This is a genomic window from Microbacterium flavum, assembly GCF_018717645.1.
GTDB lineage: Bacteria > Actinomycetota > Actinomycetes > Actinomycetales > Microbacteriaceae > Microbacterium > Microbacterium flavum.
In genome coordinates this window covers 1-56,305 of sequence record NZ_JAFLHG010000009.1, presented here as the reverse complement: position 1 = coordinate 56,305, position 56,305 = coordinate 1, and the positions used below count along the sequence as shown (strand labels likewise).

54 protein-coding genes and 1 tRNA gene (1 of these 55 cut by a window edge) are annotated in these 56,305 nt (G+C 70.5%); 18 read left to right on the top strand and 37 right to left on the bottom strand.

Annotated elements, in window-relative coordinates:
• Window positions 1-415: the 3' portion of an alpha/beta fold hydrolase gene (locus tag J0P97_RS10630; RefSeq protein WP_215487770.1), read on the top strand. The gene continues 278 nt to the left of window position 1, outside the view; 415 of the gene's 693 nt are visible here — the last part of the coding sequence; its start codon lies beyond the left edge, outside the window; it ends in the stop codon at window positions 413-415.
• Between the two features lie 14 nt (window positions 416-429).
• Here the strand turns inward: J0P97_RS10630 and fabG are convergent, their stop codons facing one another.
• The gene (gene fabG, locus J0P97_RS10625) at window positions 430-1,140 is read right to left on the bottom strand and encodes a 3-oxoacyl-ACP reductase FabG (RefSeq protein WP_215487769.1); all 711 of its coding nucleotides are present in this window, start codon (window positions 1,138-1,140) and stop codon (window positions 430-432) included.
• A 101-nt stretch (window positions 1,141-1,241) separates the two neighbouring features.
• Here fabG and J0P97_RS15945 point away from each other — a divergent pair, with 101 nt between their 5' ends.
• Genes J0P97_RS15945 through J0P97_RS10605 form a run of 4 tightly spaced genes read left to right on the top strand, consistent with a single transcriptional unit; the run spans window position 1,242 to window position 3,468 of the window.
• Window positions 1,242-1,844 carry a DUF4190 domain-containing protein gene (locus J0P97_RS15945; protein ID WP_215487768.1) on the top strand — a complete coding sequence of 201 codons (603 nt, stop codon included), beginning with the start codon at window positions 1,242-1,244 and terminating at the stop codon, window positions 1,842-1,844.
• A gap of 54 nt (window positions 1,845-1,898) precedes the next feature.
• Window positions 1,899-2,315, top strand: coding sequence for a DUF3099 domain-containing protein (locus J0P97_RS10615; RefSeq protein WP_215487767.1), 417 nt, complete (start codon window positions 1,899-1,901; stop codon window positions 2,313-2,315).
• Window positions 2,312-2,563 carry a hypothetical protein gene (locus J0P97_RS10610; RefSeq protein WP_215487766.1) on the top strand — a complete coding sequence of 84 codons (252 nt, stop codon included), beginning with the start codon at window positions 2,312-2,314 and terminating at the stop codon, window positions 2,561-2,563. The genes J0P97_RS10615 and J0P97_RS10610 overlap by 4 nt, the downstream gene beginning before the upstream one ends.
• A complete protein-coding gene (locus J0P97_RS10605; protein ID WP_215487765.1) occupies window positions 2,560-3,468 on the top strand; it encodes an SURF1 family cytochrome oxidase biogenesis protein in 909 nt (302 codons plus the stop codon). Before J0P97_RS10610 ends, J0P97_RS10605 begins: the two co-directional genes overlap by 4 nt.
• Window positions 3,469-3,561: 93 nt before the next feature.
• On the opposite strand, the gene abc-f is transcribed toward J0P97_RS10605, so the two are convergent.
• The gene (gene abc-f / locus J0P97_RS10600) at window positions 3,562-5,160 is read right to left on the bottom strand and encodes a ribosomal protection-like ABC-F family protein (protein WP_215487764.1); all 1,599 of its coding nucleotides are present in this window, start codon (window positions 5,158-5,160) and stop codon (window positions 3,562-3,564) included.
• Between the two features lie 299 nt (window positions 5,161-5,459).
• Here abc-f and J0P97_RS10595 point away from each other — a divergent pair, with 299 nt between their 5' ends.
• Window positions 5,460-6,092: a biotin transporter BioY gene (locus J0P97_RS10595; RefSeq protein ID WP_215487763.1), complete on the top strand. Its 633-nt coding sequence runs from the start codon at window positions 5,460-5,462 to the stop codon at window positions 6,090-6,092.
• Window positions 6,093-6,178: 86 nt separating this feature from the next.
• Here J0P97_RS10595 and J0P97_RS10590 read toward each other — a convergent pair whose 3' ends face one another.
• From J0P97_RS10590 to sufB, 12 genes are read right to left on the bottom strand one after another with little or no spacing between them, the layout of a single operon-like run.
• Window positions 6,179-7,201: an iron-siderophore ABC transporter substrate-binding protein gene (locus J0P97_RS10590; protein ID WP_215487762.1), complete on the bottom strand. Its 1,023-nt coding sequence runs from the start codon at window positions 7,199-7,201 to the stop codon at window positions 6,179-6,181.
• Complete coding sequence (locus J0P97_RS10585; RefSeq protein ID WP_215487761.1) at window positions 7,198-8,058, bottom strand: ABC transporter ATP-binding protein; 861 nt, start codon at window positions 8,056-8,058, stop codon at window positions 7,198-7,200. Before J0P97_RS10585 ends, J0P97_RS10590 begins: the two co-directional genes overlap by 4 nt.
• The gene (locus J0P97_RS10580; RefSeq protein ID WP_215487760.1) at window positions 8,055-9,086 is read right to left on the bottom strand and encodes a FecCD family ABC transporter permease; all 1,032 of its coding nucleotides are present in this window, start codon (window positions 9,084-9,086) and stop codon (window positions 8,055-8,057) included. Before J0P97_RS10580 ends, J0P97_RS10585 begins: the two co-directional genes overlap by 4 nt.
• A complete protein-coding gene (locus tag J0P97_RS10575) occupies window positions 9,083-10,093 on the bottom strand; it encodes a FecCD family ABC transporter permease (RefSeq protein ID WP_215487759.1) in 1,011 nt (336 codons plus the stop codon). Before J0P97_RS10575 ends, J0P97_RS10580 begins: the two co-directional genes overlap by 4 nt.
• Entirely contained in the window at window positions 10,090-11,028 is a 939-nt protein-coding gene (locus J0P97_RS10570) for a siderophore-interacting protein (RefSeq protein WP_215487758.1), read from the bottom strand. The genes J0P97_RS10575 and J0P97_RS10570 overlap by 4 nt, the downstream gene beginning before the upstream one ends.
• A 16-nt stretch (window positions 11,029-11,044) precedes the next feature.
• Complete coding sequence (locus J0P97_RS10565; protein WP_282836600.1) at window positions 11,045-12,439, bottom strand: MFS transporter; 1,395 nt, start codon at window positions 12,437-12,439, stop codon at window positions 11,045-11,047.
• A complete protein-coding gene (locus J0P97_RS10560) occupies window positions 12,436-13,596 on the bottom strand; it encodes a MalY/PatB family protein (protein ID WP_215487757.1) in 1,161 nt (386 codons plus the stop codon). The genes J0P97_RS10565 and J0P97_RS10560 overlap by 4 nt, the downstream gene beginning before the upstream one ends.
• 13 nt (window positions 13,597-13,609) lie before the next feature.
• Window positions 13,610-13,939, bottom strand: a complete 330-nt coding sequence (locus J0P97_RS10555) for a metal-sulfur cluster assembly factor (RefSeq protein WP_215487756.1) — start codon at window positions 13,937-13,939, stop codon at window positions 13,610-13,612.
• 9 nt (window positions 13,940-13,948) lie between these two features.
• Complete coding sequence (gene sufC / locus J0P97_RS10550; protein WP_215487755.1) at window positions 13,949-14,734, bottom strand: Fe-S cluster assembly ATPase SufC; 786 nt, start codon at window positions 14,732-14,734, stop codon at window positions 13,949-13,951.
• A gap of 14 nt (window positions 14,735-14,748) precedes the next feature.
• Window positions 14,749-15,078, bottom strand: coding sequence for a non-heme iron oxygenase ferredoxin subunit (locus J0P97_RS10545; RefSeq protein WP_215487754.1), 330 nt, complete (start codon window positions 15,076-15,078; stop codon window positions 14,749-14,751).
• Window positions 15,075-16,310, bottom strand: coding sequence for a Fe-S cluster assembly protein SufD (gene sufD / locus J0P97_RS10540; protein ID WP_215487753.1), 1,236 nt, complete (start codon window positions 16,308-16,310; stop codon window positions 15,075-15,077). The genes J0P97_RS10545 and sufD overlap by 4 nt, the downstream gene beginning before the upstream one ends.
• A complete protein-coding gene (gene sufB / locus J0P97_RS10535) occupies window positions 16,310-17,728 on the bottom strand; it encodes a Fe-S cluster assembly protein SufB (RefSeq protein ID WP_215487752.1) in 1,419 nt (472 codons plus the stop codon). The genes sufD and sufB overlap by 1 nt, the downstream gene beginning before the upstream one ends.
• A 291-nt stretch (window positions 17,729-18,019) precedes the next feature.
• On the opposite strand from sufB, the gene J0P97_RS10530 reads away from it, so the two are divergent.
• A complete protein-coding gene (locus J0P97_RS10530; protein ID WP_215487751.1) occupies window positions 18,020-18,997 on the top strand; it encodes a COX15/CtaA family protein in 978 nt (325 codons plus the stop codon).
• 84 nt (window positions 18,998-19,081) lie between these two features.
• Window positions 19,082-19,588 carry a dinucleotide-utilizing enzyme gene (locus J0P97_RS10525; protein WP_215487750.1) on the top strand — a complete coding sequence of 169 codons (507 nt, stop codon included), beginning with the start codon at window positions 19,082-19,084 and terminating at the stop codon, window positions 19,586-19,588.
• 107 nt (window positions 19,589-19,695) lie between these two features.
• Here the strand turns inward: J0P97_RS10525 and holA are convergent, their stop codons facing one another.
• The 5 genes from holA to J0P97_RS10500 form a co-directional block, all read right to left on the bottom strand.
• Window positions 19,696-20,730: a DNA polymerase III subunit delta gene (holA, locus tag J0P97_RS10520; RefSeq protein ID WP_215487749.1), complete on the bottom strand. Its 1,035-nt coding sequence runs from the start codon at window positions 20,728-20,730 to the stop codon at window positions 19,696-19,698.
• 9 nt (window positions 20,731-20,739) lie between these two features.
• Entirely contained in the window at window positions 20,740-23,055 is a 2,316-nt protein-coding gene (locus J0P97_RS10515; protein WP_246540234.1) for a ComEC/Rec2 family competence protein, read from the bottom strand.
• Window positions 23,056-23,168: 113 nt separating this feature from the next.
• Window positions 23,169-23,768: a ComEA family DNA-binding protein gene (locus tag J0P97_RS10510; RefSeq protein WP_215487747.1), complete on the bottom strand. Its 600-nt coding sequence runs from the start codon at window positions 23,766-23,768 to the stop codon at window positions 23,169-23,171.
• Window positions 23,769-23,867: 99 nt separating this feature from the next.
• Window positions 23,868-26,447, bottom strand: coding sequence for a leucine--tRNA ligase (leuS, locus tag J0P97_RS10505; protein WP_215487746.1), 2,580 nt, complete (start codon window positions 26,445-26,447; stop codon window positions 23,868-23,870).
• Window positions 26,444-27,853, bottom strand: a complete 1,410-nt coding sequence (locus tag J0P97_RS10500; protein WP_215487745.1) for an anthranilate synthase component I family protein — start codon at window positions 27,851-27,853, stop codon at window positions 26,444-26,446. Before J0P97_RS10500 ends, leuS begins: the two co-directional genes overlap by 4 nt.
• Before the next feature lie 49 nt (window positions 27,854-27,902).
• Here J0P97_RS10500 and J0P97_RS10495 point away from each other — a divergent pair, with 49 nt between their 5' ends.
• From J0P97_RS10495 to J0P97_RS10485, 3 genes are read left to right on the top strand one after another with little or no spacing between them, the layout of a single operon-like run.
• Window positions 27,903-28,583, top strand: coding sequence for a DedA family protein (locus J0P97_RS10495; RefSeq protein WP_215487744.1), 681 nt, complete (start codon window positions 27,903-27,905; stop codon window positions 28,581-28,583).
• A gap of 4 nt (window positions 28,584-28,587) precedes the next feature.
• On the top strand, window positions 28,588-29,622 hold the full coding sequence (locus J0P97_RS10490; protein WP_215487743.1) for an App1 family protein phosphatidate phosphatase: 1,035 nt from the start codon (window positions 28,588-28,590) through the stop codon (window positions 29,620-29,622).
• A gap of 51 nt (window positions 29,623-29,673) precedes the next feature.
• Window positions 29,674-30,384, top strand: a complete 711-nt coding sequence (locus J0P97_RS10485) for an SOS response-associated peptidase (RefSeq protein WP_215487742.1) — start codon at window positions 29,674-29,676, stop codon at window positions 30,382-30,384.
• 9 nt (window positions 30,385-30,393) lie between these two features.
• Here the strand turns inward: J0P97_RS10485 and nagE are convergent, their stop codons facing one another.
• The 11 genes from nagE to rplU form a co-directional block, all read right to left on the bottom strand.
• Complete coding sequence (gene nagE / locus J0P97_RS10480) at window positions 30,394-32,409, bottom strand: N-acetylglucosamine-specific PTS transporter subunit IIBC (RefSeq protein ID WP_215487741.1); 2,016 nt, start codon at window positions 32,407-32,409, stop codon at window positions 30,394-30,396.
• 184 nt (window positions 32,410-32,593) lie between these two features.
• A tRNA-Ala gene (locus J0P97_RS10475) sits at window positions 32,594-32,666 on the bottom strand.
• Between the two features lie 76 nt (window positions 32,667-32,742).
• A complete protein-coding gene (gene rsfS, locus J0P97_RS10470) occupies window positions 32,743-33,117 on the bottom strand; it encodes a ribosome silencing factor (protein WP_215487740.1) in 375 nt (124 codons plus the stop codon).
• Window positions 33,114-34,262, bottom strand: a complete 1,149-nt coding sequence (locus J0P97_RS10465) for a hypothetical protein (protein WP_215487739.1) — start codon at window positions 34,260-34,262, stop codon at window positions 33,114-33,116. The genes rsfS and J0P97_RS10465 overlap by 4 nt, the downstream gene beginning before the upstream one ends.
• A complete protein-coding gene (gene nadD / locus J0P97_RS10460) occupies window positions 34,259-34,855 on the bottom strand; it encodes a nicotinate-nucleotide adenylyltransferase (protein ID WP_215487738.1) in 597 nt (198 codons plus the stop codon). Before nadD ends, J0P97_RS10465 begins: the two co-directional genes overlap by 4 nt.
• Window positions 34,856-34,864: 9 nt before the next feature.
• On the bottom strand, window positions 34,865-35,092 hold the full coding sequence (locus tag J0P97_RS10455) for a hypothetical protein (RefSeq protein ID WP_215487737.1): 228 nt from the start codon (window positions 35,090-35,092) through the stop codon (window positions 34,865-34,867).
• 40 nt (window positions 35,093-35,132) lie between these two features.
• Window positions 35,133-36,392 carry a glutamate-5-semialdehyde dehydrogenase gene (locus tag J0P97_RS10450; RefSeq protein WP_215487736.1) on the bottom strand — a complete coding sequence of 420 codons (1,260 nt, stop codon included), beginning with the start codon at window positions 36,390-36,392 and terminating at the stop codon, window positions 35,133-35,135.
• 58 nt (window positions 36,393-36,450) lie between these two features.
• Window positions 36,451-37,287 (bottom strand): glutamate 5-kinase, encoded by an 837-nt coding sequence (gene proB / locus J0P97_RS10445; RefSeq protein WP_215487735.1) that lies wholly within the window; start codon window positions 37,285-37,287, stop codon window positions 36,451-36,453.
• Window positions 37,284-38,801: a GTPase ObgE gene (obgE, locus tag J0P97_RS10440; protein ID WP_215487734.1), complete on the bottom strand. Its 1,518-nt coding sequence runs from the start codon at window positions 38,799-38,801 to the stop codon at window positions 37,284-37,286. Before obgE ends, proB begins: the two co-directional genes overlap by 4 nt.
• 74 nt (window positions 38,802-38,875) lie before the next feature.
• Complete coding sequence (gene rpmA / locus J0P97_RS10435) at window positions 38,876-39,133, bottom strand: 50S ribosomal protein L27 (RefSeq protein WP_215487733.1); 258 nt, start codon at window positions 39,131-39,133, stop codon at window positions 38,876-38,878.
• Between the two features lie 18 nt (window positions 39,134-39,151).
• The gene (rplU, locus tag J0P97_RS10430; protein ID WP_215487732.1) at window positions 39,152-39,460 is read right to left on the bottom strand and encodes a 50S ribosomal protein L21; all 309 of its coding nucleotides are present in this window, start codon (window positions 39,458-39,460) and stop codon (window positions 39,152-39,154) included.
• Between the two features lie 190 nt (window positions 39,461-39,650).
• Between rplU and J0P97_RS10425 the strand changes: the two genes are divergently transcribed.
• Window positions 39,651-39,926: a DUF4031 domain-containing protein gene (locus J0P97_RS10425; RefSeq protein ID WP_215487731.1), complete on the top strand. Its 276-nt coding sequence runs from the start codon at window positions 39,651-39,653 to the stop codon at window positions 39,924-39,926.
• Between the two features lie 14 nt (window positions 39,927-39,940).
• Here the strand turns inward: J0P97_RS10425 and J0P97_RS10420 are convergent, their stop codons facing one another.
• On the bottom strand, window positions 39,941-42,400 hold the full coding sequence (locus J0P97_RS10420) for an Rne/Rng family ribonuclease (RefSeq protein ID WP_215487730.1): 2,460 nt from the start codon (window positions 42,398-42,400) through the stop codon (window positions 39,941-39,943).
• 301 nt (window positions 42,401-42,701) lie between these two features.
• On the opposite strand from J0P97_RS10420, the gene J0P97_RS10415 reads away from it, so the two are divergent.
• On the top strand, window positions 42,702-43,319 hold the full coding sequence (locus tag J0P97_RS10415; protein WP_215487729.1) for a vitamin K epoxide reductase family protein: 618 nt from the start codon (window positions 42,702-42,704) through the stop codon (window positions 43,317-43,319).
• Between the two features lie 51 nt (window positions 43,320-43,370).
• Here J0P97_RS10415 and ndk read toward each other — a convergent pair whose 3' ends face one another.
• Genes ndk through ileS form a run of 4 tightly spaced genes read right to left on the bottom strand, consistent with a single transcriptional unit; the run spans window position 43,371 to window position 48,967 of the window.
• The gene (gene ndk, locus J0P97_RS10410; protein WP_215487728.1) at window positions 43,371-43,784 is read right to left on the bottom strand and encodes a nucleoside-diphosphate kinase; all 414 of its coding nucleotides are present in this window, start codon (window positions 43,782-43,784) and stop codon (window positions 43,371-43,373) included.
• Window position 43,785: 1 nt separating this feature from the next.
• The gene (locus J0P97_RS10405; RefSeq protein WP_215487727.1) at window positions 43,786-44,202 is read right to left on the bottom strand and encodes a DUF4233 domain-containing protein; all 417 of its coding nucleotides are present in this window, start codon (window positions 44,200-44,202) and stop codon (window positions 43,786-43,788) included.
• Entirely contained in the window at window positions 44,199-45,551 is a 1,353-nt protein-coding gene (locus J0P97_RS10400) for a bifunctional folylpolyglutamate synthase/dihydrofolate synthase (protein ID WP_215487726.1), read from the bottom strand. The genes J0P97_RS10405 and J0P97_RS10400 overlap by 4 nt, the downstream gene beginning before the upstream one ends.
• A complete protein-coding gene (gene ileS, locus J0P97_RS10395; RefSeq protein ID WP_215487725.1) occupies window positions 45,548-48,967 on the bottom strand; it encodes an isoleucine--tRNA ligase in 3,420 nt (1,139 codons plus the stop codon). The genes J0P97_RS10400 and ileS overlap by 4 nt, the downstream gene beginning before the upstream one ends.
• A 232-nt stretch (window positions 48,968-49,199) precedes the next feature.
• Here ileS and J0P97_RS10390 point away from each other — a divergent pair, with 232 nt between their 5' ends.
• The 4 genes from J0P97_RS10390 to J0P97_RS10375 all read left to right on the top strand — a co-directional run bounded on the left by J0P97_RS10390 (window position 49,200) and on the right by J0P97_RS10375 (window position 53,330).
• On the top strand, window positions 49,200-49,859 hold the full coding sequence (locus tag J0P97_RS10390; protein WP_215487724.1) for a hypothetical protein: 660 nt from the start codon (window positions 49,200-49,202) through the stop codon (window positions 49,857-49,859).
• Between the two features lie 11 nt (window positions 49,860-49,870).
• Complete coding sequence (locus J0P97_RS10385; protein ID WP_282836597.1) at window positions 49,871-50,407, top strand: GNAT family N-acetyltransferase; 537 nt, start codon at window positions 49,871-49,873, stop codon at window positions 50,405-50,407.
• A 66-nt stretch (window positions 50,408-50,473) separates the two neighbouring features.
• Window positions 50,474-53,080, top strand: a complete 2,607-nt coding sequence (valS, locus tag J0P97_RS10380) for a valine--tRNA ligase (RefSeq protein WP_215487722.1) — start codon at window positions 50,474-50,476, stop codon at window positions 53,078-53,080.
• A 1-nt stretch (window position 53,081) separates the two neighbouring features.
• Entirely contained in the window at window positions 53,082-53,330 is a 249-nt protein-coding gene (locus J0P97_RS10375) for a hypothetical protein (RefSeq protein ID WP_215487721.1), read from the top strand.
• 11 nt (window positions 53,331-53,341) lie between these two features.
• Here J0P97_RS10375 and J0P97_RS10370 read toward each other — a convergent pair whose 3' ends face one another.
• Both J0P97_RS10370 and J0P97_RS10365 read right to left on the bottom strand, forming a co-directional pair.
• Complete coding sequence (locus J0P97_RS10370) at window positions 53,342-53,560, bottom strand: hypothetical protein (RefSeq protein ID WP_215487720.1); 219 nt, start codon at window positions 53,558-53,560, stop codon at window positions 53,342-53,344.
• On the bottom strand, window positions 53,560-54,177 hold the full coding sequence (locus J0P97_RS10365; RefSeq protein WP_215487719.1) for an ArsR/SmtB family transcription factor: 618 nt from the start codon (window positions 54,175-54,177) through the stop codon (window positions 53,560-53,562). The genes J0P97_RS10370 and J0P97_RS10365 overlap by 1 nt, the downstream gene beginning before the upstream one ends.
• An 86-nt stretch (window positions 54,178-54,263) precedes the next feature.
• Here J0P97_RS10365 and J0P97_RS10360 point away from each other — a divergent pair.
• Window positions 54,264-56,305: M3 family metallopeptidase (locus tag J0P97_RS10360; RefSeq protein WP_215487718.1), on the top strand; the 2,042-nt coding region annotated here is incomplete at its 3' end.

Genomic DNA, 56,305 nt, shown 5'->3' with positions numbered 1-56,305 from the left:
GGTGGTGTTCGTCGACACGGCCCCGCCGCCGCCGGGGGTGCACGTCTCCGAGTTCCCGCTGGAGGACGGCGTCGTCCCCTTCCCGGGGTGGGACTTCTTCGACGCGCCCGACACCGCGGATCTCGATGCGGAGGTGCGCGCGGCGACGGCGGCAGACGCGTTCAGCATCCCGGCGCGGGTCCCCTCCTCGCCCGTGACGCTCGAGGACGAGCGTCGCTTCGACATTCCCATCGTCCTGCTGATGGGCTCGCTGGACGAGGCCGGATTCCGCGAGGAGATCGCGCAGTGGGGGACGTTCGCCACCGAGTTCGAGGCGATCCGCTCGGCACGGGTGGAACGGCTGGGCACCGGCCACTGGCCGCAGTTCAGCGACCCCGAGGGGCTCTCCCGGGCACTGGTGCGTGCCGTGTCGTGACGGTTCGCGTGGGCTCAGTGCCCCATGCCGAGGCCGCCGTCGACGGGGATGACCGCGCCCGAGACGTAGGCCGCGTCGTCCGAGGCGAGCCAGACGACCGCGCCGGCGACGTCATCCGCCGCCCCGAATCGTCCCGCGGGAATGGTCCGCTTGTACTCGGCCTGGGTCTCCTCGGGGAGCTCGGCCGTCATGTCGGTCTCGATGAAGCCGGGGGCGACGACGTTCGCCGTGATGCCGCGGCCGCCGAGCTCTCGCGTCAATGAGCGCGCGAAGCCGACGAGGGCGGCCTTGGACGACGAGTAGTTGATCTGCCCGGCCGAGCCGTAGAGACCGACGACGCTGGAGATGAGGATGACTCTCCCCCACTTCGCCCGCAGCATGCCCTTCGAGGCGCGCTTGACGACCCGGAAGGTGCCGCCGAGGTTCGTGGCGACCACCGAGTCGAAATCGTCTTCCGTCATCCGCAGGAGCAGGGTGTCCTTCGTGATGCCGGCGTTCGCGACGACGATCTCCACCGCTCCGAGCTCGCGTTCGACCTCGCTGAACGCGGCATCCAGGGACGCGGCGTCGGTGACGTCGGCGCGGACCGTCAGCGTCCCCTCGGGGCCCTCACCGGACCGTGCGGTCACGGCCGTGCGGTAGCCGGCGGCGACGAACCGCTCGGCGATGGCGCGGCCGATGCCGCGGTTCCCGCCGGTGACGAGGACGACTCTCTCGGTGGACATGGGGCTCCGATCGCTCGAGGACCGCCCCAGCCTAATCCGTCCGGCGCGCCGACGAGGAAGGAGGGGCCCCGCTAGGCTGGAGTCCGGCGAGAGGAGCCCCCGTGACCGATCCGAAGACCTCCGGCCCGGATGACACCGAGGCGGCGGGCGCGGTGCCCCCGCCGCCCGCACCGCCGTCCTACGACTCGGCACCCTACGTGCCGCCGACCGCGCCCACGTATGACACCGGGTCGTACGGCGAGCCCTCGGAGCCTGCGGCCCCGGCATACGCGCCGCCGAGCTACGCCCCGCCCGCCTACCCCACGTCTCCCTATGGGGCCCCGCCCGCCCCGGGATACGGCGCGACGGGCGCGTACCCCACCGGATACCCCGTGCAGCAGAGCCCGGGCGCTCCGCCCGTCGCGCCCTACGGCTACGGCGGCTACGCCCCCGCGCGGCGCACCAACGGCCTCGCGGTCGCGTCGATGATCGTCTCCATCCTGGGCATCATCTGGGTGCTGCCGCTGATCGGCTCCGTCGGCGGCGCGATCATGGGCCACATCGCGCTCGGCCAGGTGAAGCGGACGGGAGAAGCCGGGCGCGGCATGGCCCTGGCCGGCGTCATCGTCGGGTGGGCGGGCACTGCGCTCCTCGTGCTCGGCGTGCTCTTCTTCTTCTTCGTCGTGGCGCTGGGAGCCTCCTCCGGCGCCCGCTACGGCGCCTGAGCGACCGCGCGACGGGACCCGTGTGCGGGTGCGGCGGCGTAGGCTTGTCGCACCGTGAAGAACACCGCCACGCAGACTGCGACTTCGCTTCCCCGCGCCCCGCGCGACGATGCGCACAGCCGCATGACCAAGTACTTCACGATGATGGCGATCCGTGTCGTCTGCTTCGTCCTCATGGTCGCGATCCAGCCCTACAGCTGGTACACCTGGGTCTTCGCAGTGGGGGCGATCTTCCTGCCCTACGTCGCCGTGGTGATCGCGAATGTGACGACGGCACCCGCCAAGCGTGCCGTCCCGCCCGAACGCGCTCTCGAGGCGCCGCGGACCGCGACGGTCGCCCCGGCTCCGACCCCCAGCGGCGTCATCAGGATTCAGGAGAGTCCCGCTCCCGGCCGGTCGGCCGGCGGCGAAACGGGACCCCGCTCCGACACGCACGGTCGCACGGCGCCCGAGTCGGAGGACCGCTCGTGAGCCAGGACTCCGACGCGCCGGTCTGCTCGCGCGCGGGCTGCCGCGCGGACGCCCGCTGGAAGGTGATCTGGCGGAACCCCCGCATCCACCAGGCCGACCGTCGAAAGGTCTGGGCGGCGTGCGATGACCACGTCTCCTACCTGCGCGACTACCTCGCGGCGCGGGACTTCCCCGTCGTCGTGGAAGCGCTCGTCACCGCGGAGGGATCGGACGCCGCGGACGACGCCGCAGCGGAGGCGCGCCGATGAAGCGCACCGCCCTCCGGTGGAGCGGGTACGTCGCGGTCGCGATCGTGTTCGCGATCGCCTGCGCCTTCCTCTCCCAGTGGCAGTTCTCACGCAACGAGGAGCGTGAGCGCCAGCTCGCTCTGATCGCGGCGAATTACGACGCTCCCCCGGCGCCGCTGGCCGACCTCGTCGGCGCGGACGGCTCCTTCGACGGGGGCGACCAGTGGCATCCCGTCGCGCTGCGCGGCCGGTACCTGCCGGAGGACACCCTGCTCGCGCGCAACCGCGCGCACGGGGGGACGGCGGCCTTCGAAGTGCTGGTCCCGTTCCGCACGACCTCGGGCGAGGTGCTCATCATCGACCGCGGATGGCTCGCCCCCGGAAACCACCAGCCTGTGCCGGACGAGGTGCCTGCACCGCCGTCGGGCGAGGTGACCGTGGTCGCGCGGCTCATGCCGGGCGAGCCGCTCCGGAACGCCACGCAGTCCGCACCCGAGGGACAGGTCCCCACGATCAACCTCCCGCTCATCGCGGACCAGCTGCGGCTCGACGGCGTGATCACGGGTGCGTACGGACTGATGGCCTCGGAGGACCCGGCCCCCGCCTCGGCTCCCACGCAGCTCGAGTCTCCTTCGGAGGACCCCGGACCGCATCTCTCGTACGCGATCCAGTGGATCCTGTTCGCCGTCATGGGCTTCGTCTTCATCTGGTACATGATCCGCACCGAGATCCGGCATCGACGAGAGGATGCCGCAGACGCCGCCGCGGACGTCGCGGCCGCGAGCGTCGCAGGCAGTGCGCCGACCGACGTCGCCGAACGCATCCCGGCATCCGAGCGCCGACGTCGACGGCGAGCAGGGGCGCGGCCCCAGGACCGCGACATGCAGGAGGAGGACGCACTCCTCGACGAGGTCACGCCCCGCTGAAGACCCTGATCGCGAGCCGCGTCACGCCGACTCGCCGGGACCGCGTCACGCCAACTCGCCGGGACCGCGTCACGCCAACTCGCCGGGACCGCGTCACGCCAACTCGATGAGGTCGACGTAGTCGCGACCCCAGATGTCCTCGACGCCGTCCGGGAGGATGAGCACGCGCTCGGGGTTCAGAGCCTGCACAGCGCCAGAGTCGTGCGAGACGAGGACGACGGCGCCCTCGTAGTGCGCGAGCGCGCCGAGGATCTCCTCGCGGGACGCCGGGTCGAGGTTGTTCGTCGGCTCGTCGAGAAGGAGCATGTTCGCGCTCGAGACGACGAGGGTCGCGAGCGAGAGACGGGTCTTCTCACCGCCGGAGAGGACACCGGCGGGTTTGAGGACGTCATCACCGGTGAAGAGGAACGAGCCGAGCACCTTGCGCGCCTCGGTCGCGTTGATGTCGGGAGCCGCCGACATCATGTTCTCGAGCACCGAGCGGTTCACGTCGAGGTTCTCGTGCTCCTGCGCGTAGTAGCCGACCTTCAGGCCGTGACCGGGCTCGAGCTGTCCGGTGTCGGGCTTGTCCACCCCCGCCAGGATCCGCAGCAGCGTCGTCTTGCCGGCCCCGTTGAGGCCCAGGACGACGACCTTCGAGCCGCGGTCGATCGCGAGGTCGACGTCGGTGAAGATCTCCAGCGACCCGTACGACTTCGAGAGGTTCCTCGCCATGAGAGGCGTCTTGCCGCATGGAGCGGGTTTCGGGAACCGCAGCTTCGCCACGCGATCCTCCTGGCGCACCTCCTCCAGCCCGGAGAGCATCTTCTCCGCGCGCGCGACCATCTGGTGGGCCGCGGCGGCCTTGGACGCCTTGGCGCCGAAGCGCGCGGCCTGCATCTGCAGAACGGAAGCCTTCTTCTCGATGTTGGAGCGCTCCTTCTTGCGACGCTCTTCGTCGGCCACCCGCTGACGCAGGTAGTTCTTCCAGTTCATGTTGTAGACGTCGATGACCTGGCGCATCGCGTCGAGGTAGAACACGCGGTTGACCGTCTCGCCGACCAGCTCGACGTCGTGGCTGATGACGATCAGCCCGCCCTTGTAGTTCTTCAGGAACTCGCGCAGCCACACGACGCTGTCGGCGTCGAGGTGGTTGGTCGGCTCGTCGAGGATCATGGTCTGCGCGTCGGAGAACAGGATGCGGGCCAGCTCAATGCGGCGGCGCTGACCGCCCGAGAGCGTCTTGAGCGGCTGATCCAGGATCCGGTCAGGGAGCGAGAGGTTGTGGGCGATGGATGCCGCCTCCGCCTCCGCCGAGTAGCCGCCCAGGGCTTCGAAACGCTCGGTGAGGTTGCCGTAGCGGCGCATCGCCTTGGCGGCGACCTTCTCATCGGCATCCCCCATCTGGAGGGATGCCTCGTGCATCTGCAGCGCGAGTGTGCCGAGCCCGCGGGCATCGAGGATGCGGGTGCGGGCGAGCATCTCGGGGTCGCCCGTGCGCGGGTCCTGCGGGAGGTACCCGAGCTCGCCGGAGCGTTCGACCTTGCCGTCGGCCGGGATGAGGTCGCCGGCGAGCACCTTCGTGAGGGTGGTCTTGCCGGCTCCGTTGCGGCCGACCAGTCCGATCTTGTCGCCATCGGACACGCGGAACGAGACGTCCGCCATCAGGGTGCGCGCACCCACGCGGATCTCGAGATCGTGCACGGCGAGCACAGCGGACGTCCGTTCTTCGAAGGGAGGGTAGGTCGGCGGGATGCCGCGGAGCGGGCGGCCGAACCCCCAGTCTACCGGGCGACGGGAGGCACGACGCCGGGCATCGGGAATGTCGGAGGCGCCGCGGACCGGGAGGTGCTGGCCTCGCTCGTCCTCGCCCCCCGACGAGATCGACAAACACAGACGGGAACCATGGTGGACTGCGTCCAACAACTCGCCGTACCGACGCCCTAGGCTGAGTCGCAACGACCGGCGCGCGCCGGTATGACAGAGACTTCCCCGACTCCGAAGGAGCCCGTATGTCCCTTGCCGTCTCCGGCCGCCGGCCCGTCCTCGCCGACCTCATCGCCCGGCCGTCCGACCGCGCGCGTGCGCTCGCGCTCGACGCGGGGCTCGTCGTCGCCGGCGCCGCGATCGTCGCCGTGCTCGCGCAGGTCGAGGTTCCGCTTCAGCCCGTGCCGATCACCGGTCAGACTCTCGGCGTCGTCGTCGTCGGTGCGGCCCTCGGCGCCCGACGCGGTGCCGCAGCGCTGCTGACCTACATGCTCGCGGGTCTGGCCGGGCTCCCGGTCTTCGCCGGATTCACGGGGAGCTTCCTCGCGGTCGCCAAGCCGAGCTTCGGCTTCGTGATCGGCTTCATCGCGGCCGCCTTCGTGGCCGGCTGGTTCGCCGAGCGGGCGTGGGACCGGCGTCCTCTCCTGGCTTTCGCGGGCTTCGTGCTCGCGAGCGCGATCCCGTTCGTCTTCGGCATCCCGTACATGGCCTTCATCCTCAACGTCGTCGGCGGGGGCGCCTACGGCATCGGCGAGATCCTGCAGTTCGGTCTCTGGCCATTCATCGTGGGCGGGCTGATCAAGGCGGCCGTCGCGGCTATCGCCATTCCGGCGACGTGGGCGCTCGTCAAGCGGATCGAGGGCTCGACGCGGCGCTGATCCCACGCCGCGATCCTCGTCGAGGAGCGCGAGAACGCCCCCGCCCGGTGATCCGGAGCGGGGACGTTCTCATGCGAGCGGATCCGTCAGCTCTTCGCGACCGCCGCCGCGAGCTTCTCGGTCAGTGTCGGCAGCACCCACGGCAGGGTGAGCGCGGTGGGTGACATGGCCGAGGCGTTCTCGGCGCCCACCATCGCGGCGACGGCGCCCTTCTTCACTGCCGGGATGAGCGCCCCGCGGTCGGAGGCGAGGAACTCGTCGAGCGTCTTCTGATCCTCGGCCTGCGTGAAGAGCACCTGCGCGTCGATCTTGTCGAGGTTCTCGTAGCTGACCGTCGTGTAGAAGGTGCCCTCGCCCGTGTCGAGAGCGGTCACGCTCGGCGGGCTTGAGAAGCCGAGATCCTCCAGGATCGCCACCCGCGGGTCGGACGGCAGGTAGAGGTAGAACGTGTCGACGTCGTCGTCCACGTACGCGATCGTCTTGCCGGCGAACTCGGGGTGGGCTGCTGCGGCATCCTTCACCTGGCCGTCGAGGTCGGCGACCAGCGCGTCCGCCTCGCCGGAGAGCCCGAGCGCCGTGCCGGTGATGTCGATCACATCGCGCCACGGCGTCGTCCACGGCCCGTCTGGGTACGCGACGACCGGGACGCCGGCTGCGGTCACGGCGTCGTACTCCTTCTGCGTGAGCCCGGAGTAGGGCGCCAGCAGCACGTCGGGGTTCGTCTTCAGCAGTGCCTCGATCGGGATCTCCGCGGCGCTCGAATCGAGGATCACGGGCTTCTCGCCGCCGAGGGAGTCGACCGCGTCCGAGATCCACGGGGGCATCTTGTCGTCTCCGCCGGAGTAGTCGTCCGCCGGAATGGCGACGGGCTGGATGCCGAGTGCCAGGACCGCGTCCGTCGCGCCCCAGCCCCAGGTCGCAATGCGTTCGGGCTTCTTCTCGATCGTCGTCGTGCCGAGGGCGGAATCGATCGTGATGGGGAACGCCCCCTCGCCGCCCGTCGCGGCATCGGAGGTGGCGGGGGCGCCGGTCCCGGCGCAGCCGGACAGCAGAAGTGCGGCGGCGCCGGTGATCGCGGCAAGACTGAGGACCTCGCGGAGTCGTCTCATGGTGTGTCGTTCCTTTCTGGGGTGCGGTGCAGGTGCAGGTGATCGTTCAGGTGCGGGTGATCGTGCGGGACTGGGACGACGAGCGGCGTTCCGGTCAGGGGGTCGGGGATCACGAGCGCGTCGAGGCCGAAGGCATCTCGCACGACGTCCTCGGTGAGCACCTGACCGGGTGCCCCGTGGGCCACGACCGCGCCCTGGGCCATCACGACGAGTTCATCGGCATAGCGCGCGGCGAGGTTCAGATCGTGCAGGACGACCACGACGGTCGTGCCACGACTGCGGTTGAGCGCGCGCAGGAGGTCGAGCACCTCGAGCTGATGGGTGAGGTCGAGGAAGGTCGTCGGCTCGTCGAGGAGGAGGATGCGGGGGTCCTGCGCGAGGGCCATCGCGATCCACGCCCGCTGACGCTGACCCCCGGAGAGATCTCCCACCGGCCGGTCCGCGAGGTCGGTGACGCCCGTCCAGGCCATGGCCTCGTCGACCTTCGCGGCATCGGCTTCGCTCCATCGCTGGAACACGCCCCGGTGGGGGTGACGACCCCGCCCGACGAGCTCCGCGACGCTCACACCGTCGGGCGCGGTCGGGTGCTGCGGGAGAAGCCCCACCACCTGCGCGAAACGTCGGCGCGGGATCGTGTCGACGTCCACGCCGTCGAGTTCGACGGCGCCCTCCAGCGGGGGACGCAGCCGGGCGAGTGTTCCGAGCAGCGTCGACTTGCCCGAGGCGTTCGCGCCGATGATCATGGTCAGCCGGCCGGGGGTGATCTCGAGGTCGAGGCCCTCGATCACCCGGCGGCCGGGATAGCCGGCGGAAAGGGCACGTGCGGAGAGGCGGGGCGCGTCGGATGCCGCGGTCACAGCTGCCGTCCTTTCGAGGTGGCGAGGAGCCAGAGGAGGAACACCGCTCCGATCGCGCCGGTCACCACGCCGACGGGCACGGACAGGCCGGGGATCGCGAACTGGGCGACGAGATCGGCCGCGAGCAGCAGCACGGCACCCAGGACGCCACTGGTCGCGAGGCCGATCGCACCGTGGCCGAGCAGCGGGCGGGCGATCGCGGGCGCACAGAGCGCGATGAATCCGATCGGGCCGACGAATGCGCACGTCGCAGCGGTGAGCAGGACGGCGGCTCCGACCACGACCCAGCGGACGGTGCCGGGGTGCACGCCCAGCCCGCTCGCCGTGTCCGGGCCGAGCTGGCTGATCGGGAGCCACCGGGACGCGGCCACGAGGGCCGGAACGAGCACGACGAGCACCGCGAGGACGGTCAGCACCTGCCACCAGGGCGTTGAGGAGAGGCTTCCCGTCAGCCAGAGCAGGGCGGTCTGGACCTCCTCGACCTTCGCCCGCACCAGGAGGAAGTCGATGACCGACGCCGTCAGGAACGAGATCCCGATGCCCGCGAGGATGAGGCGGAACCCGCCGTCGCGGAGCGACCGCCCCGCGACCATCAGCACCGCTGCGACCACCGCGCCGCCGGAGAACGCGAAGATCGCGAGCAGAGGCCCGGTCGTCTGCAGCACGAGGATGGCGAACACCGCCGCCAGCCCGCTCCCCCCGGAGATGCCCAGGAGGTCCGGACTCGCCAGCGGGTTCCCGAGGAACGACTGCAGGAGCGCCCCCGCGATGCCGAGCGCAGCGCCGGTCACGAGCGCCATCGCCGCGCGGGGCGCACGCACCTGGAAGACCACGTACTCCTCGATCCGCGATCCCGATCCCGTGAGGGTGAGCCACAGACGGTCGGGGGTCAGGGCGTAGTCACCGACGGAGAGCGCGACGACGGCGGCCAGCGCGGCCAGCAGGAGCGCGGCGACCAGGATGCGGGCGCGCCGCCTCCCGGCGTGACGACGGACCGTGAGGGACGGACTCTGGGCGACCGCGCTCACAGGGCCACCTTCCGCGGCTGGAGGACGAGGGCGACGAGCAGCGGTGCGCCGAGGAAGGCCACGACGATGCCCGCCTGGATCTCGCCCGGGAGGGCGATGACGCGGCCGATCACGTCCGCCAGGAGGAGGAGCGCGGCGCCGAGCGGGATGCCGAGGGCGAGGAGGCGCGCGTAGCTTCCACCGACGAGCCCGCGGAGGGCGTGCGGCACAACGAGACCGAGGAAGACGAGCGGACCCGCGATCGCCGTCGCCCCGCCGCAGAGCAGGACGGCGGCGATGATCCCGAGGATGCGGCTGCGCGCGACATCCTGCCCGAGCCCCGCCGCGGTCGCCGTGCCGAGCGCGATGAGGTCGAGACCTCGGGCGGAGGCCAGGGCGAGGATCGCGCCGATGAGGAGCGCCGGCAGGACGAGGGCGACGGCATCCAGGCCGCGGGCGGTCAGGCCGCCCACCGACCAGTAGCGGTAGACGTCGAGGGCGTGGATGTTCGTCGTGAGGATGAGGAATGTCACCGCCATGAGCCCCGCGGTGACGGCAGCGCCGGTGAGGGCGAGCTTCGCGGGGTCGCCGCCGTTCGGACCCCGGCCGCCCACGATGGCCACGAGGACAGCCGCGAGGGCCGCCCCGACGAAGGCGAACCAGACGAAGCCCGTGGGGGTGACCAGTCCGAACAGGGTGATCGCCGCCAGCACCGCGACCGAGGCGCCGGCGTTCACTCCGAGAAGACCCGGATCGGCGAAGGGGTTGCGGGTCAGGCCCTGCATGACGGTGCCGGCGAGAGCGAGCGCCGCGCCGGCGCACAGCCCGATCACTGTGCGCGGCACGCGCTGGGTGAGGACGACGAGGTGGTCGGGGTTCGCGGCATCCGGTGCGATGAGGGCTCGCCACACCTCCGCGGCGGGAATGGCCCGCGCTCCCACGAGGAGGGAGAGCAGCACCGCGACGCCCAGGAGCGCGACGGCGACGGCCGCGACCACGAGGGTGCGGCGACGATGCTGAGGGCTCATTCGGAGCGTTCTGCCTGCCCGAGGCGCCAGTAGCCCATGAAGGCGACGCGCCCGCGGTCGACGCCGCATCCGGTGACGAGGTGTCGCCGCAGTGTCTTCACCGTCCCGGACTCCCCCGCCATCCAGGCGTAGAACTCGCCTTCGGTGATGACCTCGGGGCTGTCCCAGAGGAGTTCGGAGTCGACGTCGATCTCCTCGAGGACCTGCGGGCGCGGCGCTGCGGCACGCGCAAGCAGGGTCGGGTGCCGACGCGTCCATGCGGCGACCGCCGCGACGAGCCGCTCGCCGTGCGGGGCATCGGCGCGGGGCACCCACGTGAGCCGGACGCCGGGCGGGACCCGCGGGGAGAGGATGTCCGCTGCGGCGGGCACCTCGATGAAGGCGTCGACGTCACAGCGCGGGTCGAGCGATTCGAGGATCCCGCAGATCGCGGGCGCGGCGGTCTCATCGCCGGCCAGGAGCAGGCGGCGCGCGGTGCCCGGGTGCCAGTCGAGTCCGACGCGGGAGGCCGGGCTGCGCTCGTCCGGTCCCACGAGCACGAGCTCGTCGCCCGGCGTCGCGTCATCGGCCCAGCTTCCGGCGGGGCCGGCGTCGTGGTGCACCACGAAGTCGACGTCCACTTCGCGCGCGTCGGCGTCGACGCGGCGGACGGTGTAGGTGCGGAAGGGGTTCCGCTCCGCCGCCGGCAGCGCGCGCCACCGGTCGTACCAGTCCCCCGCCGCGGCATCCTGACCGAAATCGGCGTACCCGCCGGGGATGCCCGGAAGCGGGAAGACGAGCTTGATCCGCTGGTCGAGACCGGCCGTCCCGAAATGCTCCAGCTCGTCGCCGGTGAAGGTCACCCGCACGAAGTGAGGGGCGAGGCGGTCCACCGCGGCCACCCGGACCGTGTACGGCCGGTAGGCGGGCCGGACGGGGGCATCGAGGCGGGTCATGGACCTTAGGTTAGCCTTACCTGCCCACCTCCGCCAAACGCGACATCCGCAGTCCGGGGACGATCGCGAGGACGGCGAGGGCTCCGGCGATCAGGAAGACGACGGGGAAAGCGGCATCCGACGCTTCCAGCGCGACGAAGGTGAGCCCCATGACGGCGATGGATGCCGACGCACCGACCGAGTCGGAGATCGAGAGGGCGGACGAGTTGAACCCCTGGTTCCGGGGCGTGGAATACGCGAGCGTCAGGACGGTGAGGCGCGGATACATCAATCCCATGCCCGCGCCCGCGAGCGACCAGCCCGCGATGATCACGCCGGGCACGAGGTGGAATGCCGCGGTCGCGGCGGCGGCGAGGGTCGCCCCGAGCAGGAGGCTCGCACCGATGAGGGTGATGCGGACGTCACCGAGGCGATCCCCGAGACGGCCCTGCACCTCCGCCCCCGCCGCCCAGAGGAGCGCAGCGCTCGTCAGCCCGAGGCCGGCAGCCGTCGCCGAGAACCCGTAGTCGTCGATCAGCAGGTACGGGACGTAGATCTCCGCCCCGTAGAGGGCGCCCGCGATGAGCGCCCGCATGAGGATGACACTCGGAAGGCCGCGCGCGGCTCGCAGGGTGCCGGGGGGAAGCAGGGGCCGGATCGCGGCGCCGATCGCAAGGAGGGCTGCCACGATCACGACGGGGGCGAACGGTCCCGCCTCACCCGCCAGGCTCAGAGCGAGGGCGCCTGCGGCGACCGCGCAGGCGAGCGCCAGCCGCCGCGCGATCGGCTCCCGGGAGGGTTCCGCAGTCCCGAGCGGAAGGCCGTGCAGCCGCAGGTAGACGATCGCGAAGGCGATCAGGGTGAGGGCCGCGACGCCGAGGAACACCCAGCGCCAGTGCGCCTGCTCCGCCACGAAGCCGGCGAGGAAAGGGCCGATGATCGAGGGGACCACCCATGCGGCGGAGAAGGCGCCGAACACCCGCCCGTGGACTGCCGCGGGGTACACGCGCGCCACGACGACGTAGAGCGCGACCGTCTGCCCGCCGGTGCCGAGCCCTTGCAGCAGTCGCCCCAGCACCAGGACCGGCATCGAAGGCGCGAGCCCGGCGATGAGGAGTCCGGCGACGAACAGCCCGACGGCGCTCGCGAGCGGGAGGACGGGATCCGTGCGGTCGCACCACGCGCCGACGGCCACCATGCCGATGACGCTCGTCGCGAGGGTGCCCGCGAAGGCCACCGCATAGAGGGACGCTCCGCCGAGGTCGGCGCTGACGAGTGGCATCACCGTCGTCACCGCGAGGGACTGCATCGCGGCGAGGAAGATCATCGCCGCGGCTCCCACGGTCACCCAGACCAATGGCGGATGCCAGATCGATTCGGCCGGGCGAGGACCCGAGCCGGTCTCCGCCGCTCCCAGGGGCTCGGAGGTCACGACCGCGCGACGGCGCCGATGCGCGCGATCGCCTCGGTGAGCACCTCCGGCGAGCACCCGAAGTTCAGTCGCGCGTAGCCCGCCCCCTCCGCGCCGAACTGCGGGCCGTGGTGGAGCGCGACCTTCGCTGCATCGAGGAGGAACGCGGCCGGGTCATCGCCCCAGTTGTACGCGGAGAGATCGATCCAGGCGAGGTAGCCTGCGTCGGGCGTCCGGTAGACCGCGCGCGGGAGGTGCTCGGCGAGAAGCGCGCCGAGCAGCGCGCGATTCTCGGCCAGCGCAGCGCGGAGCGCGTCGAGCCACTCATCGGAGGCCTCGTCGAACGCGGCGACAGCCGCGAGGGCGCCGAACAGGCCGGTGCGCCACTCCACCTCGGGGTTGAGGCCGGCCAGCACCCGCATCGTCGCGTCATCCGCGGCGACCATCAGGGCGCACTTCAGTCCGGCGAGGTTGTACGCCTTCGACGCACTCGTCACCGCGAACCCGACCCGGGCCGCCGACGCGCCGGCCGTGAGGAACGGGGTGTAGACGACCCCGTCCGCGACGAGCGGCGCGTGGATCTCATCGCTGATGACGACGGCGCCGTGGCGCTCCGCAAGGCCCGCCAGGGCGGCCAGCGTCGCGGCACTGTGCACCGTTCCGGTCGGGTTGTGCGGGTTGCACAGGAGGATCGCACGGGCCCCGGCGGCCAGGGCCGCGTCGACGCCGTCGAGGTCGATCTCCCAGCCTGCGCCCGTGTCCGTCAGCGGAACGGACACGGGAATCCCCCCGGCTTCGTCCGTGCAGAGCGCGAAGGGCGGGTAGACGGGAGGCATGATGACGACGCCGTCCCCCGGTCGGATCGTCGCGCGGAGGATCTCCACGACGCCCATCATGACGTCCGCCGTCGAGCGCACGCCCGCCGGGTCGACGTCCCAGCCGAACCGGCGCCGCGCGAAGCCCGCGAAGGCGTCCCGGATGCCGGGGTCGGCCGGTGTGTACCCGGTGTCGCCGCTCGCGACCGCTTCTGCGAGGACGGCGGTCACCGCGGGGGCGAGGGGATAGTCGGTCTCCGCCACGAACAGCGGGAGGACATCCTCCGGGTAGGTCCGCCACTTGGTGCTCGACCGGCGGCGGAGCGTCTCCAGGGGCAGGGCGCGCAAGGGTGTGGTGCTCACCGTGCGAACCTCCTCAGATGGCGAAGCCGAGGGCGCGCATCATGTCGCGACCGTCGTCGGTGATCCGTTCAGGGCCCCACGGCGGCATCCACACCCAGTTGATGCGGAACCGGTCCACCACGTCGTCCAGTGCCTGCGCCGTCTGCTCTTCGAGGACATCCGTCAGCGGGCAGCCGGCCGAGGTCAGCGTCATGTGGATGACGAGTGCGTCGTTCGCCTCGTCCCAGGACAGGTCGTAGATCAGGCCGAGATCGACGACGTTGATGCCGAGCTCGGGGTCCATGACGTCCTTGAGCGCCTCGGTGACGTCGTCGTACTTCTCCGGGGTGAGCGTCGCGGTCATAGGTCGATCCTAGGCTTCGACGGTGTCGGAGGGCCCCGCCGGCACGGATTCCGTGTAGCGGTCGTAGCCCTCGTTCTCCAGGCGCTCCGCCAGCTCCGGGCCGCCCTCTTCGGCGACGCGGCCGTTCACGAGCACGTGCACGAAGTCGGGCGTGATGTAGCGGAGGATGCGCGTGTAGTGGGTGATGAGGAGCACGCCGAGGTCGGTCGCCTCCTTGGCGCGGTTGACGCCCTCCGACACGATCTTCAGCGCGTCCACGTCGAGGCCGGAGTCGGTCTCGTCGAGAACCGCGATCGCGGGCTTGAGGAGCTCCAGCTGCAGGATCTCGTGGCGCTTCTTCTCGCCGCCGGAGAAGCCCTCGTTGACGTTGCGTGCCGCGAACTTGGGGTCCATGCGGAGGTTCTTCATCGCCGCCTTGACGTCCTTCGTCCAGGAGCGGATCGCGGGAGCCTCGCCGTCGATCGCGGTCTTCGCCGTCCGGAGGAAGTTCGTGACCGTCACGCCGGGGATCTCGACCGGGTACTGCATCGCCAGGAAGAGGCCGGCGCGGGCCCGCTCATCCACGGACATCGCCAGGACGTCCTCGCCGTCCAGGGTGATGGTCCCCTGCGTGACGGTGTACTTCGGGTGACCCGCGATCGTGTAGGCGAGCGTCGACTTGCCGGAGCCGTTGGGCCCCATGATCGCGTGGGTCTCGCCGGTGCGGACGGTCAGGTCCACGCCGTTGAGGATGGGGGTGGTCCCCTCGTCGGTCTCGACCGTCACATGCAGGTCGCGGATCTCGAGAACAGCCATTGTCGTTTCCTTCTTCAGTTCACGTCTTTGGTGACGGCGGGGTCGATGAGGATGTCGTCCCCGTCGATCGTCACTTCGTACACGGGCACCGGCTCGTAGGCCGGAAGATTCAGGGGGCGTCCGGTGCGCAGCGAGAACGCCGAGCCGTGCGCCCAGCACTCCAGCGCGTCGCCCTCGACGAACCCGTCGGCGAGCGAGATGTCGCCGTGCGTGCAGGTGTCGCCGATCGCGTGGACCTCGCCCTCCGCATCGAGCACGACGGCCATCGGCACGCCGTCCACCTCGACGCGCACGGCGGTGTCCTGCTCCAGATCGCTGAGGCTCAGCACCTTCTGCGCGGTCATGCGGACGCCTCCGCGTCGGTCGGGAGGGCGAGCTCGGCTTCGATCGCGGCGATGAGCTCCTCCTGCAGGTCATCGATGCCGATCTTCTGCACGATCTCGGCGAGGAAGCCGAGGACGACGAGGCGACGTGCCTCCTCTTCGTCGATGCCGCGGGCCTGGAGGTAGAACAGCTGCTCGTCGTCGAAGCGCCCGGTCGCACTGGCGTGCCCGGCGCCGACGATGTCGCCGGTCTCGATCTCGAGGTTCGGGATGGAGTCGGCTCGGGCGCCCTCGGTGAGGACCAGGTTGCGATTCGCCTCGTAGGAGTCGGTGCCGGTGGCATCCGGCCCGATCAGCACGTCGCCGATCCAGACGGTCCGCGCCGCGGCGCCCTGCAGAGCGCTCTTGTAGAGCACGTCTCCGGTCGTATGGGCGCCCTTGTGGTGCAGATAGACCTGGCTCTCCAAGTGCTGACCGGCGTCGGCGAACGAGAGGCCGTAGAGCTTGCCGTCCGCGCCGGCACCGGCGAGCTCGACCGAGGGGTTGACGCGGACGATGCCGCCGCCGAGGCTCACCACGACGTGCGTGAGCGACGCGTCACGGTCGACGCGGGCCTGGTGGGCGGCGAGGTGGATGGCGTCGTCGTCCCAGCGCTGAAGGGAGACGACGGTGAGAGCCGCGCCGTCGCGAACGATGATCTCGACGTTCTGCGCCTGCTGCGCCGTACCCTCGTGGCGGAGGATCACGGTGCCGCGGGCGTGGGGCTGCGCCTCGATGACGACGTGTGCGTGCGCCACTCCCCCGCGCCCGGTGAGGCGGACGACGACGGGCTCGTCGAGCTCGACACCGGCGGGGATGCGGATCAGCGGAGCCTCGGCCTCCTGCTTCCAGGCGATCGCGCTCGGCACGTCCTCGGGTCGGAACACCTCTCCGCGCGGGGCCTCCCCCATCGAGAGACGCCGCTGCTCGACCTCGGCCGGGGCGCTGACCTCCACGCCGATCACGTCATGCGCGGCGGGCTCGTCGCGCAGCAGATCCTTCAGCCGGGCGAGCGGCGTGTGCTTCCAGTTGACCTCGGTACCCACGGGGGCGCCGAAATCGGCCGGCTCGAACGAGGTCGGGCGCTCGGAACGCGTCTGGACGGGCACGAAGCTGTCGCTGTCCGGAATGCCGACAAGGCGCGCGGCAGGGTCGATGTGACCCTCCGCGCTGCCCGGTCCGGACGTTGCGGGGGTCTGGGTCGCTGTCGTCATCAGCCGACGGATCCTTCCATGCCCATCTCGATGAGCTTGTTGAGTTCGAGCGCGTACTCCATGGGAAGTTCACGGGCGATCGGCTCGATGAAGCCGCGCACGATCATCGCCATGGCCTCGTCCTCGGGCATGCCGCGGCTCATGAGGTAGAACAGCTGCTCCTCGCTGACCTTGGAGACAGTCGCCTCGTGCCCGAGCTGCACGTCGTCGACGCGGATGTCGATCGCGGGGTAGGTGTCCGACCGCGACTTCGTGTCGACCAGAAGCGCGTCGCAGCGCACCGTGTTCGCCGAGTGATGCGCCTTCTCGTCCACACGGACCTCGCCGCGATAGCCGGCGCGACCGCCGCCGCGTGCGATCGACTTCGAGACGATCGAGGACTGCGTGTACGGCGCCATGTGGATCATCTTCGCGCCGGCATCCTGGTGCTGGCCCGGACCCGCGAAGGCCACCGAGAGCGTCTCGCCCTTGGCGTGCTCGCCCATGAGGTAGATCGAGGGGTACTTCATCGTCACCTTGGAGCCGATGTTGCCGTCGATCCACTCCATGGTCGCGCCCTCGTGGGCGACGGCGCGCTTGGTGACGAGGTTGTAGACGTTGTTCGACCAGTTCTGGATCGTCGTGTAGCGGACGCGCGCGTTCTTCTTCACGATGATCTCGACGACGGCCGAGTGCAGCGAGTCCGACTTGTAGATCGGCGCGGTGCAGCCCTCGATGTAGTGCACGTAGCTGCCCTCGTCGGCGATGATGAGCGTCCGCTCGAACTGGCCCATGTTCTCCGTGTTGATGCGGAAGTAGGCCTGCAGCGGGATCTCGACGTGGACGCCGGGCGGCACGTAGACGAACGACCCGCCCGACCAGACGGCCGTGTTGAGGGCGGCGAACTTGTTGTCGCCGGCGGGGATGACGGTGCCGAAGTACTCCTCGAAGAACTCGGGGTGCTCGCGGAGCGCCGTGTCGGTGTCCATGAAGATGACACCCTGCTTCTCGAGCTCCTCGTTGATCTGGTGGTAGACCACCTCGGACTCGTACTGCGCGGCGACGCCGGCGACCAGGCGCGCGCGCTCGGCCTCGGGGATGCCGAGCTTCTCGTACGTGTTCCGGATGTCCTCCGGGAGGTCCTCCCAGGACTGCGCCTGCTTCTCAGTCGAACGCACGAAGTACTTGATGTTCTCGAAGTCGATCTCCGACAGGTCCGCGCCCCACGTGGGCATCGGCTTGCGGCCGAAGAGCTGATAGCCCTTCAGACGCGTCTTCAGCATCCACTCCGGTTCGTCCTTCAGCGCGGAGATGCCGCGCACGACGCCCTCGTTGATGCCGCGCTGCGCGACGGCGCCCGCGGCGTCGGTGTCGTGCCAGCCGAACTCGTAGACGCCGAGTCCTTCGAGCTCCGGTCGGTCGATGAGCACATCCGACATGGCCTTGCCTCCTTCGTGCCCGTGCGGTGTCATCCGCTCCGACATTCCCACTTCCCCGCCGTGGTCACGATCGGAGGGTCGTGGACGAGGGGTGGGATGCCGCTTTCAGGGCCGTTGCGTCTTGACGGTGTCTACGTACGGTGTCTTCGTGAGGGCGCACATCTCGCGCGCCTAGACTGTGGGTGGGCCCGGCGATCACGCCGCTGTTCCCACACCTTGAGTCTATAGCAGGCGCCCCCGTCGGGGCGCGGCCGCGCCCCGACGGAGGCGCATCCCCTGGAGGCGACACCCATGTCCCACGCGCCCGCCGCACCGGCCCAGGCCTCGGAGCGCACCGCGCTGCGCGACGCGCTGATGCCCCCCGTCGTGACCCGCTACACCCGCGTGATGGCGTGGCTCGTCCTCGTGACGAACATCGGCATCGTCGGAACGGGCGGGCTCGTCCGCCTCACCGGATCCGGCATGGGCTGCGAGACGTGGCCCACCTGCACGGCGGAATCGCTCGTCCCGACGCCGGAGCTCGGCATCCACGGCCTGATCGAGTTCGGCAACCGGACGCTGACCGGTGTCCTCGTGATCGTGGCGCTCCTCGCGTTCCTCTCCGTCGTGCGGCTGTGGAACGCCCGGCCCGAACTGCCGCGGCTCACGCTCGCGGTCGGGATCGGGATCATCCTGCAGGCTGTCATCGGCGGAGTCACGGTCTGGCTCCACCTCCACCCGGCGATCGTCGGGCTGCACTTCCTGATCTCCGCCGCCCTCGTCGCGGTATCCGCCGCCTACGTCGTCCGCGTGTACGCGGAGCCCGGTCCGCGCCGTCGGGCGGTGCCGCAGCGCTTCGCCCTTCTCGTCCACGTGACGAGCGTCTTCGTCGTGGTGACGGTGGTGATCGGGATCCTGCTCACCGGGTCCGGCCCGCACGCCGGTGATGACGAGGCTGCCCGCAACGGCCTCGACCCGATCCTCTGGCAGCACGTGCACAGCTGGCCGGCGTACATCCTCTTCGCGCTCACGCTTCTCGTCTTCGCCGGATCGTTCCGGATGCCGACGGTGCTGCGTCTGCCGCTGTGGAGCGGGCTCCTCCTGGGTGTGGAGGCGCTGCAGATCGTCGTCGGGCTCTGGCAGGCGCGCACCGGCCTGCCGATCGCCCTCGTGAACATCCACATGGTCCTCGCGGTGTCGCTCGTCGCCGCCATGACCGCCGTCGTGATGCACCTGAAGGCGCCGCGCGCCACCCTGACTTTCGCGGACGGCTCCACAGCGGGATCATAGGTGGAGCATCGCCCGCTCTCGGGCGGTTCGCAGATAGTCGAGATGCCGCATCGAACGAGGCGGCACGACATGAAGGAGTTCCGCATGCCCACCACCCGCCTCAGCCGCAGCATCCCGTTCTGGGTGCTCGTGGCGGGATCCCTCGCCGCGATCGCCGGCGGCGCCACCCTGCTCATCATGAAGCTCTCGGTCATGGCCGCCACCCTCACCGACGGCAGCGCCACCGGTGTCGAGGTGTACGCCGGTCAGACCTGGGCCGTGGTCGGAGCCATCCTCGTCGGCGTCGGGCTCGTGGGTCTGGCGCTCGCGCTGACCCTCGGCGCCCTCAGCGCGGCCGTCGGTGCGCGCGCCGTTCCGGCCGTCGAGGCGGTCGAGGTCGCTGACGTCACCGCTGCTCCGGTGTGGGAGAGCGAGCCCGTCGTGGACGCGCCTGCCTCGCGCGCCGAGGCGCGTGCCGCTGCGGCCCCTGCCACGGCCCCCGCCACGGTCGCGGACGAGCCGGAGATCGAGTTCGGTACCGCCGACGAGACGGCCCCGGATGCCGAGGTCGCCCCCGACACGGCCACCGATTCGGACGCGCCGCGCGCCTGAGATCACTCGTGATACGCAGGGCGACCCCGTCCTGACGAAGGGCCCCGGCCCCGCTTCGGCGGGCCGGGGCCCTTCGCGGTGGACCGGGGCGCGAGCGCCGGAGCGCCTCAGGCGCCGAACGGGGCGCGTGTCGCGATCACGGTGACGAGTCGTTCGACCGCGAACACGGGGTCCCGCGAGGCGCCCTTGACCTCGGCATCCGCCCGCGCCGCCGCCTGGATGGCCGTTCCGAGCGACGTCTCGTTCCAGCCGGTGAGGTCGCGACGGGCGCGGTCGACCTGCCAGTCCTTCATCCCGAGCCGTGCGGCCAGCGCGCCCGCCGGCTCCCGGCTGCCGGCGACGCGTGCCATGGTCCGCAGCTTCGATGCGATCGCCGCGACGAGCGGCACGGGATCGGCCCCGCTGGCGAGCGCGTGACGAAGGGCCACGAGGGCGTCGCCGTAGCGCCCGGCGATGGCGGTGTCCGCGACCGTGAACGCCGACGTCTCCACCCGGCCGCCGTAGTAGCGCTCGACCACCTCCTCGCTGATGTCCCCCGGCACGTCGGAGATGAGCTGCTGGCACGCCGCCGCGAGCTCGGTGAGGTCGTCGTTGAATGCTCCCACAAGGGCTCGGAGCGCCAAGGGGGCGATCTTCTTGCGGGCGGCCTGGAACTCTCCCGCGGCGAAATCGAACCGGTCGGAGTCGCGCTTCACCGCGGGGCAGGCGATCTCGACCCCCGCGCCCTGACCCGCGCGGATCGCATCGAGGAGCTTCTTGCCGCGGACGCTCGCAGACGTATGCCGCAGGACGACGGTCGCGCCCTCCTGGGGGGCGGTGATGTAGGCGAGGGCCTCGGCGAGGAAGGTGTCGGAGCACTTCTCGACGCCGGAGACGCGCACGAGGCGCGGTTCGCCGAACAGCGACGGCGAGGTGAGACCCAGGAGGCTGCCGGCTGCGTAGTCGTCGGCGCGGAGGTCGGAGACCTCGAGACTCTCATCCTCCGCGCGCAGGTAGTCTCGCAGCCCGGCGATCGCGCGTTCCGCGCACACCTCCTCGGGCCCCGATACGAGCACCACGGGCGCCGGCTGCGGGGCGCGCCAGGAGATCTGAGGGATCGCGGATGCCGGGCGGGAGGCTGCTCGGCGCGGCGCGGGGCTCATGCTCTCAGCCTACCCAGCACTCCCGACAGCGGGTGCGGGCGCCGCGGACGGGGCGCGGTCCTGCCAGCGGCGGAGTCCCTCACCGTCGCGCCACACGACGCTGAGGCCGCCCTGGTCGGTGCGGAGCGTCTGCGCGCCGACCAGGGCGAGCATGGCCAGGGTCTCCTGCCGGGGGTGCCCGTACGTGTTCCGCTCCCCCACCGAGACGAGGGCGACCGCTGGCCGGAGGCGCGCGTAGAAGGAGGGATCCTGATCGGCGCTGCCGTGATGGGCGACCTTCACGACGTCGTAGCGGTCCAAGAGGACCGCGCCCGTGGACATCGCCCGCTGCCCCTCCTGGGAGAGATCGCCGAGGTAGACAGATGCCGGGACGCCGCCGCCCTCGATCTCGACGACGACGCTCGCATCGTTGCCGCCCGGGATCGCGGGCTTCGGCCAGAGGATGCGCCAGCGGGCCGGGCCCAGCGTCCCCGTCATCCCCCGCAGCGCCTGGACCGGCCGCGCGCCCTCCGCCGCGAGGTCGGCGATCATGCGGTCGTCCTCGGGGCCGGATGAGGGCCCGTGGAGGACGGTCCCCGCCCGTCCGCGGACGGCCGCGACCCCGCCGACGTGGTCGAGGTCGAAGTGCGTCAGCACGAGGAGGTCGATGTGGGAGACGTCGAGGCGGGCGAGACAGCGCTCCAGGAGCGCAGGGTCCGGACCCGTGTCGATGAGCGCGATCGACCTGCCGGCGCGGACGACGACGGCATCGCCCTGCCCGATGTCGCACGCCGCGATCGCCCACGCGGTCGGCAATCGCGTCCGCTCCACCGTGTCCGCGACCGGACCCAGCGCAACGCCGATGCCCACCGCCGCGGCGATCGTCCAGGCGGCGGCGATGCGGACGCGCGGCCGGGTGGGCACCACCAGGGCGGAAACCGCCGCCCCGAGCACGGCCAGCGCGACGAGCCCGCCCACGCCCTGCGGCCAGGCGACGACGCTCCCCGGCAGGCCCGCGAACGTCGTGGCGGTTCCCGCGATCCACGTCGCCGGGAGCCAGGCGAGGGCCGCGAGCCCGGTGCCGAGGTACGGGATGCCCGCCGTCAGACACGCCGCCAGTCCCACGATCGTCCCGACCGGCGCTGCGGGTGCGGCCAGCAGGTTGGCCGCCACGCCGTACACCGACAACTGCGGTGCGATGAGGACGATGAGGGGTCCGCAGGCCAGCTGCGCGGCGAGCGGCACGGAGATGCCGAGGGCGAGCGCCCGCGGCATCCAGCGGGCGAGACCGTCGGCCAGAGGCCCCGCTCCGACGAGGAGGGCGCCGGTCGCGGCACTCGACAGCGCGAAGCCGAGCGACAGCGCGAGCCACGGGTCGCTCACGAGCAGAATCGCCACCGCTGTCGTGAGCAGGGAGAGCCCGGCCCCCGGGCGCCCGAGCAGGATGCCGAGCATGGCGATGGCCGCCATCGCGGCCGCCCGCACGACGCTCGGCTCGGGCGTCACGAGGACCACGAAGGCGATGAGGGCGGAAAGACCCGCTCCGACCCTCACGGCCCTGCGCAGGCGCACCGCCGCCGCGAGACCGAACGCCCCGGCGACCACGAGCGCGCAGTTCGCCCCGGAGACGGCGGTGAGGTGGGACAGCGAGGACGCCTTCATCGCGGCATCCAGCTCGGGGGTCACGGCGCTCGTGTCGCCGACCGCGAGCCCGGCGATGAGGCCGCCGCCGGGAGCCGGGAGCGACGTCGTGAGGTCGACGAGACCTCGTCGGAGCGCAGCGGCCGCGGCGAGCGGGCCCGCGGCGGGCTCGATGACCGTCGGCTGTTCCGCCGCGTCGACGACGAGCACGGCCCGTCGCCCCGGCTCGCTCGGCCACGCGGTTCCGCGCGCCTTCACCAGCGAGCCCAGGTCGAGGTCCGAGGCCACCGCCGGAACGCGCACGAGGACGGGAACACCGCCGGGGAAGCGCTTCTCCCCCTCCCTGTCCTGCCCGCGCCGGACGCTGACGAGCGTGCCGTCGAAGCGGAATCCCCGGGCATCCGTCTCGACCTTGCCGACGACTCGCACCTCCACGGTCAGCGCGCGTCCGCCATCCATCTCGACAGCGGAGAGCTCCTCCCGTACGGGTGCGGCGGCCGCGACGTGGGTGCAGACGGCCGCCGCGGCGGCAAGCGCGATGGCCGCCACGGCGCATCCGTTCCGGCCCCGACCCCCTCGGCGCAGGGCGAGGAGGAGGAGCACGGCGGTGGCCGCCCACAGTCCTGTCGCCGCGGGTGCCGCGGCTCCGGGAGAGAGCGTTGCGAACGCGGCCGCAGCCCACGATGCCGCGGCGACGGGAACCATCCGGGCATCCCTCCGGCGGAGACGCTGGAGGCTCGGCGTCGGCCGGGGCGTGGGTGCGTCGCGGGCAGACTGCGGGCGCGCGATGGTCCGGCTGGTCGCGGCGGCTCCCCGGGTCATACCGTCACCAGATCGCGCAGGGAGGCGAGCATCTTGTCGCCGATCCCCGGGACCGAGAGCAGGTCGTCGACGCTCGTGAAGGAGCCGTTCTCCTCCCGCCAGCGGATGATCCGCTCGGCGATCGCGGGCCCCACCCGCGGCAGGGTGTCCAGCGCTGCGGCATCGGCGGTGTTCAGATTCACGCGACCGTCGGAGGCGACTCCCGGCGCTCCGGTCGCGGGAGGGGCCTCCCCCGCCACCGGGATCCGCAGCTGCTCTCCATCGGTCACCCGTCGCGCGAGGTTGACGGCGCTCTCCTCCGCGTCGGCCGAGAGACCGCCGGCCGCCGCGATCACGTCCACGACGCGGGCGCCGTCCTCCAGCCGGTACAGCCCCGGGTGACCGACGGCGCCGAAGACGTGGACGTAGACGGCGGGCAGTGCCGGGCCGCCGCTCTCCGTCGCGACCGAGACCTGTTCGCCGGCGGTGTCGGGTGCGCCCGCGCCCCGCACGATGCCGATGAGCACGGACGCCGCCGCGGCGACCAGCACGAGCACGATCGCCGCCCCGACGCCGAGAGTGCGCCGGGCGGGTCTATCGAGGGTCGCGCCGCTCACCTCGACACTGTGACAGCGCGCCGCCCGCCGGGAATCCGCCGGGCGGCGATCCGTGGACAACCGCCGCCGTCGCCCCCCTGTGGAGAGCGCGACGACGCCTCAGGACGTGGTGAAGCTCACGACCTTCGGGGCGCGCACGACGGCGCGGGAGATCTCCCGCCCCGCGAGCGCGCGAAGCACCTTCTCGTCGCCCCGGGCGAGCTGCTCGAGTTCGTCGGCGCCGATCCGCGCGGGGACGCTGAGGGTGCTGCGGACCTTGCCGTCGATCTGAACGACCGCCGTCACCGACTCCTCGACGAGGAGCGTCGGATCCGGCTGGCGCCAGGTCGCGAGGCCGACGAACGGCTCGTACCCCAGCACCGACCACATCTCCTCCGCCGTGTGCGGGGCGAACAGGTCCAGGATCATCGCGACCGCCTCGGCGGCCTCGCGGACGGCAGGATCCTTCGGCCCCGCGGGCCCGTCGATCGTCTTGCGCGTCGCGTTGACGAGCTCCATGAGACGCGCCACGACGACGTTGAACTTGGTCTGCTCGACGAGCCCGGGGGCGTCCGCCCACAGTCGGTGCGTCACGCGGCGGAGAGCCTTGTCGCCCTCGGCCCAGACCACATCCGCCGGGCTGTCGACATCGTGCGCGACGCGCAGGGCGCGCGCGAGGAACTTCTGGGCGCCGGTCGTCGAGACGTCCTCCCAGTTGATGTCGTCCTCGACCGGTCCGGCGAACACGATCGCGACGCGGCTCGCATCGGCTCCCGGCTCGACCATGCTCGAGGCGAACTCGACGAGGTTGCCCTTGCTCTTGGACATCTTCGATCCGCCGAGGAGGACCATCCCCTGGTTGATGAGGGAGGAGAACGGCTCGGTGAAGTCGATCATGCCGAGATCGAAGAGGACCTTCGTGATGAAGCGCGCGTACAGCAGGTGGAGGATCGCGTGCTCCACGCCGCCGATGTAGGAGTCGACGGGAGCCCAGCGCAGCGCCTGCCGCTCGGAGAAGGGCTCCGTGGCATCCGTGGGCGAGAGGAAGCGCAGGAAGTACCACGAGCTGTCGACGAAGGTGTCCATGGTGTCGGCGTCGCGCAGCGCCGGCTCGCCCGTCTCCGGGTCGACGGTGTGGACCCAGTCGGTCGCCGCACCCAGGGGCGATGCGCCCTTGGGCTTCAGGTCGAGGCCGCGGGCGTCCGGGAGGAGGAGCGGCAGCTGGTCCTCCGGCACCGGGACGATCCGACCGTCCTCGGTGTGGATCATGGGAATCGGCGTACCCCAGAACCGCTGACGGGAGATCAGCCAGTCGCGGAGGCGGTAGGTCTTTGCCGCCCGGCCGGTGCCGGATGCCTCGAGCTCTTCGATCACTCGGGCGATCGCGGTGCGCTTGCTCATGCCGTTGAGCGATCCGGAGTTCGTCAGGCGACCGTCGCCCGTGAGGGCGATCCCGGTGACGGCCGGGTCGATGTCGTCCAGCTGGGGGCCCGGGTCGATCGGCACGCCGTCGTCGTCGAGCTCGATCACCGGGATCGCCCCGGTGACGGGCGCCGTCGTGTCCACGACCACGGTGACCGGCAGGTCGAACGCGCGCGCGAAGTCGAGGTCGCGCTGATCGTGCGCGGGAACGGCCATCACCGCACCGTGCCCGTAGTCGGCGAGGACGTAGTCGGCGGCCCAGATCGGCAGGCGCACCCCGTTGATCGGGTTGACCGCATAGCGGTCGAGGAAGACACCGGTCTTCGGGCGGTCGGTGGTCTGCCGCTCGATCTCGCTCGTCTTCTGCACGGCCTTGAGGTAGGTGCGGAAGCGCTGCTGCGCGTCATCGGGCGCACCGGCGGCGAGTTCGGCAGCGAGGTCGGAGTCGGGCGCGACGACCATGAACGTCGCCCCGTGAAGGGTGTCGGGGCGGGTGGAGAAGACGGTGACCTTCTCGTCGCGGCCCTCGATCTCGAAGTCGATGTCGGCGCCCACCGAGCGGCCGATCCAGTTGCGCTGCATCTGGAGCACCTTGTGCGGCCAGAACCCTTCGAGCTGGTTCAGGTCGTCGAGCAGCCGGTCGGCGTAGTCGGTGATCTTGAAGTACCACTGCGTGAGCTTCTTCTTCACGACCTCGGCGCCGCTGCGCTCGGACGTGCCGTCGGGCAGGACCTGCTCGTTGGCGAGGACGGTCTGGTCCACCGGGTCCCAGTTGACGACGCCGTCCTTGCGGTAGGCGAGGCCCTTCTCGTAGAGCTTCTGGAACAGCCACTGGTTCCACCGGTAGTACTCCGGGTCCGACGTGTGGAGGACGCGGCTCCAGTCGTAGGAGGATCCGAACTCGCGGAAGCTCTTCTTGTGCTGGTCGATGTTGGCGTACGTCCACTCGCGGGGGTCGGAGCCCGCGCCGCCCTTGATGGCGGCGTTCTCGGCGGGCAGCCCGAAGCTGTCCCAGCCGATCGGGTTCAGGACGTTGTAGCCCCGGTGGCGCCAGAAGCGCGCGACCACGTCGACGTAGGCGTAGTTCTCCGCGTGACCCATGTGGAGATCCCCGGACGGGTAGGGGAACATCCCGAGGACGTACTTGCGGGGGCGCGTGTCCTCGTCGCCGCCGGCGCGGAACGGGTCCTTCTCGGCCCAGGCCCGCTGCCACTTCTCCTGGATGGCGTGCGTGTCGAACGCGCCGGAGTCGGCGGCGGTGTCAGCGGGACTGCTCATGGAGAAGGACCAATCTTGGGGCGGGAAGACGTGCACGCACGTTTCTCCAGATTACCGGACGTGCTCACCCACCCCGACGGGATGACGGCGCCGAGCGCGCCGAGCGGTCCTCGAGCCTTCACCGCGACCTCCGCGACCTCCTCGCGGGCGTCGGACAGCCAGGTGATGCCTCCGCCCGCGCCCACGTACGCGCCTCGCGGGTGCAGGACGATCGAGCGGATCGTCATGGCGAGGTCGAGCCGGCCATCTGACCCGACCCATCCGAAGCAGCCGGCGTAGACACCCCGGGGAGCGGCTTCGAGGGCGTGGAGGATCGTCATCGCGGAGAGCTTCGGCGCACCCGTCATACTCCCCGCGGGGAACGTGGCATCCAGCAGCGCGCCGAGCGTCGTCCCGGGGAGCAGGCGTCCCGCGACGGTGCTCACGAGCTGGTGCACGGCGCGGTAGGACTCCACCTCCAGGAGCTTCTCCGCCGCGACGGAGCCCGGATGGCAGACCCGCTGAAGATCATTGCGCATGAGATCCACGATCATGACGTTCTCCGCGCGTTCCTTGACGGATGCCTCGAGCTCCGCCGCCAGGGCGCCGTCAGCGGCGGGGTCCGTTCCGCGCGGCCGCGTCCCCTTGATGGGGCGCGTCCGGACGATGCCCCGCGCGACCTCGAGGAACCGCTCGGGGCTGGCGCTGAGGAGCGCATGCACCCCCACCCGGATGATCCCGCCGTGGTGGGCCGGCAGCGCGTCCCGCAGCGCGAGGTACACCGCGACCGGGTCGAGGGGCGCATCGCTGGCGACCTCGAATCGGGTGGTCAGGCACAGCTGGTAGGCATCCCCGGCGCGGATCGCGGCGCGGCACCGGGAGATCAGGTCTTCGTACTCGGCGGGTGTGTGCCGTGCCCGCGCGGTCCGCGCCGCGACCGCGACGCCCAGCCCGTCCGCCGGGGGTCGCATCGGCGTGGAGGAACGCCAGCGCCGCAGTTCCGCCTCGGCATCCGCTCGCTCGTCCTCGGGGGCGAGGAGCCACGCTTCGCCGCGGCTGTGGTCGAAGGCGATGAGGCGTGTCACGCGGAGCCCGGCGGTGTCCGGCGCGGCGGTATCGGCGGCGGTGTCGGTGTCGGTGGTCGACGGTGCGCCGACGCGCGAGGCGCCGCCGTCGTAGCCGATCCAGCCGACCCAACCACCCCGGAACGGCCCACCGACCGCGTCGCCACCCGGGTCGGCATCCCCGAGCGGCGCATCGCGGGGCGGCTCCGCAGCAGGCGTGCCCACGCCGAGGTGGCTCCATCCCTCCGCGGCATCCGGACCCGCGTCCAGCCAGAAGCCGTGGGGCTCGTGGGCCGGGCCCCGCACATACAGCTCGGCGGGATCGACCCACTCGATGCGCAGCGCGAGGGGGCGGATGGGCATCCCCTCACAGTAGAGGGCGGTGATGGAGACGGCACCCTAGGCTGAGACGGTGAACGAGTGGCTGACGTGGCTCCTGGACGCGGTGCAGAGCGTCGACCCGGTGTTGCGGACGGTTCTCGCGGGCGTCGCGATCATGCTCGAGACGAGCGTCCTGGTCGGGCTCATCGTGCCCGGCGACACGGTGGTCATCGTCGCCTCGACGGCCGTCGGCTCCCTCGCCGAGGGCGCGATCCTCGTCGTCGTGGTCGTCATCGGCGCACTGATCGGCGAGAGCATCGGGTTCTGGCTCGGGCGGTGGCTCGGTCCCCGTCTGCGCTTCTCGCGCCTGGGCGTGAAGATCGGCGAGCACAACTGGGCGCGCTCCGAGCTCTACCTGCGCCGTCGTGGCGGGCCGGCGATCTTCCTGTCGCGCTTCCTGCCCGTCCTCCACTCCCTCGTGCCCCTGACGGTCGGGATGAGCGGATTCGCCTACCGGCGCTTCCTCGCCTGGACGGCGCCGGCCTGCACGATCTGGGCGATCGCCTACGTCGGGGTCGGGGCCGCGGCTGCGGGCACCTACCGCGAACTCGCCGATCGCCTGCACTACGCCGGCTACGTGTTCGTGGCGATCATCGTCGTCTTCCTCGTTCTCGCGTACATCGCCAAGCGCGTCATCGTCCGCTCGGAGGCTCGTCACATGAGCCGCGAGGCGCAGGAGGACCACCCGGCGGTCCGGGACGTGGAAGACTGAAGCGATGGCCGCCGCACCCGCACCCCGCACGAAGGTGCTGTGGATCGCGCGTCTGGAGTACCGCTTCCACGCCTGGCGCGAGCGCCGCGCGCGTGCCCGTGGCAACACCCCGAGCGTGGCCGCCTACCCGGGATACGGCGGTGAGGACTGGGTACGCGTGCTCGGGCGCGTCCTGATCGTCCCGCCTGTCCGCACCCGTGGCGGCGGCGAGTACGCCAGCGTCCGGGGCTGGCGGTCGTTCGCCTCCGTGCCCGTCGGCTACGCCCAGGTGACGGTGACCGTGGACGGGGTCGCGCACGAGGTCGTCGCCGACCGCGGCGGCGTCGTCGACACGGTGCTGCCCGCGCGTCTCGAGCCCGGCTGGCAGCCGATCACGATGTCGGTGGAGGGGTCGGACCCCTTCGAGACGCGTGTCTTCGTGGTCGGGTCCGACGTCCGGTTCGGCGTCATCTCGGACATCGACGACACCGTCATGGTCACGGCCCTCCCCCGCCCCTTCGTGGCGGCGTGGAACTCGTTCGTGCTCGACGAACACGCCCGCCAGCCGGTCCCCGGCATGGCCGTCCTCATCGAGCGGCTTCTCCGAGATCGCCCGGGGGCGCCGGTCGTCTACCTCTCCACGGGTGCGTGGAATGTGGCGCCCACGCTCCAGCGATTCCTGCGGCGCCACCTCTACCCTCCCGGGGCTCTCCTGCTGACCGACTGGGGCCCGACGCATGATCGATGGTTCCGCAGCGGACGAGAGCACAAGCAGCACAACCTGCGGCGCCTGGCTCAGGAGTTCCCGCACGTCAAGTGGATGCTGATCGGCGATGACGGACAGCTCGACGACGATCTGTACACCGACTTCACGAGCGAGTTCCCCGATCACGTCACGGCGGTCGCGATCCGACAGCTCTCCCCCGCCGAGGCCGTCCTCGCCGGCGGCCGGACCGCTGTCAACGACCACTCGGCGGCAGGCGTTCCGTGGGTCTCCGACTCCGACGGCGCCGGCCTGCTCGATCAGCTGACGGAGGTCGGGGTCATTCCCCGCGACTGATCATCCGCGGCTGAGCGGCGCGACGTCGGAGGCCCTGCGTAGGCTGGCGGCATGTGCGGACGTTTCGTCGTGGCCCAGAGCGGTGCGGAGCTCGTGAGTATGCTCCGCGTAGACCTGGAGGCCGACGACCTCCCGGGCCCGTCCTTCAACATCGCCCCGACCGATCGCGTCGCGGTCGTGCTCGATTCGGCCAAGACCGAGCCTCCCACGCGGCGGCTCGAGGCGGCACGCTGGGGACTCGTGCCCGCCTGGGCGAAGGATGTCGCGATCGGCTCGAAGGCGTTCAACGCGCGGGCGGAGGAGGTCGAGGGCAAGCCGATGTTCCGACAGGCCCTCGTGAAGCGACGCGCGGTGATCCCGGCATCCGGTTACTACGAATGGCACACGGAGGACGGGGTGAAGGTCCCCTACTACATCCACCCCGTCGACGACGGCCCGCTGCTGTTCGCCGGGCTCTACGAGTGGTGGAAGGACCCCGCGAAGAAGGACGATGATCCGACCCGGTGGGTGCTCAGCTGCACGATCATGACCCGCGCGGCCACCGGCGCGCTGGGGTCGATCCACGAGCGGATGCCGCTGTTCATCGACGCGGACTACGCCGACGTGTGGCTCGATCCGACGACGGAGAATGTCGGCGACCTGCTCGACGCGACGATCGACGCGGCGCCGTCGATCGTCGACGGACTCGCCCTGCGCGAGGTCGGGCGCGAGGTCGGGAATGTACGCAACAACGGGCCGGAGCTCATCGCCCCGGCCCGTTGAGAGTGTCGTTCAGGAGAAGGCGACCGTCGCGTTCTCGTCATTCAGGACGATCACCGGGGTGATCGCCGACAGGCCCGCCGCGCGGATCTTGTCCGCGTCGAAGCGGATCAGGGGCGTTCCGGCCTCGACCTTGTCGCCGGTGTTGACGAGGGTTTCGAACCCGTCGCCCTTCAGGCCCACCGTGTCGATGCCGATGTGGATCAGCAGCTCGGTGCCGTCCTCGAGCACGAGCCCGATGGCGTGCCCCGTCGGGAAGACGGATGCCACGGTCGCCGCAGCCGGCGCGATGATCGTGTCACCGCTCGGATCGATGGCGACACCGGGCCCCATGGTCCCCTGTGCGAACATCGGGTCGGGAACCTCAGCGAGCGCCAGGACCCGTCCTGCGACCGGCTGGCGGAGCGTGAGGGACGGCGAGGTCCGCTCGCGTGCGTCGAGTGCGGCACCGGCCGCCATCGCCGAGGCCGCGACGTTCGGCACGCCGAGGACCGTTCCGACCCCTGCGGCGAAGCCCTGCTCCGCCGCGCCGCGCCCCGGGAGGTCGCCCGCGGCCTCCGCTGCCTCGATACGGGCGGTGCGGCCCGAGATGAGGTCGTCCATGGCATCCTTCACGAACTGGACGTTCAGGCCGTAGACGACCTGCACCGAGTGACCACCGGTCTTGATGGTGCCGGCGGCGCCGGCACGCTTGAGCGCGTGCTCGTCGACCTTCGAGGTGTCGCCGATCTCCATCCGCAGCCGTGTCGCGCAGTTGTCGACGTCGATGATGTTGTCCTTGCCGCCGAGCGCGGTGATGAACTTCTCCGCCGTGCCGTGGTAGCCGGTCAGACTCGTCTCGATGTTGTCGGCATCCTGCGTGTCGATCTCGTCCTCGCGACCGGGCGTCTTCAGGTTGAAGCGCTTGATCAGGAAGTAGAACGTGAAGAAGTAGATGAAGAACCAGGCGACGCCCATCAGGAGCAGGATCCACGGGTTCTGGGCGAGCGGGTTCATCCATTGGAGGACCATGTCGATGAACCCGCCGGAGAAGCCGAACCCGAGGCGCGTCGGCAGCAGCGCCGCGATCCCGACCGAGATGCCGGTGAACACCGCGTGCACGAGGTAGAGCCACGGTGCGACGAACATGAACGAGAACTCGAGCGGCTCGGTGACGCCGACGAAGAAGGAGGCGACGGCAGCCGAGAGCATGATGCCGTAGGTCACCTTCTTGCGGGTGGTCTTGGCCGTCATGTACATCGCGAGAGCGGCGCCCGGGAGGCCGAACATCATGACCGGGAAGAAGCCCGCCATGTACTGGCCCGTGACGCCGTACACGCCGTCGCCGTTGGAGCCGTTGAGGAAGTTCGTGAGGTCGTTGATTCCCGCGACGTCGAACCAGAACACCGAGTTCAGCGCGTGGTGGAGGCCGGTCGGAATGAGGAGCCGGTTGAAGAAGCCGTAGAGGCCGGCACCGAAGGGGCCGAGGGTCGAGATCCACTCGCCGAACCAGACGAGGCCGCCGTAGACCACCGGCCAGACGAAGAGGAGGATCACGGCGACGACGAGGGAGAGACCCGCGGTGACGATGGCGACCGAACGCTTGCCCGAGAAGAAGGAGAGGGCGTCCGGAAGCTTCGTGTCCTTGAACTTGTTGTAGCACCACGCGCCGATGAGGCCGGCGATGATGCCGACGAAGACGTTCTGCACCTTGCCGAAGGCGGGGTTCACGTCCTCCACGGTCGCGATCCCCATGAGGCCCTGCACGTTGGCGGGGCTCAGGAGGGTCGTGATCGACAGCCACGAGACCAGGCCCGCGAGCGCTGACGTTCCGTCGGTCTTGTTCGCCATGCCGATCGAGACGCCGACGGCGAACAGCAGCGGCATGTTGTCCAGCAGCGCACCGCCCGCAGCACCGAGGAACGTCGAGACGACGTTCGCACCCGCAGCCGAGGTGATCCAGTACGAGATGCCGGACAGGATCGCCGCGACCGGCAGCACAGCCACCGGGAGCATGATCGATCTGCCGAGCCGTTGGAAGAAGTTCATTCGTCCCCTCCGAGGTCGAGTCGGTCGGGATGTTTTCCCGCCAGAGAAGACCGTAGTCCCATTCGGAGCGGACATACAGGTTCCACTCAGGAATGTGGATCCCACGTACACCGTCGTCGCGGTGGCGCGCCTTGGCGACGGCTCCGCGGGCACGGAAAAGCCCCCGACGAATCGGGGGCTTTTGTGGACCTGAGGGGACTCGAACCCCTGACCCCCTGCATGCCATGCAGGTGCGCTACCAGCTGCGCCACAGGCCCATTCTCTGGGATGTCACCGCTCCCGCGGCAACCCTTCGATGCTACTACACGCTGCGGGATGCCACGAACCGGCCTCTCATTCGGGCGCGTCGGCGGTGACCCCCGTCGGGATGATCGGGCAGTCCTTCCAGAGGCGCTCGAGACCGTAGAACACGCGCTCCTGCTCGTGGAACACATGGACGACGAGGTCACCGAAATCCACGAGGATCCAGCGGGCCTCATGCTTGCCCTCGCGGCGCAGGCGCTTCACGCCCTGCTCGAGCATCGCCTCCTCGATCGCGTCGGCGATCGCGGCGACGTTGCGCTCGCTCGTGCCGGTCGCCAGGAGGAAGGCGTCCACCAGCGGGAGCGGCTCGGAAACGTCGAAAGCGACGAGATCCTCCGCCCCCTTGCTGTCGGCCGCCGCGGCGGCGATCTCGACGAGCTCGCGCGTACGCGCGCCCACGCTCACTGGAACGCTCCGGTGAACAGGGCGACGATGAGGACGCCCATGAGGGCGAGGGCGAGAGCCCCCGCAGTGATTCCGAGCGCGATCATGAGTCGGCTCCCCTTCTCGGGAGCGGGAGGTCTGATGATGTCCTCCGCGCTCTTGATCGTGCTGATGGCCGCGCTCGCGGCGATCGGCGTCGGAGACGAGGTCGCGGGAAGCTCCCCGTCCATGAGGATCGCATCGATCTCCTTGCCGTCCGACGAGCCGCGCGAGGTGCCGGTGGACCCGAACGACTCGGGCAGGTTGTACGTGCCCGTGACGAGCACCTCGCCGGTCGATGCGATCGGGGAGACGAACGCGCCCGTGTCGGGCGTCTGGGAGAGGATGAGCGCGTTGGAGGCGCCGAGAGACCCGGTGGACGAGTTCCCTCGCGTGAGCAGCTGGTCGAAGGACGCGGGCAGCTCGAGCTCGACGCCCTCCCCGGCGAGCAGTCCCGATCCGAACGACGGCGCCACGACGGCTCGCGGAGCGGGATCGTCCTCCTCGTCCTCCCCCGTCCCGTCGGACGCGGCGGACGCGGCGGGCGGAGCTTCGTCGTCGCTCACCTCGATGTCGGGGGCCTCGGACTGCGCCTCGGCGAGGTCGTCCGCGGTCTCAGCGATCTCTTCGGGAGTGACCTCGGGCGCGCTGTCCTCAGCGGTGTCGTGATCGGCGGCGGTGCCATCGTCGGCGTGACCACCAGCGGCGTCCTCGCCGCCGCCGTCGTCCGAGGCGTCATCACGACCGTCGTCCCCGGCATCCGGCTCGGAGGGCGTCTCGTCGGCCGAGAGCGCGACGTCCTGGTCCTCGCCCGGCTCGCCGTCCTGGCTCGCCTGGTCCTCGCCCTCCTGCGCGCCGTCGATGACGGGGACGGACGCCGTCCGCAGGCGCTCCTGCTGACGTGCCGCGCGACGGGTGAGGGCAGGCGCGCCCAGGTCGACGTCCTCGGCGGCGGCGGGACGCTCGGCGGGGAGCGGCTCGGCCGCGCGAGGCAGGGGCGCCGCGACGGACTCCGCGTTGGCGGCGGCCTCTTCGGGCGTGATGATCGGGGTGGACGCGGTGTTTCGCAGCTCCCTGAGCTGACGTCGCGTCAGCTGGGGGGTGTCGGGCTGATCGGGTGTGCTCATGCCTCGCTCCGGTACAGGTGATGCTTCGCAATGTATTGGACGACGCCGTCGGGGACGAGGTACCACACCGGGTTCCCCGCACGCACCCGTGCGCGACAGTCGGTGGAGGAGATCGCCAGGGCCGGGATCTCCAGTTGGCTCACGTCCTCGCTGGGGAGCCCCTCCGTGCTGAGGACGTGGCCGGGACGCGACACGGCGACGAAATGGGCGAGCTGCCACAGCTCGTCGTGGTCGCGCCAGCTGAGGATCTGCGCGACGGCATCGGCTCCGGTGATGAAGAACAGCTCGGCATCCGGCCGGGAGGTCTTCAGATCGCGGAGGGTGTCGATCGTATAGGTCGGTCCGTCGCGGTCGATGTCGACCCGGCTGACGGTGAACTGCGGGTTGGATGCCGTCGCGATGACGGTCATCAGATAGCGATGCTCGCTCTCGGTGACCTTCTCCTTCTGCCACGGGATGCCCGTGGGGACGAAGACGACTTCATCGAGATCGAAGGACTGAGCGACTTCGCTCGCCGCGACGAGGTGCCCGTGGTGGATGGGATCGAACGTCCCACCCATGACCCCGATGCGTGGGGCGCGCGCCTGAACCATGGGCCGACCTCAGTGGTGGCCGTGGCCCACCTGCGCCTGGTCGACGGGGTGCGCCTTGGCGTAGGCCTCGGCCTTGTGTGCGTGCCGGTTGGCGACGTTGCGGTACGACAGGGTGACGGCGCCGAGTGCGACGAACACCACGAAGGCGATCACTCCGAAGACGAACGTCTCCCCCTGGACGTTGCCGTGATGCTCAGCCGTCTCTGTGGCGAGGGCGATGATCGTGGCGAGGGTCATTGAGGCTCCGTTCGATTCGGGTGGTTCGAGTTTACGCGGTTCAGGGGCGGATCTGACCGGAGCCGCGCGCGAGCCACTTCGTACTCGTCAGCTCGGGGAGCCCCATCGGCCCCCGCGCGTGGAGCTTCTGGGTCGAGATGCCCACCTCGGCCCCGAACCCGAACTCGCCGCCGTCGGTGAAACGGGTCGAGGCGTTGGCCATGACGACGGCGGAATCCACCTCGGCGAGGAAGCGCTCGGCGTTGGCGTCGTCGGTCGTGATGATCGACTCGGTGTGGTGGGTCGAGTAGCGGCGGATGTGCGCGAGCGCCTCATCGAGGTCCGCGACGACGCGCATGGACAGGTCGAGGCTCATGTGCTCGGTCGCCCAGTCCTCGTCCGTCGCAGGGACCACGCCGGGCAGGAGAGCGCGCACCGCGTCGTCGCCGTGGATGGTGACTCCGGCATCGTGCAGCGCCGTGCCGACCGGCGGGACCAGTCTCTCGGCGGCGTCGGCGAGGACGAGAACCGTCTCCACCGCATTGCAGACACTCGGTCGCTGCGCCTTCGCGTTCACGACGATCTGCTGGGCCCACTCGAGCGGTGCCGTCGAGTCGAGGACGATGTGCACGATCCCCGCGCCCGTCTCGATGACCGGTACGGATGAGCGGGTCACGACCGTCTCGATGAGCTCTGCGCTCCCTCGCGGGACGAGCACGTCGACGAGGCCCCGGGCCTGCATGAGGGCGTCCGCCCCGTCGCGGCCGAGGTCGTCGAGGGTCTGGATGGCCTCCGGGTCGATGCCCCGCTCCTGCAGGGCGCCGCGCATGACGGCGACGAGCGCGGCGTTGCTCGACTGCGCAGCGGTCCCTCCGCGCAGCACGACCGCGTTGCCCGAGCGGAGGGCGAGAGCGGCGATGTCGACGGTGACGTTGGGGCGGGCCTCGTAGATCGACCCGACGACGCCGAACGGCACCGCGACCTTCTGCAGCCCGACGCCGTTCGGGAGGATCCGCTCATCGAGCACCCGCCCGACCGGGTCGGGCAACTCGGCCACGTCTCGGACCGCGGATGCGAGCGCGCGCACACGGGTCTCATCCAGGCGCAGGCGGTCGAGGAGACCGTCCGAGATCCCGCCGTCGCGGCCTCGTGCCACGTCATCGGCGTTCGCCGCGACGATCTCCGCTGCGTTCGCCTCCAGCGCGGTCGCGATGGCCCGCAGAGCATCCGCCTTCGTCGCGTCCTCCAGCAGGCCGACGGAGCGCGCGGCATCCTTCGCGAGCTCCATGCGCTCGCGCGCGGTGGTGACCGTGATCGTCATGGCGCCAGTCTAGCGAGGGCTCCCGCGGAGCCGAGCGGACGTGAGGGGAGGGAGGGACTCAGGACGCGGCGACGGACGTGCGCGTCGTCCCGGTGTGGGAGCTCGGCACGACGCTCGTGTCGGGGGCGAACCACGTGCCGATCTGCGCGCCGGCCAGAGCGTCGCTCACGAGGTCGGCGCTCGTCACGAGGACGCCGATCCCCGCCGCCGCGGCGAGCCGCGCGGCGGATACCTTCGTGGCCGCTCCCCCGGTTCCGACGCTGTTGACGACGACGGACCCGAATTGGAAGGCGGAGAGGTCCTCTCCGAAAGCCACGGTCTCGATCGGGCGCGCGCCCGGCTCGTTCGGCGGCATCGTGTAGAGGCACTCGATGTCGCTGAGGAGGACGAGGGCATCGGCGCCGATGAGCTCGGCGACGAGGGCCGCGAGTCGATCGTTGTCGCCGAAGCGGATCTCGTGCGTCGCGACGGTGTCGTTCTCGTTGACGATCGGGAGGATCCGCAGACCCAGCAGACGCTCCATCGCGCGACGCGCATTCGAGCGATGCGTCGTGTTCTCCAGGTCGCCCGCGGTCAGGAGGACCTGACCGGCCACGATCGCGAAGGAACGAAGCGCGTCCTGGTACCGGTAGATCAGCACGTTCTGGCCGACGGCGGCAGCCGCCTGCTGGGTCGCGAGGTCCACCGGACGCTCGTCGAGGGCCAGGTAGGGCATGCCGGTCGCGATCGCGCCCGAGGAGACCAGCACGACCTCCGTGCCCCGTGCGTGCGCGGCGGCGAGGGCCTCGACGATCGGGCCGATCTTCTCGGCGTTCTCCCCGCTGATCGAGGAGGAGCCGACTTTGACGACGACGCGGCGCGCACCGAGCAGATCGGCGCGTTCGAGGATGCTCACGCCTCCTCCTCGTCGTCCCAGGCGGCGCCCTGCCCCCCGCCGATGCGCTCCTGTTCGAGTTCGGCGCGGGCCTCCGCCTTGGCATCCATGCGCTCGTGATAGCGCTCGCGCCGCTGCGAGGTCGTCCGACGCGGGTTGAGGTCGAGCCGTGGGTCGGTGCCGCGCGGAGCGGTCATCAGCTCGGCGGCGGATGCGAGGGACGGATGCCAGTCGAAGACCACCCCGTCGCCCTCGCCGATCACGACGGTCGATCCCGCGACGGCGCCGACGCGGAACAGCTCGTCCTCGATGCCCAGCTTCTCCAGGCGGTCGGCGAGGAAGCCCACGGCCTCCTCGTTCTGGAAATCGGTCTGCTGCACCCAGCGCACCGGCTTCGCGCCCAGGATCCGGAACATGTCACCGTACGTGCCGCCTTCGACACGGATCGTGAACTCCTTCTCCGACCCCTTCGGGCGGATGATCACGCGCTCCGGCACGGGGGCGGCAGCCTGCTCGGCGCGGTGACGCGCGACGATGTCGGCGAGGGCGAAGGTGAGCGGGCGCAGGCCCTCGTGGCTCACCGTCGAGATCTCGAAGACGCGGTAGCCGCGCGCTTCGAGATCGGGCCGCACGAGGTCGGCGAGATCCTTCGCCTCCGGGACGTCCACCTTGTTGAGCGCGATGAGCTGTGGGCGCTCCAGGAGCGGGATCTGCCCCTCCGGCACGGGGTAGTTGCGCAGCTCGTCGAGGATGACGTCGAGGTCGCTGAGGGGGTCACGGCCCGGTTCGAGGGTCGCACAGTCCAGGACGTGCACGAGCGCCGTGCAGCGCTCGACGTGGCGCAGGAACTCGAGCCCGAGCCCCTTGCCCTCGCTGGCGCCCTCGATGAGGCCCGGCACATCTGCGACGGTGAAGCGGACTTCTCCCGCCTGCACGACACCGAGGTTCGGATGCAGGGTCGTGAACGGGTAGTCGGCGATCTTGGGCCGAGCGGCCGACACCGCGGCGATCAGGCTCGACTTGCCCGCCGAGGGGAAGCCGACGAGCGCGACGTCGGCGACGGTCTTGAGCTCGAGGGCGACGTCCCCCTCCCAGCCGGGCGTGCCGAGCAGGGCGAATCCGGGCGCCTTGCGCTTCGGATTCGAGAGCGCGGCGTTTCCGAGTCCGCCCTGGCCGCCGGGCGCCGCGATGAAGCGCATGCCCGGGACGATGAGGTCGGCGAGGACCTCTCCGGCCTCGTCCTTCACCACGGTTCCGACGGGGACCGTCAGCTCCAGGGTCTCCCCCATGGCGCCGGAGCGGTTGTCTCCCATCCCGAATCCGCCGTTGCCGGCGCTGCGGTGCGGCGAGTGGTGGTAGGACAGCAGGGTGGTGACCTGCGGGTCTGCGACGAGCACGACATCGCCGCCGTGCCCCCCGTTGCCGCCGTCGGGGCCGGCGAGAGGCTTGAACTTCTCCCGGCGCACCGATACGCAGCCGTTGCCGCCCTTGCCCGCGCGCAGATGCAGCGTGACGCGATCGACGAAGCTGACCATGTCGGTCTCCTCTTCCGGGGAATACGCGCGAGGGGCGAGCCGAAGCCCGCCCCTCGCAGAAGTGTGTGGTGCTCTTACTCGGCCGCCGCCACGATGTTGACGACCTTGCGGCCGCCCTTCGTGCCGAACTGGACCGCGCCCGCCTCGAGGGCGAACAGCGTGTCATCGCCGCCACGACCGACGTTCGCGCCGGGGTGGAAGTGCGTGCCGCGCTGACGGACGATGATCTCGCCGGCGAGGACCTGCTGGCCGCCGAAGCGCTTCACGCCGAGGCGCTGTGCGTTGGAGTCACGACCGTTACGGGTAGAGCTCGCGCCCTTTTTGTGTGCCATCTCGTCTTCTCCCCTGGCTTACTTGATGCCGGTGATCTTGACGCGCGTGAGGTCCTGACGGTGCCCCTGGCGCTTCTTGTAGCCGGTCTTGTTCTTGAACTTCTGGATCACGATCTTCGGGCCGCGCTCCTCGCCGAGGACCTCAGCGGTGACCGTGACCTTCGCGAGCTTGTCGGCGTCGGTCGTGACGGCATCGCCGTCGACGAACAGGACGGCGGGAAGCTCGATCTTGTCGCCGATCTTCGCCTGCTGGCGGTCGAGAACGACGATCGTGCCGACCTCCACCTTCTCCTGCCGGCCGCCGGCGCGCACAACTGCGTAAACCACTTCACACCTGTTTCTTCTGTGGAGCACTCGGCTCCAGTTGTCCTGCGGAGCGAAACGCCCCTGACGAGTCTGCGGGCGCGGAGGCGGAACCTCGACGCACCAAGGGACTACTTTACCGGATGCAGGCGGTTCCGGCAAAAGCACGCCGCCGCGTGTCGTCTGCGTCGGTGCCACTGCCTAGCATGAGGGGGTGGTGATCCTCATCGACGACGCGCGCTGGCCCGCCCACGGCACGCTCTGGGCGCACCTGGTCAGCGACAGCGATCTCGACGAGCTCCACCGCTTCGCCGCGGCCAATGACATCCCGCGCCGAGGATTCGATCGCGATCATTACGACGTCCCCGCGAGCGCGGTGGACGGGCTCATCGCCGCCGGTGCGACGCACGTGAGCGGCCACGAGCTGGTCCGACGGCTGATCGCCTCCGGACTGCGCGTGACCGCTCGCGAGCGCCGCCTCCCCCGCTGACAGGAGCGGTCGGGTCAGGACTCCGTGGCGACCGGCGTCGCGTCGACCGGGGTGCCGCTGAGCGCCGCCGTCGTCACGCGCCGTCGACCACGGCCCTGGCCGGGGGCCTTCGGCTCGGGCAGCGCACTCAGCACGGAGTCGAGGAGCAGGTCCTTCTCGGTCCGCGGAGCCGCGCTCTCGGGCTTCTCGGCGCGCGGTCGCGCCTCGCCGCGCTTGCGGCGGGGCTTCTTCGGGGCTTCGGCCGGGGCCTCGGCAGCGGGCGCGGGCGCCGCGACCGGCTCTTCGACCGCGGGGTGGATCGTGGATGCCGCGATCGCCGCCAGTGCGGACTTCGCGCCCTCGGTGATCACGTGCGTGCCGCCATTCGCCGACGCGCCGGACCCGGACTGCGGGGCGGCACGCGGTCGACGCGGGTTCGAGGATCCGCCGGACGGCGCCTGACCGCGGTGGCGCACCACGGGGTCGTGGTGGACGATGACGCCACGGCCGGCGCAGACCTCGCACGGCTCGCTGAAGGTCTCGAGGAGCCCGAGGCCGAGCTTCTTGCGCGTCATCTGCACGAGGCCGAGGGAGGTGACCTCCGCGACCTGATGCTTCGTGCGGTCACGGCTCAGGCACTCGATGAGCCGGCGCAGCACGAGATCGCGGTTGGACTCGAGCACCATGTCGATGAAGTCGACGACGATGATGCCGCCGATGTCGCGCAGACGCAGCTGGCGGACGATCTCCTCCGCCGCCTCGAGGTTGTTCTTGGTGACGGTCTCCTCCAGATTGCCGCCGGAGCCGACGAACTTCCCGGTGTTGACGTCGACGACCGTCATCGCCTCGGTGCGGTCGATCACGAGCGATCCGCCCGACGGCAGCCAGACCTTGCGGTCGAGCGCCTTCTCGATCTGCTCCGTCACCCGGAAGCGGTCGAAGGGGTCCTGCTCGTCCTCGTACTTCTCGACGCGCTCGAGGAGATCCGGGGCGACGCCGGCCAGGTAGGACGTGATCGTCTGGAACGCGTCCTCGCCCTGAATGAACATCTTGGTGAAGTCCTCGTTGAAGACGTCGCGGACGATCTTCACGAGGAGGTCCGGCTCGGAGTGCAGGAGCGAGGGCGCCTGCTGCGACTCGACCTGAGCGGAGATGTGCTCCCACTGACTGGTCAGACGCTGCACGTCGCGCGTGAGCTGCTCCTCCGTGGCGCCCTCCGCCGCCGTCCGGACGATGACGCCGCTCGACTCCGGGAGCACCTCCTTGAGGATGCGCTTGAGGCGGGCGCGCTCCGTGTCGGGGAGCTTCCGCGAGATGCCGTTCATCGCACCGCCCGGGACGTACACGAGGTAGCGGCCCGGGAGGGAGATCTGGCTGGTGAGGCGGGCGCCCTTATGACCGACCGGGTCCTTCGTGACCTGGACGAGCACGCGGTCGCCGCTCTTGAGGGCGAGCTCGATGCGACGCGGCTGGTTGCCCGTCTCGACGGCGTCCCAATCGACCTCGCCCGAGTACAGGACGGCATTGCGCCCCCGGCCGATGTCGACGAACGCGGCCTCCATGGAGGGGAGGACGTTCTGCACGCGGCCGAGGTAGACGTTGCCGATGAGCGAGGACTCCTGGCTGCGCGCGACGTAGTGCTCGACGAGGACGTCGTCCTCGAGGACGGCGATCTGGATGCGCCCGTTCTTCGATCGGACGATCATGTCCCGGTCGACGGCTTCGCGGCGCGCGAGGAACTCGGCCTCGGTGACCACGGTGCGGCGGCGGCCCGCCTCACGCCCATCGCGTCGGCGCTGCTTCTTGGCCTCCAGGCGGGTGGACCCCTTGATGCGCTGCGGCTCGGTGATGAGCTCCACAGCGCGCTGACGCGGCTGACGGCCGGGCCGTTCGGGGCGCTCGGGCCGTTCGGCTCGTTCGGAGCGCTCCGCGCGCTCGGGCGAGGCGGAATCGTCGGCCTCGACGTTCGCCCCGCCGCCGCCGCGACGGCGGTTCCGACGACGGGCGCTCGACCCGGCGTTCGGTGCGCTCTCGTCCCGCTCGTCGTCGTCGGCCACCGGCTGTGCGATGACCGCGGGCGCGTAGAAGAACAGCTGCGTCGACACCTGCGACACGAACTCTGCGGGCAGGAGGCCCAGCGAGACGGCCGTGAGCGGCTCGGAATCCGAACCCTGCTGAGCCTCCACGACCTGCTCGGTGACGTGCGCGTCCTCGGCAGCCGTCTCCGACGGGTCGGATGCCTCGGCGGCCACGCCTTCGGCCTCCGCGACGATCGCCTCCTCGGCGACCTCCTCCGCGGCGTCGGCGTCATCGACGATGCTCTCCGCATCGGCGAGGACCGCGGCATCCGCCTGCTCCTCGGTGTCGACGATCGCCTCCGCCTCGGCGACGACATCGAGCTCGTCGCGTCGTTCGGGCTGCTCCGCGTCCGAGCTCAGCTCGCGCTGGGCGTCGTCGTCGTGCGATTCGGAAAGATCATTGTGCTCATCGGCCATCTCTGGCTCACTCCTTGCGGGGCGGCTCCGCGGGCCACTCCCGGCAGATCTGGCGGCTGCGCTCCGATCCGGAAGGGGCCCGGAGGTGCCGCGAACTCGTACGGTCTGCAGCCTCACCCGCTCGGCGGCGGGGCTCGTGCTGCGAAGGGCGTTCATCGCCCGAAGTCTTCTGTGATGCGCTGCGGCGCGGCCGCGGCTCCATCGGCCTCATTATTCCACTTTCCGGCCGATCATGCGTGATTGCCGAGAACCGGGAGCCCGAACGGGGCTCTTCACCAGGGGCGGATGCGATAATCGCGCCATGCCCCCCCGCACCATCCAGACCCGCCCGGTCGCCTTGTCCGTCTGGCTCCTCGTGGCAGGTGCGGTCGGATGGATCGCGGCATTCGCCCTGACGATCGAGAAGCTCCACGCGCTGTCGGCTCCCGATGCCGGGCCCGCGTCGTGCGACTTCAGCATCGTGGTCCAGTGCTCTGCGAACCTGGACTCGCCGCAGGGCAGTGTGTTCGGCTTCCCGAACCCGATCATCGGGCTCACGGCGTGGATGGCGCCCGTCGTCGTCGGTGCCGCCGTCCTCGCGGGAGCCCGGTTCGCACGCTGGTTCTGGCTCGCGTTCGCCGCCGGGATCACCTTCGCCTTCGGCTTCGTCCTCTGGCTCATCGGCCAGAGCATCTACGTCCTCGGCACGCTGTGCCCGTGGTGCATGGTGACCTGGCTCGTGACGATCCCGACGTTCTACGCCGTCTGGGTGCACCTTCTGCGATCGGGCGTCATCTCCGATTCCGGGCGCGTCCGGAGCATCGGCGCGAAGCTCACGCCGTGGGTGCCGCTGCTCGCGATCCTCACCTACGCGATCGTGCTGCTGCTGGCGCAGCTGCGCCTGGACGCCATCCCGCAGCTCCTCGACGTCATCTTCTGAGCCGTCGGCGCCCCCGACTCACACACGGTGGGCGGGCGCCGACGATCGCGGTCAGAACCAGATCGCGAGTTCCCGCGCCGCCGACTCGGGGCTGTCGGATCCGTGGACGAGATTCTGCTGCACCTTCAGGCCCCAGTCGCGACCGAGGTCGCCGCGGATGGTCCCCGGCGCCGCCGTCGTCGGGTCGGTCGTCCCGGCGAGGGAGCGGAATCCCTCGATCACGCGATTGCCGGCGAGGCGGATGGCGACCGACGGCCCGGAGAGCATGAACTCCACGAGCGGCTCGTAGAAGGGCTTCCCGGCGTGCTCGGCGTAGTGCTGCTCGAGCACTTCGCGGTCGGGCTCGACGAGCTTGATGTCGACGAGGGCGTAACCCTTGGCCTCGATGCGGGCGAGGATCGCACCCGTCAGGCCGCGGGCCACGCCATCGGGCTTGACGAGGACGAGCGTCTCTTCCGTGGTCATGTCATTCTCCGTTCGTGTCGTGGGAGGCGCGTGCCGCGTTCGCACGGTCCAGTGCGCCTCCCTTGATCGTGGCATACGCGTACATCGCGCCGAAAACGAGGCCGACGACGGCGAGGGCGGGCTCCAGGAATCCGCCGAGCACGACGACCAGCTGCCAGAACCACCCGAGCGCGATCCCCCAGCGGTGGCGGACCACCCCCGACGTCGCGATGAGCAGCACCGCGAGTGCCGTCCCGACCACGATCCCCCACCAGGGCTCGATCCCCGCCGGGAGCGCCTTCAGTCCGTAGAGGGCGAGCCCGCCGAGGAAGACGATGAGCGCCTCGGCTCCCAGGACGATGGATGCCAGCGACTCGCGCGCACCGCGCGCTCGGCGTGCTCGCCGAGGCCGACCGGGCGCCGCGGCGTTCTCGGTCACGCCTGCCACCCGTCCTTCCAATCCTCGTCGGCCGCGAGCTGGAGGGCTTCGCCGGCGAGGACGACGCTTCCGGCGATCACGACGGCGCGGCGTTCCGAGCTCGACGCCCACTCGCGCGCGGCCTCCGCCGCGTCGGGGAGGTCGCGGTGAACGCTCACCTGGCCGCCGAGCGCCTCGACGACGTCGGCGATCGTGTCGGCCTCGGCCGCGCGGTCCGAGTCGGGAGCCGTGGCGAAGACGTGCGTGGCCGCGGGCGCGATCGTCGAGACGATACCCGGGATGTCCTTGTCGCCCAATGCCCCGAGCACTATGCCCCACTCGTCGAAGTCGAACGAGTCGGAGAGCGCCTGCACCAGCGCGCGGGCGCCGTGCGGGTTGTGGGCGGCATCGACGAGCACGGTCGGCGCGACGCCGACGAGCTGCAGGCGGCCGGGCGACGTGACCTGGGCCAGGCCGTCGGCCACGACGTCGGTGACGAGGGGCTGGGCGCCCCCGCCGATGAGGGACTCGACCGCGGCGACGGCCAGAGCGGCGTTGTGCCCCTGGTGCGCGCCGTACAGCGGGAGGTAGAGGTCGTCATAGCGTCCGGCGATCCCCTGCACGCTGATCTGCTGGCCGCCCACCGCGAGCCGCTGCGACGCGAGGCCGAAAGCGTCTCCCTCGACCGCGAGGTGCGCGCCGCGGGAGTCCGCGGCGGCCCGGAGCACGCGGAGCGCCGCGGCATCCTGCTCCGCGGAAACGGCGGCGGCGCCGTCCTTGATGATTCCGGACTTGACGGTGGCGATCGCCTCGATCGTGTCGCCGAGACGGCTCGTGTGATCGATGTCGATGGGCGCGAACACGGCGACGTCACCGTCGGCGGTGTTCGTCGAGTCCCACGCGCCGCCCATGCCGACCTCGACGACGGCGACGTCGACGGGCGCGTCCGCGAAGGCGGTGAACGCGAGCACGGTCAGCAGCTCGAAGAAGGTCAGCGGCGCGTCGCCCGTCGCCTGGAGCTGCGCATCGACGATGTCGACGAAGGGTGCGATCTCAGCCCAGGCATCCGCGATCAGGGCATCGTCGATGGGCTCGCCGTCGATCATGATGCGCTCGGTGAACCGTTCGAGGTGAGGGCTCGTGAACAGGCCGGTCCGGAGACCGTGCGCGCGCACGATCGACTCCGCGATCCGCGCCGTCGACGTCTTGCCGTTCGTTCCCGTGACGTGGATGACCCGGTACGTCTTCTGCGGGTCGTCGAGGAGCTCGAGGACCTGACGGGTCCGCTCGATGCGCGGCTGCACCCACTGCTCGCCCTGCCGGGTCAGCAAGGCCGCGTAGACGGCATCGGCCCGATTGCGATCGCTCATGCGTTCTCTCCGATCCGTGTGACGTCGACGTCGAAGGTCCCCTCATTGGCGAAGTCCCCCGCCGCGAAGGTCTCGGCGTGGTCGCCGAGGGGCGCCTCCTCCGCTCCGACGAGGACCGTGACCCCGCCGACGGCGAGGGTCTCGTCTGCGATGCGCTGCAGCAGGTCGCCGCTGCGAACGGCGGCGGCATCCGCGGGAGATCGGAAGGCGAGGACGAGACGGATCCGATCGCTCACATCGAAGCCGGCACCCTTGCGGGTGTTCTGCACGGCGCGGACGACGTCGCGGGCCAGGCCCTCCGCCTCCAACTCGGGCGTCGTCGTGGTGTCCAGCAGCACGAACCCGCCGCCGGAGAGGAGCGCGATCGCCGTGCCGTCGGCGACGCCGCCCGCCTCGAGTGTGAGGTCGTACTCCCCCGGCTCCAGCGCCACGCCGTCGACCGTCACCACGCCGTCCTTCTCGGTCCAGTTCCCGGCACGGGCTCCGGCGATGACCTGCTGGACCTGCTTGCCCAGTCGAGGGCCGGCCGCCCGTGCGTTCACGGCGAGCCGCTGGGTGATGCCGTAGGACGTCGCCAGGTCATCGGTGAGGTCCGCCAGGACCACGCTCTTCACGTTGAGCTCGTCGCGCAGGATGTCGTCGAACTGCGCCAGCGCGCCGATCTCCGTGGTGGCCACGGTGAGCTCCGGCAGGGGCAGGCGCACCCGCTTGCCCTCCTTCTTGCGCAGGGCGTTCGCCACCGAGGAAACCTCGCGAACGGCGTCCATCGCCGATCGGATCTCGGGCGAGGCGGGGAACGCGTCCGCCTCGGGCCAGTCCTCCAGGTGGACGCTGCGCCCGCCGGTCAGGCCCTGCCAGATCCGCTCGGACACGAGCGGGATGAGCGGGGCTGCAACCCGCGTGAGCGTCTCGAGCACGGTGTACAACGTGTCGAACGCCTCCGTCGAATCGGTCCCCGAGCCCGCTCCGTCGGTCCCCGAGCTTGTCGAGGGGTCGACGCCCACCCAGAAGCGATCACGCGACCGGCGCACGTACCAGTTGGTCAGCGCCTCCACGAAGTCCCGTAGCCGCGAGGCCGCCGTGGTGGAATCGAGCGCCTCGAGGTCGGCCGCGACGTCTCGAACGAGCTGTCCGAGCAGCGCGAGGATGTAGCGGTCCAAGACGTCGGTCGAGTCCGTGCGCCACCGCGCCTCGTACCCGCCGGGGCGCGCCGCGTTCGCGTAGGTCGCGAAGAAGTACCACGCGTTCCACAGCGGCAGGAGGAACTCCCGCACACCGGCGCGGATGCCCTCCTCGGTGACGACGAGGTTCCCCCCGCGGAGCACGGAGGATGCCATGAGGAACCACCGCATGGCGTCCGAGCCGTCGCGGTCGAAGACCTCGCTGACATCGGGGTAGTTGCGCAGCGACTTGGACATCTTCTGGCCGTCGCTGCCGAGGACGATCCCGTGGCACGCCACGCCCGAGAAGGCCGGGCGGTCGAACAGGGCGACGGACAGCACGTGCATGACATAGAACCATCCGCGGGTCTGACCGATGTACTCGACGATGAAGTCGGCGGGCGCGTGCGCGTCGAACCACTCGCGGTTCTCGAACGGATAGTGCACCTGCGCGTAAGGCATCGAGCCGGAGTCGAACCACACGTCGAAGACGTCCTCGATGCGCCGCATCGTGGAGCGCCCCGACGGGTCGTCGGGGTTCGGTCGCGTGAGGTCGTCGATGAAGGGGCGGTGGAGGTCCACCTCCCCCGCCTCGTTCCGCGGCAGGCGGCCGAAGTCGCGTTCGAGCTCGGCGAGCGATCCGTACGCGTCCACGCGCGGGTACTCCGGGTCGTCGCTCTTCCAGATCGGGATCGGCGAGCCCCAGAAGCGGTTGCGGCTGATCGACCAGTCCCGAGCACCCTCGAGCCACTTGCCGAACTGACCGTGCTTGACGTTCTCCGGCGCCCAGGTGATCTGCTCGTTCGCGGCGATCAGGTCGTCCTTGATGTCGGTGACGCGCACGAACCAGCTGGAGACGGCCTTGTAGATGAGGGGGTTCCGGCAGCGCCAGCAGTGCGGGTACGAGTGCTCATAAGAGGCCTCGCGCAGGAGGCGGCCCTCCGCCTTCAGCAGGCGGATGAGAGGCCGGTTGGCCTCCATCCACAGCTCGCCGGCGACGTCCGTCACCTGCGGCAGGAAGCGCCCGCCGTCGTCGAGGCTCATGATCAGCGGGATTCCGGCGGCGCCCGTCACACGCTGGTCGTCCTCACCGTAGGCCGGAGCCTGGTGGACGATCCCGGTGCCGTCGGTGGTCGTCACGTAATCGTCGACGAGGATGCGCCACGCAGAGCCCGTGCCCCAGACCTCGGCATCCGCGTAGTAGTCGAACAGCCGGTCGTAGTGGACGTCGGCGAGCTCTGCGCCGAGGATCGTGCGCTCGACCGCCGCCGCCACCGCGGCGGGGTCCTCGTAGCCGAGGTCCTTCGCGTAGCCGCCGATGAGGTCGGATGCCAGGAGGTACCGGTGCGACGTCGCACCCTCCGGATCGCCGGCCCCCGAGCCCGTCGAGGGGACGTCGGCCGCGCCGCGCGGGCCGCCGGGGACGACGACGTACTCGATGGCGGGTCCTACCGCGAGGGCGAGGTTCGTGGGAAGGGTCCACGGGGTCGTCGTCCACGCGAGAGCCCGCACGCCGGTCAGCCCGAGGCTCTCCGCCTTCACGCCCACGAGCGGGAAGGACACGGTCACGGACGGGTCCTGACGCATCTTGTAGACGTCATCGTCCATGCGCAGCTCGTGGTTCGACAGCGGCGTCTCGTCACGCCAGCAGTACGGGAGAACGCGGTACCCCTCGTACGCGAGGCCCTTGTCCCACAGCGTCTTGAACGCCCAGAGGACGGACTCCATGTACCCGGTGTCGAGCGTCTTGTAGCCGCGCTCGAAGTCGACCCATCGGGCCTGGCGGGTGACGTAGTCCTCCCACTGCTCCGTGTACTCGAGGACGGATTCCCGCGCCTTCGCGTTGAAGGCCGCGATCCCCATCTCCTCGATCTCGCTCTTCTCGGTGATGCCGAGCTGCTTCATCGCCTCGAGCTCCGCCGGCAGGCCGTGCGTGTCCCAGCCGAAGACGCGGTCGACCTTCTTTCCGCGCATCGTCTGGAACCGGGGGAAGAGATCCTTCGCGTAGCCGGTCAGGAGGTGGCCGTAGTGCGGCAGGCCGTTCGCGAACGGGGGCCCGTCGTAGAACACCCACTCCTCGGCCCCTTCGCGCCCCGCGATCGAGGCGCGGAAGGTCTCGTCCGCCTGCCAGAACGCGAGCACGTCGCGCTCGATGTCGGGGAAGCGCGGGCTGGGGACGACGGCGTCGGCCGCCGGGCCGAAGGCCGATCCGTCTGCGGCGGTCCCTGAGCGTGTCGAAGGGCGAGGGTAGGTCATGTCACTCCAGCAGGTGCGTCGAGGTGTGCTCCTGCGAGGACGATCGTGCGACCGCGGTACCACCCCGCTTACCGGCCTCGGAAAATCCGCCGGTCTCTCGTGCTGCGGCTGTGACGGGCCTGCCCCGCACGGTTCTACTGAGCGGTGTGCCGCCGTTCTTCCGCGAGCTCCCCGGTGATGGCCGGATCGAAGCCGATGCCCCATCATACCGCCCGGCGCCTACGCTGGTGCGATGGCCGCACGCAGCTCTGGTCCCGCATCGCCCCGCGTCAGCGCACCCGATCTGCCGCGCGTCCTCGAGCGGCTCACCGCCCTCGCGCCGCGCGACGACGTCCTCGGCGTGCGGCTGGACGAGCTCACCGGCGACGTGTCGATCGCCCACGGCCGCCTCGCGGAGTCGCGCATCGACGGGGCATCCGTCGCCCGGTTCGACCTGACGGGGGCGGCGCTCTCGGACGTCGAGGTCGCCGGTCTGCGTGCGGTCGAGCTGAGCGCCCGGGACGGTTCCTGGCGGGGCGTCGAGGTCGTCGGCGGACGCATCGGAACCCTCGACGGACTCCGCGCGCAGTGGGATGCCGTGACGCTGCGCGGACTCCGGATCGACTACCTCTCCCTCCCCTCCGCCACGCTCGGCGACGTCCTGATCGACGACTGCGAGATCGGCACCCTCGATCTCCCCGAGGCGACGCTCGGCCGCGTCCGTTTCCGCTCGAGCCGCGCCGAGGAGGTCGACACCCGCGGCATCCGCGCGAGCGACCTCGATCTGCGCGGGCTGGAGGCGCTCGCCTACACCGACCCCCGCGCACTGGCGGGTGCCTGGCTCACGCCCCGGCAGGTCGAGACGCATGCCGCCGAATGGGCGCGCGCCCTCGGCATCCGCGTCGCGGACTGAGGGAGGCCGACGTGCGTGCGATCCTCGAGACCGACCGGCTGTCACTCCGGGAGATGACCGACAGCGACCTCCCGGACCTCCGGGAGATCCTCCATGACCCCGTCGCGATGGCCGCCTACGAGGGGGCGTTCAGCGACGCGGAGTCCCTCGCCTGGCTGCGTCGGATGCAGGAGCGCTATGCCGTCGACGGCTTCGGGCTCTGGGCGGTCGCACTGCGGGAGGGCGGCCGGATGATCGGACAGTGCGGCCTCACCCGTCAGCGCATCGACGACGAGGAGGTCATCGAGGTCGGCTACCTCTTCCAGCGCGCGCACTGGCATCACGGGTACGCGATCGAGGCGGCATCGGCCTGCCGCGACCGTGCGTTCGAGACGCTCCCGATCGGCGATCTCTACGCCAAGGTGCGCTCGACGAACGTGGCATCCATGAACGTCGCGATCCGGCTCGGGATGACCGTCCGGCGCACCTTCACGACCCACTACCGCGGGATCGACATGCCCCACCTCGCGTTCGCCGTCTCGCGCGATGAGTGGACCGCCCGCCGGTAGACTGGCCGGGCACCGACACACTCAGGCACGCTCACACAGTGCCGCACATATCGCTCGAGGAGACCCATGTCCGACGCGCCCCATCGACACGCTCGGGGACCGATTCCCGACAAGCCCGCTCTGGAAGGCCTCGAGCAGAAGTGGGATGCCGCGTGGACCGCGGCCGGAACCTACCTGTTCGACCGCGACGCCGCGCGGGCGAAGGGCCGCACCGGCGTCTACTCGGTCGACACGCCCCCGCCGACCGCGTCGGGATCGCTGCACATCGGGCATGTCTTCAGCTACACCCACACCGACGTGAAGGTGCGCTACGAGCGCATGCGCGGGAAGACCGTGTTCTACCCGATGGGGTGGGATGACAACGGGCTGCCGACCGAGCGCCGTGTGCAGAACTACTACGGCGTGCGCTGCGACACCTCGCTCCCCTACGACGCCGACTTCACTCCCCCGTTCCACGGGGACGCGAAGAGCCTGAAGCCCGCCGACCAGGTGCCGATCAGCCGCCGCAACTTCATCGAGCTGTGCGAGGAGCTGACGCTCGAGGACGAGAAGCAGTTCGAGGCGCTCTTCCGCCAGCTCGGCCTCTCCGTGGACTGGACACAGACCTATCGGACGATCTCCGACGACACGATCCGGACGAGCCAGCTCGCGTTCCTGCGCAATCTCGAGCGCGGCGAGGCGTATCAGGCGATGGCGCCGACCCTGTGGGACATCGACTTCCGCTCGGCGATCGCGCAGGCGGAGCTCGAAGATCGGGAGCAGCAGGCCTCCTACCACCGCATCGCATTCCACAAGAGCGACGGTTCCGGCGACATCGAGATCGAGACGACGCGCCCCGAACTCCTCGCCGCGTGCGTCGCCCTCGTCGCGAACCCGGGTGATGAGCGGTACCAGCCGTACTTCGGCACGACCGTGCGCACACCGGTCTTCGACGTCGAGGTGCCGGTTGTCGCCCACCCCCTCGCCCAGAAGGACAAGGGTTCGGGCATCGCGATGGTCTGCACCTTCGGCGACGTGACCGACATCATCTGGTGGCGCGAGCTCGACCTGCCGAACCGCACGATCCTCGGTCAGGACGGCCGGATCCTCCCCGACGCTCCCGAGGCTCTGACGACGGATGCCGCCACCGCTGCCTACGCGGAGATCGCGGGACTGACCGTCTTCAGCGCGAAGAAGAAGATGGTCGAGCTCCTCGAGGCATCCGGCGAGCTCCTCGCGGTCTCGAAGCCCTTCAACCACCCGGTGAAGTTCTACGAGAAGGGTGACCGTGCGCTCGAGATCGTGTCCACCCGTCAGTGGTACCTCCGCAACGGCGCGCGCGACGCGGCCTTCCGGGAGAAGCTGATCGACCTCGGACGCGGCATGGACTGGCACCCCGACTTCATGCGCGTGCGCTACGAGAACTGGACGAACGGGCTCACCGGCGATTGGCTCGTCTCGCGACAGCGCTTCTTCGGCGTTCCGATCCCCGTGTGGTACCCGCTCGACGAGCACGGGGAGCGGGTGGTGGACGGCGTGATCACGGCTGACCTCGCGACCCTGCCGGTGGACCCGACGACCGACACCGCGCCGGGGTTCGACGAGTCGCAGCGCGGCGTTCCCGGCGGTTTCGAGGGTGAGAAGGACATCTTCGACACGTGGGCGACATCCTCGCTCACGCCGCAGCTCGCCGGAGGCTGGCAGCGCGACGACGAGCTCTGGAACCTCGTCGCGCCCTTCGACCTGCGTCCGCAGGGTCAGGAGATCATCCGCACCTGGCTGTTCTCGACGATGGTGCGCTCGGCGCTCGAGGACGACCGCGCGCCGTGGACGGACGCTGCCATCTCCGGCTACATCCTCGACCCCGACCGCAAGAAGATGTCGAAGTCCAAGGGCAACGTCGTGACCCCGGCGGACATCCTCGACCAGCACGGCACCGACGCGGTGCGTTACTGGTCGGCATCCAGCCGCTTCGGTGCCGACGCCGCCTTCGACGTCCAGAACCCGACGCAGGTGAAGATCGGTCGCCGTCTCGCGATCAAGGTCCTCAATGCGGCGAAGTTCGTGCTGTCGTTCCCGGTGGCCGACGGCGCCGAGGTGACGCACGCGCTGGATGCCGCGATGCTCTCGACGCTCGACGAGGTCGTCCGCGACGCCACGAAGGCGTTCGAGGCGTACGACCACGCCCGGGCGCTGGAGGTCACGGAGGCGTTCTTCTGGACGTTCTGCGACGATTACCTCGAACTCGTCAAGGAGCGCGCGTACGACCAGGCGGACGCCGGTCAGGCTTCCGCCGCCCTCGCGCTGCGCATCGCGCTGTCGACGCTGCTGCGACTGCTCGCCCCTGTGATCGCCTTCGCGACCGAGGAGGCATGGTCGTGGTTCGAGGACGGATCGGTCCACACGGCCGCCTGGCCGGAGCCTCGCGACGGGTGGGGCGACGAGCGCGTGCTGGCCGCAGCGAGCACGGCGCTGATCGGCATCCGCCGCGCGAAGACCGAGGCCAAGGCCTCGCAGAAGACGCCCGTGCGTCGTCTCTCGCTCACGGCCGACCCGGTGACCGCCGACCTGCTCCGCCTCGCGGAAGGCGACCTCAAAGCCGTCGGCCGCATCTCGAGCCTGGAGATCTCGACGGACGAGCAGCGCTCGGCCGGGCTGAGCGTGGACGCCGTCGAGCTCGAGTCGGAGGTCTGAGATGCAGCTCGGAACCCGCTGGACCAGCGGCGAGGAGCCGCCGGCGGCCGTGCCGGACGTCCTGCGTGCGCAGATCCGCGCCGTCGACCGCGCGCTGCCCGGCGACGACCTCGGCCAGCCGAGGCCGCGCTGGACGCTCACCTTCCTCGAGCGCCGCCCGATCGCCGAGCTCGAGACCGGCGTGATCGTCGAGGTCGATGCCACTGGTGCGGTGACCGTCCGCCACGACGACGAGGACGAGTTCGCCTGACCGTACGCCGCTCAGCGGATGCCGAGAAGGTGCGCTCGCGCGCGTTCCTGGTCCCGCCGACGGGTCACGTCGTCGATCGCGTTCTGCCGCGCGAGGGTCTCGGCCGCCCGATCGGCGCGCTGGGCCATCCGATGGGCGACACACGTCGAGATCCATGCGGCGGCGGCCAGCGCGACGCGCTCGGCCGGCGTGGCGCGCAGCCGGATGCGGGTGGTGTCGATGAGTGCCATCAGCTGCCTTCTTTCACGCGTGGGCTATCGAGCGGGAACATGTCGAGACGGATCAGGTAGGGGCGGACGTCGTCGCCGTCCTGGTCGCGGTACCGGTCGACGGCCTCGGTGATGATGGCGGCGATCCGATCCCTCACCTCATCGAACTGCTCGCGCGTCAGTCGCGTGTTCGCCGTGGAGAGCTCGGCGGGCTGATCGACCTGGTCGACCGAGCTCCAGGCCTGGGCGAGGTAGCGCATGAGCTGTTCGTGACGCTGCCGGTAGGTCTCGGTGACCACGATCTGGGAGGCGGCGAGTCCCGACGGCGTGCGCGTCGCCTCGGGAGTCGAGATCGTCACCGATCCACGGGGGCGCTCCCACCACCGCTCGCGAGCGGTCCCACGACCTTCCACTTCGCGGATGAGGTCGTGCTTCGCCAGCGCGCGCAGGTGATAGCTCGTCGCGCCGCTCGACTCCCCCAGCTGCTCGGCCAGCGAGCTCGCGGTCTGCGCGCCGTGGAGGCTGAGGATGTCGAAGATCCGCACGCGCAACGGGTGCGCGAGCGCCTTCAGCGCCCCTGCGTCGAGGACGCGGGTCTCGCCCGATGGCGGCCGCTCTGCGGGATCGCTGGTGCTCATGCATCTCAGCGTAGCGTTACAAAGCTTCCTTTGCAAGCATGTCTTTGCAAGAGAACCTCTGCATTCTCTTCCCCTAGGCTGGGCGCATGGTCGACCAGAACCCCCTGCTGAGTCCTTCGCCCCTTCCGTACGCGCTGCCCGACTATCGGCAGATCCGACCGGAGCACTATCTCCCCGCCTTCGACGCCGCGTTCGCGACCCACCGCCAGGAGATCCAGGCGATCACGCGAGTCCGGTCTATGCCGACCTTCGAGAACACCATGGTCGCCCTCGAACGCTCGGGCGAGATGCTCGATCGGGTCGCCCGCACCTTCTACACCGTGTCGTCCGCGGACGCCACGCCGGAGATCCAGGCCGTCGAGGAGGAACTGGCTCCCCTCATGTCCGCCCACCAGGACGCGGTGGAGCTCGACGGCGCGCTCTACTGGCGCGTGAAGACCCTCCACGACCGATTGGGCGAGCTGGATCTCGCGCCGGAGCAGCGCTATCTCGTCGAACGTCACTACCGGGAGATGACCCACGCGGGAGCCGGACTCGACGACGAGCAGAAGGCGCGTCTCACGGCCCTCAACGGGCGCCTGGCCGTTCTGACCAACACCTTCGAGAAGAACCTCCTCGCCGACACCAACGAGCTGGCCGTCGTGTTCGACGACGCGGCCGAGCTCGACGGTCTCACCTCCGGCGAGCTCTCCGCCGCGGCCCAGAACGCCGTCGACCGCGGACTCCCGGGCCGCTACGTGGTCACGCTCACGCTCTACACCGGGCATCCGTATCTCGCGAGCCTGACCGATCGGAACAGCCGCCGGCGCCTGCTCGAGGCATCGCGATCCCGCGGCATCCGCGGTGGCGAGCACGACAACCGCGAGGTCCTGCGGGAGATCGTGCGGCTGCGCGCGGAGCGCGCCGCGCTCCTCGGGCACGAGAGCCACGCCGCATACATCACGAGCGACCAGACCGCAGGATCGGCGGAGGCCGTCGCCGCCCTTCTCCGCCGCCTCGCCGCGCCCGCGGCAGCGAACGCCCGCCGGGAACAGGCCGCTCTGCAGGCGATCATCGACACGCAGGAGTCCCCGTTCCCCCTCGAGGCCCACGACTGGGCGTTCTACACCGAGCGGGTGCGGGCCGCCGAGTACGATCTGGACCGCACGGCGCTGCGCCCGTGGTTCGAAGCCGAACGCGTCCTCCAGGACGGGGTCTTCCGTGCCGCGACCGCGCTGTACGGGATCACCTTCACGGAGCGCGACGACCTGCACGCCTATCACCCGGATGCCCGCGTGTTCGAGATCGTGGACCCGGACGGCACGGCGCTCGGGCTCTTCGTCCTCGATCTCTACACACGCGACACCAAGCGCGGCGGGGCGTGGATGAACTCGATCGTCGCGCAGTCCGAGCTGCGCGGCACGGCGCCCGTCGTGGTCAACAACCTGAACGTCCCCAAGCCCGCTGCGGGCGAGCCCACTCTCCTGACCCTCGACGAGGTGACGACCCTCTTCCACGAGTTCGGCCACGCGCTGCACGGCCTGTTCGCCCACGTCACCTACCCGCACTTCGCGGGCACGGCCGTGTTCCGCGACTTCGTGGAGTTCCCCTCCCAGGTGAACGAGATGTGGATCCTCTGGCCCGAGGTGCTCGCGTCCTACGCGCGCCACGTCGAGACGGGCGAGCCGCTCCCCCAGGATGTCGTCGACAAGCTCCACGCGTCCGAGGCCTTCAACCAGGGCTTCGCGACGAGCGAGTATCTCGCCGCCGCATGGCTCGACCAGGCATGGCATTCCCTGGGCGCCGACGATGTCGCCGACGAGATCGACGTCGCGGCATTCGAGGCATCCACCCTCGCCGACATCGGACTGGATAACCCGGTCGTCCCGACCCGCTACGCGTCGACCTACTTCGCACATGTCTTCTCGGGCGGCTACAGCGCCGGCTACTACTCATACATCTGGAGCGAGGTCCTCGACGCCGACACCGTCGAATGGTTCAAGGAGAACGGCGGTCTGACGCGGACGGGCGGCGATCGGTTCCGCACGCGGCTCCTCGGCGTGGGCGGCTCGAAGGACCCGCTCGAGGCCTACCGCGACTTCCGCGGCCGCGACGCCGACATCGCCCCGCTCCTGGCCCGCCGCGGTCT

Bases quoted from the DNA above. Each gene is read 5' to 3' on its own strand.
- J0P97_RS10515 (WP_246540234.1), bottom strand. From the start codon at position 23,055: ATGGTTCCCGTCGCCGCGGCATCGTGGGCTGCGGCCGCGTTCGCAACG.
- sufD (WP_215487753.1), bottom strand. From the start codon at position 16,310: ATGACGACAGCGACCCAGACCCCCGCAACGTCCGGACCGGGCAGCGCG.
- obgE (WP_215487734.1), bottom strand. From the start codon at position 38,801: ATGGTCAGCTTCGTCGATCGCGTCACGCTGCATCTGCGCGCGGGCAAG.
- leuS (WP_215487746.1), bottom strand. From the start codon at position 26,447: ATGAGCAGTCCCGCTGACACCGCCGCCGACTCCGGCGCGTTCGACACG.
- J0P97_RS10605 (WP_215487765.1), top strand. From the start codon at position 2,560: ATGAAGCGCACCGCCCTCCGGTGGAGCGGGTACGTCGCGGTCGCGATC.
- J0P97_RS10365 (WP_215487719.1), bottom strand. From the start codon at position 54,177: ATGAGCACCAGCGATCCCGCAGAGCGGCCGCCATCGGGCGAGACCCGC.
- J0P97_RS10595 (WP_215487763.1), top strand. From the start codon at position 5,460: ATGTCCCTTGCCGTCTCCGGCCGCCGGCCCGTCCTCGCCGACCTCATC.
- sufC (WP_215487755.1), bottom strand. From the start codon at position 14,734: ATGGCTGTTCTCGAGATCCGCGACCTGCATGTGACGGTCGAGACCGAC.
- J0P97_RS10485 (WP_215487742.1), top strand. From the start codon at position 29,674: ATGTGCGGACGTTTCGTCGTGGCCCAGAGCGGTGCGGAGCTCGTGAGT.
- ndk (WP_215487728.1), bottom strand. From the start codon at position 43,784: ATGACCACGGAAGAGACGCTCGTCCTCGTCAAGCCCGATGGCGTGGCC.
- nagE (WP_215487741.1), bottom strand. From the start codon at position 32,409: ATGAACTTCTTCCAACGGCTCGGCAGATCGATCATGCTCCCGGTGGCT.
- nadD (WP_215487738.1), bottom strand. From the start codon at position 34,855: ATGGTTCAGGCGCGCGCCCCACGCATCGGGGTCATGGGTGGGACGTTC.
- J0P97_RS10490 (WP_215487743.1), top strand. From the start codon at position 28,588: ATGGCCGCCGCACCCGCACCCCGCACGAAGGTGCTGTGGATCGCGCGT.
- J0P97_RS10570 (WP_215487758.1), bottom strand. From the start codon at position 11,028: ATGACCCGCCTCGATGCCCCCGTCCGGCCCGCCTACCGGCCGTACACG.
- valS (WP_215487722.1), top strand. From the start codon at position 50,474: ATGTCCGACGCGCCCCATCGACACGCTCGGGGACCGATTCCCGACAAG.
- J0P97_RS10390 (WP_215487724.1), top strand. From the start codon at position 49,200: ATGGCCGCACGCAGCTCTGGTCCCGCATCGCCCCGCGTCAGCGCACCC.
- J0P97_RS10450 (WP_215487736.1), bottom strand. From the start codon at position 36,392: ATGACGATCACGGTCACCACCGCGCGCGAGCGCATGGAGCTCGCGAAG.
- rpmA (WP_215487733.1), bottom strand. From the start codon at position 39,133: ATGGCACACAAAAAGGGCGCGAGCTCTACCCGTAACGGTCGTGACTCC.
- J0P97_RS10415 (WP_215487729.1), top strand. From the start codon at position 42,702: ATGCCCCCCCGCACCATCCAGACCCGCCCGGTCGCCTTGTCCGTCTGG.
- J0P97_RS10455 (WP_215487737.1), bottom strand. From the start codon at position 35,092: ATGACCCTCGCCACGATCATCGCCCTCGCCACAGAGACGGCTGAGCAT.
- fabG (WP_215487769.1), bottom strand. From the start codon at position 1,140: ATGTCCACCGAGAGAGTCGTCCTCGTCACCGGCGGGAACCGCGGCATC.
- sufB (WP_215487752.1), bottom strand. From the start codon at position 17,728: ATGTCGGATGTGCTCATCGACCGACCGGAGCTCGAAGGACTCGGCGTC.
- J0P97_RS10590 (WP_215487762.1), bottom strand. From the start codon at position 7,201: ATGAGACGACTCCGCGAGGTCCTCAGTCTTGCCGCGATCACCGGCGCC.
- J0P97_RS10530 (WP_215487751.1), top strand. From the start codon at position 18,020: ATGTCCCACGCGCCCGCCGCACCGGCCCAGGCCTCGGAGCGCACCGCG.
- J0P97_RS10500 (WP_215487745.1), bottom strand. From the start codon at position 27,853: ATGCCCATCCGCCCCCTCGCGCTGCGCATCGAGTGGGTCGATCCCGCC.
- J0P97_RS10400 (WP_215487726.1), bottom strand. From the start codon at position 45,551: ATGAGCGATCGCAATCGGGCCGATGCCGTCTACGCGGCCTTGCTGACC.
- ileS (WP_215487725.1), bottom strand. From the start codon at position 48,967: ATGACCTACCCTCGCCCTTCGACACGCTCAGGGACCGCCGCAGACGGA.
- J0P97_RS10555 (WP_215487756.1), bottom strand. From the start codon at position 13,939: ATGACCGCGACGCTCACCCCGGAGAAGTACGACGACGTCACCGAGGCG.
- J0P97_RS10375 (WP_215487721.1), top strand. From the start codon at position 53,082: ATGCAGCTCGGAACCCGCTGGACCAGCGGCGAGGAGCCGCCGGCGGCC.
- J0P97_RS10465 (WP_215487739.1), bottom strand. From the start codon at position 34,262: ATGAGCACACCCGATCAGCCCGACACCCCCCAGCTGACGCGACGTCAG.
- J0P97_RS10575 (WP_215487759.1), bottom strand. From the start codon at position 10,093: ATGAGCCCTCAGCATCGTCGCCGCACCCTCGTGGTCGCGGCCGTCGCC.
- holA (WP_215487749.1), bottom strand. From the start codon at position 20,730: ATGAGCCCCGCGCCGCGCCGAGCAGCCTCCCGCCCGGCATCCGCGATC.
- J0P97_RS10525 (WP_215487750.1), top strand. From the start codon at position 19,082: ATGCCCACCACCCGCCTCAGCCGCAGCATCCCGTTCTGGGTGCTCGTG.
- J0P97_RS10420 (WP_215487730.1), bottom strand. From the start codon at position 42,400: ATGGCCGATGAGCACAATGATCTTTCCGAATCGCACGACGACGACGCC.
- J0P97_RS10370 (WP_215487720.1), bottom strand. From the start codon at position 53,560: ATGGCACTCATCGACACCACCCGCATCCGGCTGCGCGCCACGCCGGCC.
- J0P97_RS10545 (WP_215487754.1), bottom strand. From the start codon at position 15,078: ATGACCGCGCAGAAGGTGCTGAGCCTCAGCGATCTGGAGCAGGACACC.